This window comes from Faecalibacterium sp. 7 (assembly GCF_049562865.1).
GTDB classification, from domain to species: domain Bacteria; phylum Bacillota; class Clostridia; order Oscillospirales; family Ruminococcaceae; genus Faecalibacterium; species Faecalibacterium wellingii.
On sequence record NZ_CP186911.1, the window covers coordinates 2,616,140 to 2,669,003 of the forward strand.

The window sequence follows — 52,864 nt, forward strand, 5'->3', positions numbered from 1 at the left end:
TTTGAAAAGTTTTCTGACATCAATTCAAGCGGCAACATAAGATCGCCTGTGGTGATGTTTAATGCCGTTGCAATTCTTTTTCTTGTTTCAATTTTAGGAATAACTTTTCCTGATTCATATTTTCTAATCGCAGAATCCGCCATTCCACATTTTTCAGCAAGCTCTTTTTGCGTCATTCCTGCATCAAGACGAGCTTTTTTCAGAAGTTCACCTATTGTCATAAAATCACCCCTTTTACTATATCAGCTAACGTACAAAAAGTCCAGACCAAAAAGAATCTATTTCTCGCAGTTGACAGACCAATACTTATCTGTTATAATTCATGGTAGACCACATTTGGTCTATTTGGAGGTGATAGTCATGAAGATATCCAAAAGCAAGCTAACCCTTGCCCTTGCTCGCAAATGCTGGAATCAGCGCGATCTCCGCGACAACGCGGTTGTGTCAGCACAGACCACAGTGAGCATCAACAAAGGCAAAGATGTCATGCCCGCCACTGTGGGCAAAATTGCCCGTGCACTGGGCGTGGATGTGACCGATATCATCGAACAGGAGGAATAATGTGTATAGACCATTCAAACGGCTTCGTGTCCGTTTTGTCGAATGCGACATGAAGCAATCCGAAGTAGCAAAAGCGGCCGGTATGGCTTCTTCCACGCTCTGCGCCCGGATGCAAGGCAAGCAGCCATTCACCACATGGGAGATCTCCCGTGTAGCCGAAGTGCTGGACATTCCCCGCGACCAAATCGGGGCATTTTTCTTTGATGAAGAGCCAAGAAAGCGGGGTGCATGATGGCAAAAAGTTTCAAGTTCTTCGAGTCCTATCTTGAGGCAACCCGCACACTCAGCGTCAAAGATCGAGGAGATTTTCTCTTCGCAATCGCTCAGTATGGAATAAACGGCGAAGAAGTTTCTCTCAAAAAGTCGCTTCAACCCCTCTGGCTTTTAGTCAAACCCAACCTCGACAAGAGCCGAAAATATCAGGAGAGCGGCGAAAAAGGTGGAAGACCTAAAAAGCCCCCTTTGCAAAAATCGGAAACCCCTCTTTCTGAAAACGAAAAACCGGATATGGACATGGATAAGGATAAGGAAATGGAGGTGGAAGAGGATAAGGATAGGGAGATTTCCGCTGACGCGGCGAGCGCTTCTGCTCTTCCGACCTTCGATATCTTCGCCGACTTTTCCAACGGTGACAGCGAGCTGTTGCAAGCCCTTCGGGCCTATGACCAAATGCGCAGGGAAAAGCGCAAGACCTTAACTGACACCATGCGGCGCAGCCTGTGCCAGCAATTGGATGACGAGTTTCAGCCGTGCGAATGGGTGGAAATCGTCAAACAGGCCACCCGGCAAGGCTGGCTGAAGTTCTATCCACTAGATAAGGACAAGCCGACCACCACGCCACCGCTGGAGGAAAGCTCCAGCGACCAGTTGACCCGCATTCTGAACAATCTGAAAAACATGAACGGAGGTATCTGAAATGACCATTGAAAAACTGAAAGAACTGATGCAGACCCGCATGGACTACTTCGAGCAGCACCTTTCCGACGAAACTGCAACGGCTCAGCTGAAAGCCTACACGGCCAATCTGGGCACTGTGCCGGACGAGATTGCGGAAGCCGCGTTTTATGTAGCACTGGGCAAGTGCCGTTATCAGAAGCAGTTTCTCGCCGACTGGCAGGACGCTATCCGGGATATTCTGCGCAAGCGCCTTCCCTCTGATGCAGCCATGTGGAGCGAAGCTCTGAGCGCTGCTCACCGGATTTCCGACTGCTATGAAGTTCATGCAAACGGCGGCTATGCCGGAGAAGACAAGAGCGAGCGTTTGGAAGCCGCACAGCAGATTTTCGAGAGTCTGCCCGCTGTGGTTCAGCGCTGGGCAGGTTCGCCCCGTGAGCTGTGCAATCTGGTAAACCACAACACCAAAAGCGAACTGAACAAGTTCATTCGTCCCGGATTCAACAAGATGCTGGCAAATGCTTCATTGCAGGAGTTTCGGCAGCCTGAAGCGGTTCCTCAGCTGAAGCAGAACATCGCACCCGCCGCCCAGATCAGACCGGGAAGCAAGACCTCCTGACCCCTACATGACCGCGTAAAGAAAGCCGCTCTCACTGTTCCAGCAGCGAGGGCGGCAAATAGGCGGTATTTCGATTATCAGAGCCGATATACCGCCTCTAGTTTATCAAAAACGGAGGATTTTCGCAATGACTTTGTATCATTTTCAGTGTATCGCCCCGCTTCTGCTGTGGTGCCTAATCGGCGCTGTGGCCTGTTGGAAAAATGGCCTGATGTAAGGAGGATTCTATCATGTTGACTACTCTGAAATTCGCAAATCGCCCCATTCACCTGTTCTGCATCGCTAGCCGCAAGTATTATGTGACCCGCAGCAATGCGTTTTCCCAGTGTGGTGGTTTTGGGTTCGTAGACTCTCAAAAAGTGGCCGTCTTCGCGCCCACCGGAATGAGCTACCAGCAAGCGGCGCAGAAAGCCGCGCAGGAGATCGGCAAATGAAAATCAAGATCACTTTCACGACGGAAGAAAACGCCACAGCAGTGGCCACGCTGGACGCTCTGAGGCGGATGCACCCCACCGCTAGAGCACACGAAAACATTAACAACACCGGTGTTTCTGCCGCGTTTTTGACCGTTACAAATCCGAAAAAGCCGCATCACACCAAAGAAAACCGTTGACAATCCCCCCTCAGACGTTCTATAATGGAGCATAAGGCATAGAGTACCGCCGGAGAAAGTCCGGAGGCCATAAGGCACAGGGAAAACGCTTCGAGCGGTTCTCTGTGCTTTTTTATTTCACTGTACGGCTCAGGTATAGCCGGGAAAGGACGCAACCATGACCGAAACCACCACTGTGAACACCAACCAGCAGGAAACCACCACTCAGCCGGAGGGAAACGGCAGCACTGGCAAGGTGTTCACCCAAGAAGAAGTAAACAACATCGTCCGCGAACGATTGAATAGAGTAAAAGCAGGCGCAGCCGAACAGGACGAGCGTGCAACCGCTCTGGATGAGCGGGAAGCCGCCGTGCAGCAGCGTGAACAGGCCATGCAGCAGAAAGAGAGCCGCGCAGCCTGTGAAGATCATTGCAAGGCCAAAGGCTATGACACAGCTTTCCTTGACCTGCTGGACACGTCCGACCCGGAGAGGTTCACCGTGCTGTTGGACAAGCTGCACGAGACGGCAGCGGCAGATCTGAAAGCCCAGCAGGAAGCCGAACAGGCCACACAGGCAGAGCAGAGCGCCGCCCAGCGCCTTGAGCACATGGAGCTTGATAACGCCCTTGCACAGCAGGCCGCAGGACTGAAGTTTTCCAGCGAGAGCGCCCGCAAGGCATTTCTGACAGATGCCAAGGCCCAGAATTTTGCTATGAAGGACGGCGAGATTCTGGGCTTTGATGATTATGTCAAGGCTTTCAAAGAGAGTGATCCCAGCGCCATTCTGCCGGACGGCGGCATGGCACGTTTTTCCGCATCGGCTCCCGGTGCCCCGCTTTCCTCTGGCTTTCATGACGCGATCGCGGACGCATTCAAACCGAAAGGATGATTTGAATTATGGCAACCGTAGATTTGACTACTAAATTTCTGCCCAAGGTAGACGAACAGTTTACCGCTGAGAGCAAACGCAGCCTTGTAACCAATCAGGATTTCAAATGGGACGGCGCTGCAACTGTGCGCGTGTACAAGGTCAGCACCGGCAAGATGAACGACTATGCCCGCAATGGCGATCCCGCCACCGGCAGCCGCTTTGGTGAGGTGGAACAGCTCAACGCCACCACCTACCCGCTGACCATCGAGAAAGACCGCTCTTTCACCTTTGTCATTGATAAGCTGGACGAGGACGAAACGCAGCAGCAGCTTTCCGGTGCAACCGCTCTGGCCCGCCAGAACCGCGAGGTGGTTATCCCCGAAGTGGACGCGTACACCTACGGTGTTATGTGCACCAACGCAGGCACCAAGCCCGCAGCCGTGGAGCTGACTGCAGAAAACATCTATGATGAGATCTGCAAGGCCGGTGCCCTGATGGATGAAGCAGGCGTGCCCGAAACTGGCCGCGTGCTGGTCGTCACCCCGGAGATTTACCGTATCATGAAGAAGTGCAAGGAAATCGTCCTTGATACCGAGGTGGGCGAGGATATGCGCTTGCGTGGTGTGGTATCCAATTTGGACGGCGCAGCGGTGCAGAAGGTGCCCGCCAGCCGCCTGCCCTCTAAGTTTGGATTTATGCTGTGCCACCCCTGCGCAACCGTGGCCCCGCTGAAGCTGAAGGATTACCGCATCCACTCCGACCCGCCGGGCATTTCTGGCAGTCTGGTGGAGGGCCGCGTGGTGTATGACGCTTTCGTGCTTCAGAACAAGGCAAAGGCAATTTACTATCAGGCTACCACCTGATAAAGCATCATCCGGGCGCATGGGGCAACCTGTGCGCCCTTTTTGACAGGAGGCGAACCGAACCCATGACCGCAAAGAAACACCTGAAAATGACCAATCCGGGCGAGGTGCGCAGAGCCATGACCCGCGTTTCCAACATGGTCTTGAATGGCGAGATTGCCCCACAACAGGCAAACACCATCATATACGCCGGAAATGCCGTGTTAAGCTCCATCCGCGCCGATGAACAGGAACGGCGCTTGACGGAACTGGAAGCCAAATTGAACGAGCTGGAAGGTACAGGAAATGAAACGAATTGACGCTATCCAAAAACGTATCCTAGCGCTGATAGCCCAACGGGAAGCTGTCAAGGGTGCTCCGTTTTCCCGCTTCCTTCTTCATCTGGACGATGGCAGCACTGTGAAAACAGCCCCGCGATTCATCGAGGCATTGAGCAAGCTTGTTGAGCTTCTGGTTCATGAAAAGCACAGGGTTCTTTCGGTTGAACTGTCTGAAGGTTTTTGCAGTCCGAAAGAATCCGCCCTCTTTGAAAGTATCGCTCTGGGAGGTGTGCCGGTTTCTCCCGAACGGGCCGCACTGCTCCGGGAAGGTGATTCTTTCCCTTCTCCGCCGCAAAAGCCCTCAGAGAAGGCCGAAGAACCAGTGACGAACCACAATCTCATCTGAACCACAAAAAGGGGAGTATCACAATGGATGAACCACGCACAAATCACACTGATCAGCAATCCACAAACGCAGCTCTTGCCGCTCTCGCTGCATCTGGTAACAGCTTCGCACTAGGCCAACTCTGGGAGATCAACAAAAGTCTACTCCATAGTCTGTTTTGGCAATGGTACAACAAAAACAAATCCGTTGCCGATTCAGCCGGACTAACAATGGAAGATTTCGATCAAGAAGCGTTCTTCGCTGTTCAGGCTGCCGCCAAAGCCTACGACTCGGAAAAAGGTTCCTTTACAACTCTTCTAAGCTACTATGTGCAGTCTCAGATAAACCGCGCTGTGCTGGGAGAACATAGCTGCATCGAGATCACAGAAGAGGGCAAACGGGTAAGAAAATCTGCAAATCTTCTGAACAGTTGCACAAGTCTTGATGTACATCTGGACATCGACGATGAAAATACCACAGTTAGAAGCAATCTCATCGAAGACCCCGCAGCCTCTCAGGCATTCCAAAACGTCGAAGACAATAACTATACCGAGAAGCTACACAACGACTTAGAAAAAGCAATCGACACGCTCCCCCGTAGACAAGCTGATATTATCCGTCGTCACTATTTCGCCGAAACACCGCTTGCTGACATCGCTCGCGAAGATGGAATCAGCAGCAGTGCCGTACACACCAGCGAACGCGCGGCACTTTACACCTTATCAAAAAACAGAACCCTTCTCCGCTGGCATGACGAGATCATTTCAGAACGCGCATGGAATGGAACCGGCTTTTGTGCATGGAAAAGTCATGGCAGCGTTCAGGAACGCACCGTGGAATATCTGGAAGAGCAAATGCCGAAAATGGAACGCGAGTTGGAAGAACGAAGAGCCTTTCTTGAACGCATGATACAGCTCGCCCCTGAACACCGTGAAGCAATCGAAAGCACCTCTTTATACAAAGACGCATTCAAAAACGTGGTAAATAGTGTGGTATAAGCAAAGAAAAACACCTAGATTTTAGCGAATCTAGGTGCTTTTTACTGGTGGAGGCGATGGGAGTCGAACCCATGTCCGAAAAGAGTTCAGTGCAGGTATCTCCGGGTGCAGGCGATCTACAACATTCCCGCCGCGCCACGCCGATCGTCAGGCTAGCGCATTGGTAGCTTCATGAGTTCCTGCCGGTCCGCAAAGCTTAGGTCCGTTCAGGTGCTGTGTCTAAAGGACGCCCCGACCCCACACGACACAAGAGTGGGCGGAACGCGCAGCACTCAGGCTGCGAGCAACTGAGAATTGTTATTGTCAGTTAATTTTTTTGGAGGAGTTATAGAGCAGTTCCCCCACTGCTACCCGCTGCCCAGACCTCGCTCTCCCCGTCGAAACCTTTACGCCCCCTTATAAAGCACACCCTGCGGTGTGCAGAAAGCTTTGGAAAAGTTCCGCTTCAGGAAGCGGTCTGAAAGGATCAATAATACTTGCCGTTGGACTTCATGGCACGGTCAATGGAACGCTTTGCGTCGCGCTGTGCGGCGTCTGCACGCTTATCGTAGAGCTTTTTGCCTTTGCAAAGGCCCACTTCCATTTTTACGCGGCCATGCTTGAAATAAAGCGAGAGCGGCACAAGGGTGTAGCCCTGCAGCTTGCACTGCTGGTGCAGCCGCCGGATCTCACTTTTGTGTGCCAGCAGACGCCGGACACGCATGGGGTCCTGATTGAACATGTTTCCGTGGTCGTAGGGGCTGATATGCATTCCCTTCACCAGCAGCTCACCGTCTTCAATATCGACCCAGCTGTCTTTCAGGTTAACGCCTCCGGCACGCAGGCTTTTCACCTCTGTGCCCTTCAGCTCCACACCTGTTTCCAGCGCTTCCAGAACAAAATACTCGTGGCGCGCTTCACGGTTTGTGGCGATGGTTTTGGTCGCCGGACGCTCTTTGGTGGGTGCCATGCTGCGCGCCTCCTTTCTCCGTTTCTGTTGTATCAGTATACCATTTTTTCACGGTTTTGCAAGAGCTGTTTTTGAAGAAACTGTAAATTATTTCCAAATTACAGCTCGCCACGGCCAGAAAGTGCACGGTACAAGGTGGTCTCGTCTGTGTACTCCAGACTTGCACCTACCGGCAGACCGTAGGCCAGACGGGTGGTTTTGATGCCCAGCGGTTTGATGAGCTTTGCCAGATACATGGCAGTAGCCTCTCCTTCTACCGTCGGGTTCATGGCCATGATGACCTCTTTCACCTTGCCATCCCCCAAGCGGGCCAGAAGCTCCTTGACGCACAGCTGCTCTGCGGTAATGCCGTCCATCGGGCTGAGCAGGCCGTGCAGCACATGGTACAGGCCATGGTATTCCCGGGTGCGCTCAAATGCCTGAACATCGCGGGGCGTTTCCACCACACAGATGACAGAGGGATCCCGCTTGGCGCTGGCGCAGATGGGGCAAAGCTCTGCCTCCGTATAGTTCTGGCAGATGCGGCAGCGATGAAGCTTGGTGTGAGCACCCTGGATCGCACCTGCCAGAGCTGCAGCGTCTTCATCCGACATGCTCAGTACCTGATATGCCATACGGGTAGCACCCTTGCGCCCGATGCCCGGAAATTTGCTGAACTCTTCGATCAACTTTTCCAGCGGGGCTGCAGTATAGCCCATGTTCTTCCCTCCTGCCGGATCAGAGACCGGGGATGTTCATGCCGCCGGTCAGCTTGCCCATTTCAGCTTCGGCCGTTTCGTCCACCTGCTTGACGGTAGCATTGATGGCTGCAGCCACCATATCTTCCAGCATTTCAATATCATCCGGGTCCACAGCCTCCGGCTTGATGCTGATGGACAGCACCTCGTGCTTGCCATTCATCCTGACCGTGACCATTTCACCGGCAGCACTGCCAGTGTACTCAGCAGCTTCCAGTTCGGCCTGCTTTGCCTTCATGTCCTCCTGCATCTTCTGTGCCTGACGCATGAGGGCATTCATATCGGGGCGGCCAAAGCCTGCGGGCATTCTTGCTTTCATAGTTGGTTTACTCCTTTTATTTATTGACCCTCTCAGTCAAACCCTTCGGGAGAGCTGGCGCGCATGCGCCTGAGAGGGTTTTATTGCTTATGATCTCTTTTTTCTTGCGGAATCTTCAATGGACACATCCAGACCCAGCTTTTCCAGTGCCCGGAGAGACTGTTCCGCATTGGAAACAGCCTTGCCTGCCGTTTTGGGCTCATAGGGTCCGATAGGCACTGCCACGCCGGATACATTGGCGATCAGCTTTTTGATGAGCCGCTGGCTGTCCTTATTGGCACGGATAAAATCCCGGAAGGTCTTTCCGCCGTCGATCAGCACACGGGTACCGTCAAAATAGGCTTTTGACTTGCGCAGGTAGGTGTACAGCATGGGGTCTTTTTCCTGCAGCTGCTGCACCACCTGCTCCCAGTACGGGAAGGGAGCGATTCCCTCCTGTACTGTCTTATCGGACTTGCCGGGTACAGGGTCTGCCGTTTTTTCCTGCACCGGCGGGACAGACGGCTGCTGAACCGATTCCGGGGCAGCGGGCTGCTCCACCGATGCGGGTGGTTCCTCCCACGGCAAAGGAGATTCTGTCTGCTGCACCGGAGGTTCCTCGGGAAGCGGCAGTGTTTCCTCCGCCGGAGCAGGAGATATTTCTGCCTGTTCCGGCTCTACAGTCTGCGGTATGGATACAGCAGGCACCGCCGACTGCACCGGAACAGCTTCCCGGGGCTGCGCCGGTGTCGGTTCGGTGGTCGGAGCAGGCCGGGCCGGAGCACTTGCAAATGGCTGCGCCGCCGGTGCCGAAGCAAACGGCTGCACTACTGCAGGCTGAGCCGCCGCACGGGCAGGCACGGCCTGTACGGGTACCGCCTGCATCTGCTGAGGCGGCTCCGAAAGGCTGAACAAGGCAAGTTCCAGCTCAATGCGCTGGTCACTGCCGCGGGTCATGTGCTCCAGCGCACTGCCCAGAGCACGGATCGCACGGATGGCCTCCCGCTGTCCCAGCTGAGGGCCTTTTTCCAGATAAAGGGCTTCCTCTTCCGGCGAAACACCGGACAGCAGGGCCTGTCCGCCGGGCAGTGCCGCCAGCATCAGGGCACGGTAGTGGGCGATCAGCTCCTCTGTCAGGCGCTTGACGTCCACCGACTGCTGACGCAGCTGGGCAAGCTGTGCCAGTGCCGCAGCACCGTCCTGCGCTTCCAGCGCATCCGAAATACGGAACAAATAGCTGCGGTCGGTCACGCCGGCCATACGGCGCACCACATCTGCGTCGATCTTTGCCGTCACGCCGGCGCAGGTGTCCAGAATGGACAGTGCATCGCGCAGTGCGCCATCTGCCAAACGGGCGATCAGCTCGGCTCCGTCCGGGGTCAGCTCCAGCTTTTCCTCCCCTGCGATATACTCCACCCGGCGGGCAATGTCCTCCGGCCCGATGCGGGTAAAGTCATACCGCTGACAGCGGGACAGAATGGTGGCAGGCACCTTCTGGATCTCGGTCGTTGCCAGAATAAAGATGACATGGGCAGGCGGCTCTTCCAGTGTCTTGAGCAGTGCATTGAAGGCTGCTGTGGACAGCATGTGCACCTCATCGATAATGTATACCTTATATTTACAGGCACTGGGCGTGTAAGCAGTCTCATCGCGCAGGTCGCGGATATCATCCACGCCGTTGTTGGAGGCGGCATCCATTTCCACCACATCCAGAATGCTGCCATTGTCGATGCCCCTGCAGATCTCGCACTCGCCGCAGGGGTCGCCATTTACCGGATGCAGGCAGTTGACCGCCTTTGCAAAAATCTTAGCGCAGGTGGTTTTGCCGGTGCCGCGCACACCGGTGAACAGATAGGCGTGGCCCACACGGTTTGCCGTGATCTGATTTTTCAGAGCGGTGACGATGGCCCGCTGGCCCACTACATCTTCAAAACGCTGGGGTCTCCACTTGCGGTACAATGCGCGATACATGGTCTGTTCCCCCTTCCCGGCAAATCTGCAAACAAAAAGGACAGCGCACGACGGGGTTTTGTCCCCGCCTTGCGTAACTCGGCATACGGATGCAGGCTTACTGAAACGCACGAACGCACTGCTTAAGGCTGCTTGGTTCCCCACCTGACCTGGTTCACAGCGAATCCATCGTACAGGACCCGCATCCGTATGCCGAACCACGCAGCAGGCGCTGTCCGACACATTCATTGAATGCTAGGATATTGTACCATAAACGCAGGCAGATTGCAAGAGGGGCACGGCCGGTTTTTGCCGGTGCAAAAAAGCTGCGCCGGACGATTTAAAATGGCCTCCGCTGCGCTCTGGCCATTGTTCAGGGAATTGCATTTTAATATTTGAGGTTCCGAAACACCTGCGGGCGTTTCGGAACCTCTTTTTCACCGAAGGGGTCGCAACCGGAAACGGTATCTGAAACAATAGATGGTACTATTCTATCGCAAGACAAGATAAATCGGGTTATTTTTCTTCACGACTTCTCTCGTGAAAATGCCCAAAGCACTGCGGAGGGCATCCCAGATCGTTCTCACGCAAAAAAAGACTGCCGCACAAAAAAGTACGACAGTCTTTGAAAAGGCAGATGCTATTCAGCCGGTCGGCAGTTTAGGACTGGCAGGCAGTGATCAGGCTCATCTTGTAGACCTCGTCTGCGTTGCAGCCACGGGACAGGTCGTTGATGGGAGCGTTCAGGCCCTGCAGGATGGGGCCGTAAGCTGCGTAGCCGCCCAGACGCTGAGCGATCTTGTAGCCGATGTTGCCGGCCTCGATGCAGGGGAAGATGAAGGTGTTGGCCTGACCAGCCACCTTGCTGCCCTTGCACTTGACCTGTGCAACCTCGGGAGCAACGGCAGCGTCAAACTGCAGCTCGCCGTCCACAGCCAGCTCGGGGTCCATTTCCTGAGCCTTGATGACAGCGTCATGGCTCAGAGCGACCGTGCCGCCCTTGCCGGAGCCCTTGGTGGAGAAGCTCAGCACTGCAACCTTCGGGTCAATGCCGAACAGCTTTGCGGTCTTGGCAGTCTCAACAGCGACCTCAGCCAGCTTTGCAGCAGCAGAGACCTTGACCTCGCCGGTAGCCTTATCAACGGTATCGGTGTAGTCGATGTTCACGGCGCAGTCGCCCATGGCAATGCGCTTCAGGCCCTCTTCGCCGCAGTCGCGGTCCAGAATAAAGCAGGAGCTCACCAGATGTGCGCCCTTCTTGGTCTTGACCAGCTGCAGGGCGGGACGGATGGTATCGGCGGTGGAGTAGGTAGCGCCACCCAGCAGGCAGTCAGCCTTGCCCATCTTCACCAGCATGGTGCCAAAGTAGTTGGACTTTTTCAGCAGAGCAGTGCACTCCTCAGCGGTCTGCTTGCCCTTGCGCAGTTCCACCATGGTGTTGACCATCTCATCGAAGCCTGCGTAATTCTCAGGGTCGATGATCTCGGCAGCGGAAATATCAAAATTACCGGCGGCGGCAGCAGCCTTGCACTCAGCCTCGTTGCCCACCATGACGACCTTCAGCACGCCCTCAGCCAGCAGCTTTGCAGCAGCCTCCAGAATGCGGGGATCATTGCCCTCGGTGAAAACGATCGTCTTGGGATTTGCCTTCAGCTGTGCTACCAGCGGTGCAAACATATCAGCCATTGTGATTACCTCCGAATTAACTTTCCAATATTCGCATCCCGGCGTCTGTTGGACACAAGGATGCCTTTCTTCTTTATTCTAGCACACCCGGCAAAAAGTTCAAGACAAAATTGGCTTTTTGTGCTATTATTTTAGGAGAAAAAGCGTTTCTATTTGTGAATAAAATATCATACTGTTTCAAGAGGAGATCGTGTCATCATGGATTGGGAAACTTTGCGATCAGGCTGTCTGGCCTGCACACGCTGCGAGCTGTGCAAGACCCGCACCAACGTGGTGTTCGGTCAGGGTGTTGAAAATGCCGAAGTATTGTTTGTAGGCGAAGGCCCCGGCCAGAGCGAGGATGAGCAGGGCCTGCCTTTTGTGGGCCGCAGCGGCCAGCTGCTGGATCGATATCTGTTCGCCATCGATCTGGACCGCAGCCGGAACTGCTATATTGCCAACATCGTCAAATGCCGCCCGCCCCAGAACCGGGACCCGCTGCCCGCCGAGAGCGAGGCCTGCATGCCCTGGCTGCGGGAACAGTTCCGTCTACTGCGGCCAAAGATCGTGGTCTGCCTGGGCCGCATTGCCGCGCAGCGGATCGTCCGCCCGGACTTTTCGGTGACAAAGGAGCACGGGCAGTTCATCGAGAAGGGCGGCATCCTGTTCATGGGCACCTTCCACCCTGCTGCCCTGCTGCGTCAGCCGCAGAACAAGCCCACTGCTTTTGAGGATTTTGTCGCCCTGCGGGAGACCATTGAAAAGGTGTGTGACCATACCTATCAATAAGAACGAACCAAACCCTTCCCTTTTGCATACTGTAAAGCAAAAGAGAGGTGTTCAGTTATGGAAACCACACGGCACGATCCCATTGATTTTTTTCTGGGTGCGACCACACCCGCCGGGTTCAAGGGCTACTTTGAACCGCTGCGCCGCGAACCCGGGATGCAGATGTACCTGATCAAAAGCGGGCCGGGCTGCGGCAAATCCACTTTGATGAAGCGGCTGGCCCGTGCTGCAGAGCAGAACGGCCTGCTTACCCAGCGCATCCACTGTGCCAGCGACCCGGACAGTCTGGACGGCGTGATCCTGCCCGGGCAGCACCGGGCCATCGTGGACGCCACCGCGCCCCACGTGGTGGAACCGGATGCCCCGGGAGCGGATGAGGTGGTGGTGAGCCTGTATCATACCATCGATGCCGAAAAGCTGCATCTGCACACCGACGAGGTAAAAGCGCTGTTTGCCCGCAACGCCATCCTGCGCAGCCGGGCGGCGCGGTATATCGCTTCGGCGGGCAGTCTGCTTCTGGACAGCCGCCGGGCCGAGGCATGCAGTGCCAATTTTGACAAGGTGCGCCGCTACGTCAAGCGTTTGTGCGCCCGGGTGCTGCCGCGCACCGAGGGCACCGGCACCGAGGAGCTGCGGTTGCTCTCCGCCGTCACGCCCAAGGGTGAGGTATTCTATCAGGGCACCGTGCAGGCACTTGCCAGCAAGTTCATCGTGTTCCGGGACGATTACGGCGCAGTGTCGCGGCTTTTGCTGGAACTCATCCGCGCCGAAGCCCTGACCCGGGGCTACCACCTCATCACCTGCCCCTGCGCCATGCACCCGGATGACAAGATCGACCACATCCTCATCCCGGAGCTGAAGCTTGCCTTCCTCACGGACAATCGCTGGCATCCGGTGCAGCTGCCCGGCGTGCAGGCCGTGCGCTGCAGCCGCTTCCTTGACCGGGAAAATCTGGCCGGGTATCGTGCACGGCTGCGCTTCAACGAGCGCGCCGCTGCAGAATTGCTGGAACAGGCCAGTGCCCTGATGGCACAGGCCAAGAGCTGCCACGACGAGCTGGAGACCTACTACCGTGCAGCCGTGGATTTTGGCAAGGTGGATGCGGCAGCAAAAGAATGCATTAGAATGTTTGAATTGGATTAGCTTTTTTACGGAAAGAACATTTCAAAGCAAAGGAAGTGAACCGCCTTGTCCTCTATCCATCTGCCCATCCGCCAGCTGGTGGAGTTTCTGCTGCGCACCGGCAGCATCGATAGCCGTTTTACCGGCTTTGACCGCGCACTGGAAGGTGCACGCATCCACCGCAAGCTGCAAAAAGCGGCCGGAGAGGACTATCAGGCCGAGGTGTTTCTCTCTGCCGAGCGGCAGGCAGAGGGGCTCACGTTCCTTCTGGAAGGACGTGCGGACGGCATTTTTACCGACGGTTCCGGCACGACGGTCATTGACGAGATCAAGACCACCGCTGTCCCCTATGAAGCGATCACCGAGGATATGAACCCCTGCCACTGGGCGCAGGGCATGGTATACGGTGCCATTTACTGTTCCCGGCAAAGCCTGCCGGAGTTGAACGTCCAGCTGACCTATTATCAGATCGATACGGATCAGATCATCCGCTTTGTGCGTCACTTTTCCGCACCGGAGCTGGAGCAGTTTCTGCACAAACTTCTTTGTCAGTACGCACCATGGGCACGGCGGCAGCTGGACTGGGCGGCAAGGCGCAGCCAGAGCCTTGCCGCTTTGCCGTTTCCTTTTGCGCAGTACCGCCCCGGGCAGCGGGCACTGGCGGGGGAATTCTACCGCGCCTGCCGCACCGGAAGGGATGCCGACCACAAAGGCGGCAGCCGTCTGTTCTGTCAGGCACCCACCGGCATCGGCAAGACCATGAGCGTCCTCTTCCCCGCTCTGCGGGCCATGGGTGAGGGCAGCGGCGAAAAGCTTTTTTACCTCACCGCCCGCAATACGACTCAGGCCGCAGCCGAGGATGCCATTGCCCGGCTGCGCACTGCCGCGCCGGAGCTTGCGCTGCGCAGCGTGACCCTGACCGCCAAGGAAAAGGTCTGTCTTCACCCGGACCCGGAAGGACATCCTGCCTGTCTGCCGGAGCTCTGTCCCTATGCCAACGGCTACTATGATCGCATCAAAGATGCCCTGTCCGCACTGCTGGACGATACCGGCAGCTTTGACCGCGCCGCGCTGGCCGGGGCGGCAAAGCGTTTTTCGGTGTGTCCCTTTGAGCTGGGGCTGGACCTGAGCGAATGGTGCGATGTGGTGATCGGTGACTATAATTATCTGTTCGACCCCGTCGTACACCTGAAGCGGTTCTTTGATGCTTCCGGCGACTGGCTGTTCCTGATCGACGAGGCACACAATCTTCCGGACCGGGCCAGAGCCATGTACTCTGCACGCTTTTTCAAAAGCAGTCTGACCGAGGCAAAACGCGCCCTCAGTAAAGGAAAAAGCTCCCTCCGGACCGCGCTGACCCGCGCAGACCGGGCGTTTCTGGATATCCGGAAAGCCTGCGTGCGTCTGGCACCGCGCCGCGGCCAGACCGGCGCACCGGAAACCGACACCGCTCAGACCACTCTTCTGCCGTCTTTGCAGGACCCTGTGCCGGAACTGCCCGAGCCGCTGTATGCACAGGACGGCACCGTGTTTTTGCAGGAGCTTCCGTCTGCCCTGCTCAGCCCTCTGCGGGCGGTGCAGGCTCCCTTGCAGGATTGGCTGGAAGCGAACCCGGACGCGGATGCTCACACGCAGCTGTTGGAGCTTTATTTTGCGGTGCAGGATATCCTCCGCTCTTCCGAACGGTACGACAGCCATTTTGTCACCCAGCTGACTGCCCGCGGCAGTGAGCTGGAACTGCAGCTGTTGTGTCTGGACCCGGCGCCCTTTGTGGAGGCCAGCCTTTCCGCCGGGCGCTGTGCAGCCCTGTTCAGTGCAACGCTCACCCCGCCCAGCTATTATCGTGGCGTGCTGGGCTGTGCGGATGCCCGGGCCGTGGCGCTGCCCAGCCCCTTCCCCGCCGAAAATCTCGGTCTTTACTGCATGGCAAATATCTCCACCCGCTACCGCGACCGGGAAACCAGTGTGCAGGCCGTTTCGGATGCACTGGCCCGGCTGACCAGCGGAAAAGCCGGCAACTATCTGGCGTTTTTTCCAAGTTACACCTATCTCCGGCAGGTATATGAAGATTTTGCAGCGCGCCACCCGGACGTCCGCACGCTTGTGCAGGAGAGCGGCGCAGACGATGCTGCCCGGGCAGAATTTCTTGCACAATTTGTGCCGAAGCCAAAAGAAACTCTGCTGGGTTTTGGGGTGCTGGGCGGTGTTTTTGGCGAAGGTGTGGATCTTGCAGGTGACCGGCTCATCGGGTGTGCGATCGTGGGGGTCGGTCTGCCGCAGGTGAACCCCCAGCAGGAAATGCTGCGCCGCTATTACGATGCACAAAACGGCTCCGGATTCGACTATGCCTACCGCTATCCCGGCATGAACAAGGTGCTGCAGGCCGCCGGGCGGGTCATCCGCACACCGGAGGACAGGGGTGTGGTGCTTTTGCTGGACGACCGCTTTGCCCGGCCGGATTACGCCCGGCTGTTCCCGCCGCACTGGCAGCACATCCGGTATCTGCACAGTGCCGAGGAGCTTGGTCAGGCACTGCAGGATTTCTGGCAGAAATAGCCGCAGACAAAAACCACCGCCTTTCCGATCTTCTGATCGGTCCGGCGGTGGTAATATTTTTTCTTATTTGCGACGGCCCGGCATCATTTCTGGTGCTGCAGCGTTTCCCAGGGCGGCATCTCGCTGCGCAGCTTTTCCCACATGGGCATTGCCGTACCGGTCTGCCTGCGCAGAGCCTCAAAGGCCTCGTCCAGATATTTCATTTCGGACACCGCGTTCATTGCGTGGTCTGATGCACACAAACGGCCCAGCGGCGTTTTTGCCATCACGAGCACCATGGCTTCCACCTGACGGCGGCCTGCAGAACCCGGCTTGTAAACATCCGTGTTTTCCTTGTCATTCACCGGGATGCCGGCATCCTTGAGCATCAGGCAGGCTTCATAGGCGGCATCGATCATCGCTCCGCGCTGCTGTCGGGTGGCGCGGGTCAGATCTCCATTGCAGGCGTAACAGACATAGCACACCGGCAGGATAAAGGCAATGTGACACTTGAGCCACTCGTCCATATCACTGTAGAAGGTAAGCTTATATTTCGTGCCGTCAAAGGCAGTCTTGAGCCGGATGCGGAACGCACCGGACAGCGGTGCTGTTGCGCCGCCCACCGTCATGCCCACCCCGACGTGAGCGCTGACCACGCGGTCATGTTCCCGGTGTCCTGCGGAGTTCTGGAAGCCGAATGCGATCTTATCAGCCGGACGCTGCATGTACTCCAAGACCTGCTTTGCATGAGGGTCGTTGCCCACGAACACAAAGTACTGGCTCCTGTTCGCCTTGAGCACAGGCAGCACATCCGGCAGCTGCCCTGCCTGCACCACCACAAAAACAAGGTCATAAAAGTCATCCGGCGGAAGGACATCAATGGTCTTTACACGTTCTGTGGTTGTTCTGCGCTGCGCCCAGTGGCGGATGACCAGACCTTTCTGGTCGATCATCTCCTTCCACTCACCGCGTGCAAGCAGCGTTACAACGTTCTTTTTGTTCTGCAGCAGCACATGTGTCAGCTCACAGCCCAAAACGCCCGCACCATAAACCAGGATCCTCATACCGATACGCCTCCCTTGATGTTTGATAGGGTCTGCTTATTTTTTCAAGAACGAGAAAAAGCCTTTTTTCTCGTAAGGTGCACTCTTTACGCCTTTGACCTCGTAACCGGTGGCATTGATGGCATCCCGCAGCTTCTGTTCATCCAGCGGCTGCTCCGAGTGAATCACGGTCTGCCCTTTGGCCTGCGAGGATGCGACCTTTTTCGCCTCCGGAAAGGCCTTGCGCACAGCTTCGTTGACATGGCTCTCGCACATGCCGCACATCATACCATCTACTTTTACGATCGTTTCAATCATTTTATTCCCCTCCAGATGTCCTGCGCACACCGGCCCACAGGTATCCGCTCTGTTAGGAAATACTAACCGCCATTTCAAACAAAACGCCGCCGAGAACTGCCCCGGCAGCGGTGCGGAGCGGTTCCCTTTCTGCTGTCGGGTCTGCTCAGAAAAATGCACGCATGGTTTCTTGCCTTCATCATATCACACCGGTCGGATAAATGCAAGATAAAAATACCCCGCACCGGTGTCCTGTCTGTGTCAGTATTCAATGCCCTTCCGGGCCGCGATGCCCTTCTGGTACGGGTGGCGGCAGCACTTCATCTCGGTCACATAGTCCGCAGCATCCAGCATCCACTGCGGAGCGGCATGAGCGGTCAGGACACACTCCTGTGCTGCAGGCCGGGCCAGCACAGCTTTTTGCAGCAGGGCCTTATCCACCATATCCAGTTCCCACGCACTGCCCGCTTCGTCCAGCACCAGAAGATCGGCGTCTTCGGTCATAGCAGCAGCAAGGTTCCGGTTTTGCAGATCGCGGGTGGCGGCCTTTTCTGCTTCGTTCATCTGGAACACGAATTTCTGCCCGGCCTTGCCCCGGTAGATCTTTGCGCCCAGCTGCTCCAGCAGCGGGATCTCGCCGCTCTGTCCTCCCTTGAGAAACTGCAGGACCACCACCTTTTTTCCGCTGCCCAGCGCCCGCAGCGCAAGGCCCATGGCAGCGGTGGTCTTGCCCTTGCCGTCGCCGTAATATAGATGTAACAGCCCTGTACGCTCCATGGTCATTTCTCCTTTTTGTCTTTGCGTTTATGGTAACACAAACTCTGCAAAAAAGAAAGAGGAAGCACCCGAAGGCGCTTCCTCTTTCAAACAGAGCGATATTTACTGATACAGCGGGAAGTCCTGAGTCAGCTTCAGCACACGGTCGCTGATCTCGTCCTTCTTTTCGTCATAATGCCAGATGCAGTCGGCAATGCAGTCCGCAATGACCTTCATTTCGGCCACGCCCATGCCGCGGGTGGTGACAGCCGGCGTGCCCAGACGCACGCCGGAAGTCACAAAGGGGCTGCGGGTCTCGCCGGGAACGGTGTTTTTGTTGGCGGTGATGTGCACACTGTCCAGACGTGCTTCCAGTTCCTTGCCGGTGCACTCCTCGTCGCGCAGGTCAATGAGCATCAGGTGGTTGTCGGTGCCGCCGGATACCAGCTTGACGCCGCGAGCCTGCAGCGCATCTGCCAGAGCCTTTGCATTTTCCACGATCTTACGGGCATACTCCTTGAACTCAGGCTTCAGCGCCTCGCCAAAGCAGACAGCCTTTGCAGCGATGACATGCTCCAGCGGGCCGCCCTGCGTGCCGGGGAACACAGCGGAGTTGATGCGCTTTGCAAGGATCGGGTTGTTGGTCAGGATCAGGCCGCCGCGGGGGCCGCGCAGGGTCTTGTGGGTGGTGGTGGTCACAACATCTGCATAGGGCACGGGGCTCTGGTGATAGCCGCCTGCCACCAGACCGGCAATATGGGCCATATCCACCATCAGATATGCACCATAGCCGTGGGCGATCTCAGCGATCTTTTCAAAGTCGATGGCACGCGGATAGGCGGATGCACCGGCCACGATCAGCTTGGGGCGGACCTTCCTGACCTGCTTTTCCAGCTCGGCGTAATCGATCACGCCGTCGGCGTTGACACCGTAAGAGACGAAGTTATAGTTCTTGCCGGACATGTTCACCGGAGAGCCGTGGGTCAGATGACCACCCTGAGACAGATCCATGCCCATGACGGTATCGCCCAGATCCAGCAGAGCAAAATAAACTGCCAGATTGGCCTGTGCACCGGAGTGCGGCTGAACATTGGCATATTTTGCGCCGAACAGTTTGCAGGCGCGCTCAATGGCGATGTTCTCCACCTCGTCCACATAGACGCAGCCGCCATAGTAGCGCTTGCCGGGCAGGCCCTCAGCGTACTTGTTGGTCAGGATGCTGCCCATTGCGGCCATGACGGCGGGAGAGACGATGTTCTCGCTGGCGATCAGTTCAATGTTCTGGCGCTGACGGTTCAGCTCGCGATCCATGGCTGCAGCCAGCTCCGGATCAACGGTATTGACCAGACCGATGGTGTCCATCATTTCATTGTACATAATATTCTACCCCTCTCAATTTCCGGAGAAAGCCCCGGATCTCTTCAAGCCACCCTGCTCCGCGCACGAACCGAATTGCTTTCTCTTATCATAGCAGAAAGCTGCAGAATCTTCAACTTCCATTTTGACAAAAGGCTTGCTTTTTTCATCTGAAGTGTTTATTATACTTGTATAAAAATGCAATGTTGTTTTTGTATATTTTTCAGGTCAGTCAACCTTCCGATGAAGCGAGGTGTTCTCCGGTGACGGTCAGTGAACAAAAGCAGGCACAGCGCCGGGCAGGCCGTACCGCACGCAGGGCGCTTTCTGCCCAGGCACGCGCCGCAGCAAATGCAGCCCTGTGTGCGAACCTCTGGCAGCTGGATGCCGTACAGAATGCGCAGACCATCCTGCTGTACGCGGCGTTTGGTTCCGAAGCCGACCTTTCTGCCTTTGCGGAAAAGGCGCAGGCGCAAGGCAAAACGCTGGCCTATCCGGTGTGCGGCGAGGCGTATTCCCTTACCGCCGCTGTGCCCGGCCCAGACGGCTGGGAGGTGGGACAGTACGGCATCCGCACCCCCATCCTGAGCCGGTCGGAGTCCTGCTGCCGGAAGCGCTGGATCTGGTCCTTGTGCCCTGCACGGCTTTTGATGCAGACTGCTTCCGGGTCGGCATGGGCAAGGGTTATTACGACCGCTTTCTTCCCCGCTGCACCCATGCGGGAAAAATCGGCATTGCATTTGAAGCGCAGCGGGTCGCCCATGCCGCCGTGGACAGGCACGACCAGCGGCTGGACGCCTATGTAACAGAGAGAGGTATTTACCAATGGAAATGATAAAGCAGAGCTGTGAGCAGTTTCTGGCAGAACTGGCCGGCAAAGCGCCCACGCCGGGCGGCGGCGGCACAGCGGCACTGGTGGGTGCCGCCGGTGTAGCACTGGGCACCATGGTGGGCAGCCTGACCATCGGCAAAAAGAAATATGCCGCTGTGGAAGCGGACATTCAGGCCCTGAATGCCCGGGCTGAAGTCCTGCGCAAAGAGCTGGAAGCTCTGGTGCAGGCCGACGCGGAGGCCTTTGCGCCGCTGGCCGCAGCCTATGGCCTGCCGAAAGACACGCCGGAACAGGCTGCACACAAAGCCGCCGTGCTGGAAAGCGCACTGGACGCCGCCTGTGCGGTGCCGCTGCAGATGATGGAAAAATGCGCTGAGGGCATTGTGCTGGCGGAAGAATACGCCGCCAAGGGCAGCGTGATGGCCGTCTCGGACGCAGGCTGCGCAGCCGCTCTGTGCAAGGCAGCCCTGCAGGCCGCAAGCCTGAATGTGTTCATCAACACAAAGCTGATGACAGACCGTGCGCATGCTGCGGAACTGGACGCAAAAGCGGATAAATTGCTGGGTGAATTTGTACCGAAAGCAGATGCCGTGTTTGCATCGGTGACGGAGAAATTACGGATGCGGTGACCTACGGTCGAAGGCAGGAAGCTTTCTCCGCGAACAGCCCGGGACTCCAGTCCCGCCCCAACGCTTACGCGCCGGGGCCCCACCCCCAGGACATTCGCTGGAGAAACTTCCTGCCCTCCGACCTGAGAAGCTGCTTTTACTATCAATCATCGAGAGAGGAAAAGTATTATGGCAACGATTTTAAAAGGTGCGCCGGTTGTGGCCGCCATGAACGAGCGCAACGCTGCATTGTGCGAGCAGCTCAAGGCAAAAGGCGTCGTGCCCACGCTGGCCGTAGTTCGTGTGGGCGAACGGGAGGACGATCTCTCCTACGAGCGCGGCGTGATCGCCCGCTGCGGCAAGGTCGGCGTGGAGGTAAAGCAGTTTCTGCTGCCCGCCGATGCCTCTCAGGACGAGCTGCTGAAGGTGATTGCAGAGATCAACGCAGAGGATGCCATCCACGGTTGTCTGCTGTTCCGTCCCCTGCCCAAACAGTTTGACGACCGCACTGTGCGTGCGGCTCTGGCTCCGGAAAAGGACATTGACGGCATCACGGACGGTTCGCTGGCCGGAGTATTCACCAATACCGACCTCGGCTACGCCCCCTGCACTGCGCAGGCCTGCCTTGAGATCCTGAAGTATTACAATATTCCGCTTTCCGGCAGGCGTGCTGTCGTAGTGGGACGCAGCCTTGTGGTGGGCAAGCCCGCCGCCATGATGCTGGATCGCGAGAACGCCACTGTGACCATCTGCAATTCCCGTACCCGGGATCTTCCCGTCCTGTGCAGAGAAGCCGATGTGGTCGTGGTCGCCATGGGCAAAATGGGTGCCGTGGGTGCCGACTGCCTGCGGGAGGGCCAGACCGTGGTGGATGTGGGCATCCATGTGAACGAAGAGGGCAAGCTGTGCGGTGACGTGAAGTTTGCCGAAGCTGAACCCATCGTGGATGCCATTACCCCTGTGCCCGGCGGCGTTGGCACTGTGACCACCTCGGTGCTGGTGGGCCACGTGGTGCAGGCCGCAGCCAAAAAGGCCGGGCTGTAACGAATATAAAAATAAAAGACGCTTGATCCACTGCTGTATGCTTCCCTGCCGGGGAAACATATTCAGACAAGACCAAGCGTCTTTTTTATTGCTATATTTTAGCCGCGGACAAGGAACAGCAGCAGGGCCGACGCCACGCACTGCAGGATCAGCCAGCGGGCCACCACCTGTTCGTCGCTCCAGCCTTTGTTCTTGCGCACATGGTCGTGCAGCGGAGTGCGGGTGTTCTTGAGGATCGAAATATGCAGGAAGCGCTTCAGGCTGATCTTGATAATGCCCAGACTTCCATCCACGATGAACACGATGGCTGCCAGCAGGAAGGCAAAGGGGTGGCCGCACTTGAGCGACAGCATTGCAATGAAAAAGCCCATGGCGCGGCTTCCGGCGTCGCCCATCAGCAGGCTGGAAGGCTTTGCGTTGGACCACAGATAGGCCAGCAGTGCGCCCATAAACACAACGCCTGCGGTGCCGTACTCGGCCAGCTCTGTTTTATAGGCCAGCAGGTAGGTGCCGATGGTCACGACTGCCACGCTGGCAGACAGACCGTCCACGCCGTCGGTGCAGTTGACCACATTGATGCTGGCCCAGATCAGAATGACGATGAGCAGCAGGTACACTGCATACGGCAGGGTGAAGCTCCACTGCAAAAAGTACACACCGCAGCCGTTGAAGTTCAGGTAAGTGGCACCGGCTACAATGGCGATCACAAAATCGATCAGGCCTTTTTTGTACTCATTCCACGCGGTCTCTGCCGCATCGTCAAAGTAACCGGACAGCATGGACGCAATGAGCAGCACGGTGTAGATGACATACTCTACCTTGAAGGGCAGGAAGGCCATCGACACCAGCGCGATGCACAGCACGAAGATCAGGCCGGAGCCGCGGGCCTTGCCCTTGGAAAGTGCACCATTCACCGCAAACTCGCGGCCATGGTCATGGGGGAGCCTGTCATGAAAAACGGAATCCATCAGAGCCGTGAGAGCAAATGCCAGCAGAAATGCCAGAGCATCCACGCCGCGCTGTCCCACGACCGAAAGCAGCAGTTCGATCATATTCAAAGTTCCTCTTTCTTTTATTCTTACTGTGAAAGAAGTGTATCACGCTCCCCGTAAAAAATCAATCACTCACAGCGAAAAATGTGTCTTTGATTGACTTTTGCCGTGCCTGCACTTATAATAGTGTATTGGTTTGTCAAATTTTGCTGTTTGGGCTGTTGCTTGCTTTCCGGGCTTCTATTCGTGAAAAAGCGTTTGGAGCGGGCCGCAGCCCACGGCAAACGCAAACTATAAAAATTTATTTTCCGCTGAATATGGCAAAGCGTATGCGGCGCCATTTTTAATGTGTAATCAGGATAAGGAGAACCAATGACCATTTCCCTTGAGCAGCTCTCGGCGCAGATGCGCCGGGGCGAACAGGTACCGCTGCGGCACACCATGCAGGTGGTGCTGACCCTGAGCATTCCGTCCATCCTGCAGCAGATCGTGGTAACAGCGGTGGAATACATCGACGCAGCCATGGTAGGCCACATCGGTGCATCGGCTACAGCCTCCATCGGCATCGTCAGCTCCAGCACCTGGCTCATGCATGGGATGCTGGCCGGTCTGTACATGTCCTTTGCCATTCAGGTGGCGCAGTATCTGGGGGCCGACCGGCAGGCAGACGCCCGCGGTGTGCTGCGCCAGTCTATGATCTTCAACCTTGCAGTGGGCCTTGCGGCAGCCGCCTTTGGCATCGGCATCAGCCGGTTTCTGCCCGGATGGCTGGGGGCAGACCCGTCCCTGCGGGCGGATGCATCGGCTTATTTTGCCATCTGGTCTGCTTCCCTGCCCTTTTTGATGGTCATGGGCACCTATTCCTCTATGCTGCGTTCCTGCGGCGACGCCCTGACGCCGGGCCTGATCAGCGTATTGACCTGCGTGCTGGATGTGATCTTCAACTTCTTCCTCATCAACCCCACCCGGCAAATGACGGTGCTGGGCCGCACCATGACCGTGTGGGGCCTCGGCTGGGGCGTGCCGGGCGCGGCGCTGGGCACCGCCTTTGCCACTGCCATCAGCGGCACGCTGACGCTGGCACTGCTGCTGCTCCGCGATGGCCCGCTGTGCATCCGCAAGCCCGGCTCCTGGCAGATCACCAGAGCCTGCCTGCAGAACCTCTGGAAGGTGGGCACGCCGCTGGCCGCCGAACGCGCGGCCCTTTCCTCCGCACAGGTGCTGCTCATCCGCATCGTGTCCGGCCTTGGCACCACTGCCATTGCGGCCAACAGTCTGGGGGTGAGCGCCGAAAGTCTGTGCTATATGGCAGGCTACGGCATTCAGGATGCCGCCCTTGCACTGGTCGGTCAGGCTGTAGGCGCAAACCGCCGGGATATGTCCAGACGTTTTGCATGGCTGTGCACCTGCATGGGCATAGGCATCATGGCTCTGACCGGTGCAGGCATGTATCTGTTTGCGCCCAATCTGATGGGCATCTTCACCGCAGACACCGCAGTTATTGCACTGGGTGCGCAGGTGCTGCGGATCGAAGCTCTGGCTGAGCCCATGTTCGGAGCCAGCATCGTTGCCAGCGGTGCCATGCAGGGCGCCGGCGACAGTGCCGGGTGCTTTGTGCTGAACCTCGTCAGCATGTGGGGCATCCGGCTCACCCTTGCCACCCTGCTGGCCCCGCGTTTTGGGCTGGTGGGCGTGTGGTTTGCCATGAGCTTTGAGCTGACCATGCGCGGTGTGCTGTTCCTTGTGCGGCTGGCACGCGGCAAATGGCTGGACAAGGGCGCACTGGCGTAAACGATTTGGAATGCGCTCCGCGCATAAGAATAAGGAATTTTATGATAAATTCAGAGAGCCGGAAAGTCTGCGGACTTTCCGGCTCTCTCTTTTCACAGGGGAAGGTCGCAACCGCAAACTGCATTGCGCCGCAGCAGCCCTTTCCTGTAAAAAAGTGGTTCGGAACTGCCCGCGGGCGGTTCTGAACCACAAATATACTATAACTATTCTTTCGCTTGAATATGGCCAGAGCGAACGCGGCGGCCATTCAAAATCGTTCTCTGTCCTGTACAGGCAGCAGCTCACTTGCGGCCGTGCAGGATGGGAGACAGCGGCTTGTAGATCAGCAGGCACAGTGCTGCGTCCAGCAGGCCCTTGACCAGCGTAAAGGGCATATTGAAGATGACCAGACACTTGATGAGGCTGTCTGCGGAGGGCAGGATTGCCTGATACATGCCAAGGATCGCCTCCAGCGGCATATGGTAGAAGGTGACATAGGCCGGATAGGTAATAAAGTAGTTGGACGGTACGCTGAACACAGCCATGGCTGCAGCGCCTGCAATAGCACCAATGATGGCGGTCTTGCGGCTCTTGTGGTGCTTATAGACAACGCCTGCCACAGCGGAGAAAACCGCACCCAGCATGAAGTTGCACAGCTCGCCCACGCATGCGGTGGAAGTTCCCTTGATGACGATGTGCAGCAGGTTCTTCATAAAGCTGATGACCACGCCGTACACCGGGCCAAGTGCGAATGCGCCCAGCAGAGCGGGCAGGTCAGAGAAGTCCATCTTGACGAAGGACGGGATGAGCATCGGGATGGGAAACTCAATGAACATCAGGATAAAGGCCACCGCGCTGAGCATGGCGGCAACGGTAAGATTGTGGGTCGTGTTCTTTTTCATGGCTATGATTCCTTCCCGGGCAAAAGGCCCTGTAAAAATGTTCCGAAAGCTCTTTTCGTATCGCAGAAGCTGTTCCCATAAGCATTGCACACCGCCTGAGCGTCTTTGTCATTCGGTACGCCCTGCTCATGAAAGCAGTTTCTTATTTTGGAACGGGAAGGACAAACAGAAAAGCACCCTGCTGCAACAAAAAACACTGCAACAGGGCGCGTAGACAACAATTTGCCTGCCGTTTCTTACATCCGGACTATACCGTTGGTCCCGGAATCACACCGGGTCAGCACCCACAAAAGGTGGTCGCGGACTTGGAGATCTCTCATTGTCATTGCGCGCCGTTTGAACTTTTTGTTCCTTTGGCACGCTCCGGCAACGAAAGCAGCTTCCTTACCGCCAGTGGGGAATCACACCCCGCCCTGAAACGAACTTTCTGGCACAGAGTATAGCGTGCCGGCCCCGGCTTGTCAAGAGGGAACTTTTTGATTTGTATATTTTTTATCAAAGTATTCCTTTTTTGTTTTCCTCTCGGCCTTGCTCCGGCGGGTGTGATATGATATCATGGATGCGCTGTAAAAATTCAGGAGGTTAAAATGATTTTCTCGATCCGTGATCTCTCGTTTGAGCTTGGCTCGCTGCTTCTGGAAGGCTGGCTGGCGCTGGCCGCGCGTGCAGTGTGCGCCCTGCTCATCCTGCTGGCCGCATGGCTCGTGCGCCGCTGGCTGAACAAAAAGGGCATTCCGGCGCTGCTTGCCCGCAGCTGGTATTTTACCGGCACGCCCATCCTGCTGCGCAGTTTTTCCACCCCCATCCTGCGCATGTGCAGCGTCATTGGTGTGTATCTGGCCGCCGCTTCCCTGCCATGGGCCATTTCCGGCATTCCAAAGCTGCTGCTGCTCTGTTTCCGTCTCGCCATGACCCTTCTGGTCTGCGAAGGGCTGTATGCCGCATCCGATCTGGCCGACCTGCTGCTGGCTTCCTGCAGCCCAGAGATCCGCTCCAACAAAACGCTGCGCTCTCTGCTGGATACCACCTACAAGGTGCTGGTCATCGTGCTGTGCGTGGCTGCGCTGGCGCAGGAGGTGGGCTTTCCCATCGGCAGCATCGTAGCCGGTGCCGGACTTGTCGGCCTGACCATTTCGCTGGCTGCACAGGAAAGCGCCAGCAACCTGTTTTCCGGCATCGTCATCCTGCTGGATAAGCCCTTCTCGGTGGGTGACTGGATCACCGTGGGCAGTGTGGAGGGCGAAGTGATCGACATCAATTTCCGCTCCACCCGCATCCGCTCTCTGGATAAGACCATCAATGTCGTCACCAACAGCCAGATCTGTGCTTCCACGGTAAAGAACGCGGCCCTGCGCACCATGCGTCCCTATAAGTTCAACCTTGGCGTCACCTACAATACTACCCGTCCCAAGCTGGAAAAGCTGATGAAAGACCTGCAGGCCATGCTGGATGCCAGCCCGTATACCAACAAGGGCACCAACATCGTACAGCTGGCAAACTTTGGGGATTCCAGCATCAACATTCTGGTCTCCGCCTATCTGGTGACCAATGTCTACGCCGAGTTCCTGCAGATGCAGAACGACCTGAACCTGAATATCATGGATATCATGCAGGCTGACGGTGTGGATTTTGCCTTTCCCTCCACCAGCGTGTACATCGAAAAAAATTCCTGACACCAGAAAAAATGCCGCTCCAGCCAAACCGGAGCGGCATTTTTTGTTTATTCGTTTGCAGCCTTATCCAGCTGCACCTCAGCAGGCAATCACACCTTTGTGTCTGTTCGTTCTTGCCCCGTACCCTCTTGCGGGTACGGGGCATACAGGGTATCATAAAATTTCCGCATACGCAAGATTTTCCGAAAAAATGCAGGAATTTTCAGTTTGACCTTGTCTTTGCTGAATTTTGTTATCGTATGACTTTTCATCGGTTATAATGCCACATCAAGCGCCATCATCAGCGCAAACCCCAGCACGATGCTCACCACACCGGCAGGCTCATCCTCTTCCACCGCCTGCGGGATCATCTCCTGCGCGGTCACGCACACCATGCAGCCTGCCGCCGCACTGAGCAGCCACGGCAGCGCAGCACCGACCTGCTCCGCAAGGGCGAAGGCCAGCAATGCGCCCAGCGGCTCCACCAGCCCGGACGCAGCGCCCGCCAGAAACGCCCGAAGCCGTGTACAGGAGCCATGGGCCAGCGGCAGACTGACCGCCGCACCTTCCGGGATATTCTGCAGGCCGATGCCAAGGCTCAGTGCCAGTGCCCCGCTGATGGCATCCGGCTCCCCGGTCGACGCCATGGCAGCGGCAAGCCCTGCCACCATGCCCTCGGGCAGATTGTGTAAGGTCACAGCCAGGATCATGCGGCCGCTGTGCCCTGCCCCGCCTGCCAGCAGCTGCCCGGCAAACTGCTCCACCTGCAAAAGGCCTACTGCGCCCAGTACGAGCCCTATCGCCGACGGGATCCACGCAGGCAATGCCAGACTGCGTCCCCGCTCAATGGCAGGCAGCAAAAGGCTCCACACGCTGGCCGCCAGCATAATGCCTGCTGCCATGCCGCACAAAATACGCTGTGTGCAGGGCCGGGCCTGCCGCCGCAGCAAAAACACACCCGCCGCGCCCAATGTAGTGCACGCCGCCGGAAACAGCAGCACCCATGCAGTCAAGATCATCCGGTTCAAAACAGCATTCCCCCTTTGCCCGTTGTATGTGCGCAAAGGTAAAAAGGTGCAGAACTGTCCGGAACACCCTGAAAAAGCTTTCCCATGCGATGCGCCGGCCGCATCCGCACCCGAGATCCTCTCAGCTTTATTTCTGTCCGGAGCAAAGCCTTATTCCGCAGGTTTTATCCAAACAAATTATACGACCCTTCCGCCCTCATAAAAAGTTGTTCCAGCTCATCTGCCGTTTCTTTGCCTCCCGGTTCAATTTTGCCAAAAAGCCTTTGGCTTTTGTCAACAAATTATAACAAAAGCGTAGATTTTCTTGAAGATATCACTTCTTTGTCCAAAAAGCCCTTGATTTTTCAAATAAAAAGACTAGAATATCTTCTTGCAGCAAGGCTCCTCCTGTGGGGCAGCTGCAAGAATACTTTTGCATAAAGCAAGGAGATTTTAGATATGAAACTCAAGAATGTTTGTGTTGCTGTTGTCGCTCTGGCTCTGGCTGTTGGCATGACTGCCTGCGGCGGTTCTGCTTCCTCCACTGCTGCATCCTCTTCCGAGGCTGCTTCTACCAGCACTTCTGTTGCTGCTGAGGCCGATGAGGACGCTTCTTCTGCTGTTGCAGAGGAGAACGGTTCTTCTTCTGAGGCTGCATCCAGCGAGGCTGCTTCTTCTGAGGCCGCTTCTTCTGAGGCTGCTTCCAGCGAAGCTGCTTCTTCTGTTGCAGCTTGATCGCACAGCGCCTAAATTCCAATAAAAGCTGAAGCCGGGCACAGGGAGCCATGAGTTTTCCTGTGCCCGGCTTTTTACAACAAAACGCACCGGATCGTTCAACGAGAACCACCCGGCGCGTTATTTTTTATGCTCCCCAGAACAGGATGCCCAGCGCTGCGGAGAGCAGGATCATCCCAATGGGCGATGGTGCTTTGCCCTTTTTCCGGCGGCAAAGGGCATGCAGCCCCCACAGCAGCAGGAACACCACAATGGAACGGAGATCCGGTGCAATGTCTGCCTTGTCCGCTGCAAACCCGGCCAGCGTAGAAAGCGCCATGTTGACAGCAGTTGCCAGGATCATCGCCACCACACAGGGACGAACGCCGCCAAGAACTGCGTTGACTCCCGCATACTTCATCAGGTTCTGCAGCACCGATGCAACGAGCAGGATAATGACAAAGGACGGCAGCACCACACCCAATGTCGCACACAGCGCGCCCCAGAAGCCGCCCTGCGAAGCACCGATGAAGGTGGCCATATTGATGGCCAGCGGGCCGGGTGTGGATTCCGACACGGCAATGAAGCTGAGGAATTCGCCTTCCGTCAGCCAGCCGTGTCCTAAGACCGTTTCCCGCACCAGCGAGATCATCCCGTAGCCGCCGCCGAAGGACAGTGCGCCGATCATGAGGAAATTCCAGAAAAGTTCTACATAGATCACGGCTTCTTCTCCCCCTTCCGCAGCTGCTGTACTGCATACACCAGCAGCCCGGCCGCACCGCTGAACAGGATGTAAAAAATGGAAGAGAAGGACACTGCTGCAATGGAACAGCCCACCATCGCTGCCGCAACCGTGGTCAGGATGACAATATTGAAGACGCTGTGTTCCAGCTCCTTCAGCATCTTCAGTCCGGCGGAAAGGATCAGATAGATCACACACACCTGAATGCCGTGGAACGCACTTGCCACCACCGAAAGGCGGAGGAACTGGTCAAAGAACAGCGAGATCAGATAAATGACCGCGAAGGACGGGAGACACACCGCCACCGTGGACGCCGCCGCGCCTGCCGCACCCTCGATCTTGTAACCGATATAGGTGGCACTGTTCACCGCCACCGGGCCGGGCGTAGACTCCGCAATGGCCACCATGTCCAGAAATTCTTCTTTTGTCAACCACTTTTTCTCTTCCACAAATTCATTCTGCAGCAAAGCCACCATGGCATAGCCGCCGCCAAACGTGAACGCTCCAATTTTGAAAAACGTCCAGAAAAGCTCCTTTGTTTTCGACATAGCTTTCTCCTTTCTTGCGCCTTATTATATCATTTTTTGTTTTCATATGATATACTTTAATGGAATATGCTGCTTTCTTTGGAAAAAGCAGAAAAAGGAGTTTAGGATATGAAAACAAAATTTGGTATCGTAGGCTGCGGATTTCTGGGCAACATTGTGGCCGATGCATGGAAGAACGGTCTGCTGCCAGACTACGAGCTGGTGGGCGTGACCAGCCGCACCCGTGCTTCGGCAGAAAAGACTGCCGAAACAGTGGGCTGTGCCGTGTGTGACGATGTGGATGCCCTGCTGGCGCTGGAGCCGGAGTACATCGTGGAGACCGCTTCGGTGGAGGCTGTGCGCGCCATGGCTGTGCCTGTTCTGAAAAAAGGCGTGAATCTGGTCATCATTTCCATTGGCGCGTTTGCAGACCTTGCCTTTTATGAGCAGGTCAAGGCCGCTGCCGCAGAGGGTGATGCCAAGGTGCATCTTGCAAGTGGTGCCATCGGCGGCTTTGATGTACTGCAGACCGTCACCCTGATGGCTCAGGCCCAGCAGCTGGCCGAGACCGCAGGCATCGAGACCCACACCGGCGCAAGGGGCTTCCGCAACACGCCCGTATGGGAGGAGCATCTGCTCACTGATACGGAAAAGACCACTGTGTTCACCGGCAATGCCAAGCAGGCCATTGCCACCTTCCCGCGCCGGGTCAACGTAGCCGTGGCCACCTCTCTGGCCACCACCGGCCCGGAGATGACCAGCGTGACCATGCATTCCGTCCCCGGCTGGGTGGGTGACGATCACCGCATCACTGCCGAGATCGAGGGTGTGAAGGCTGTGGTGGACATCTGCTCTTCCACCAGCGCCATTGCTGGCTGGAGCGTGGTTTCCCTGCTGCGCAATCTCGCTTCCCCTGTGTGTTTCTATTAAAAGGAGGATCTGCACATGTTCCATAAACTGGTAGCCATTGAGCCGGTCAGCCTGATCCCCTCCGCTGAGCAGGAACTGCATCAGTATGCAGAAGAAGTGACCCTGTACCGCGATATCCCGGCGGACGATGATGAGATCGTGCGGCGTATCGGAGATGCCGATGCCGTGCTTCTGAGCTATACCTCCCGCATGGGCAAAAGCGTGATCGAGCGCTGCCCGAATATCCGTTACATCGGCATGTGCTGCAGTCTGTATTCGGAAGAGAGCGCCAACGTAGATATCGCCTATGCCCGCACCCGCGGCATCAAAGTGCTGGGCATCCGGGACTACGGCGACCGCGGCGTTGTGGAGTACGTTCTGCACGAGCTCATCGGCATCCTGCACGGTTTTGGAATGCCCATGCTGCGGGACGAACCGGTGGAGATCACCGGGCTGAAGGTCGGCGTCATCGGGCTGGGTGTGTCCGGCAAAATGATCGCCGATGCGCTGCAGTTCATGGGTGCCGACATTGCCTATTACAGCCGCACCCGCAAGCCCGATGCCGAAGCCTCCGGCATGGCCTACAAGCCGCTGGCACAGCTGCTGACCGAGAGCGAGGTGGTGTTCACCTGCCTGAACAAAAATGTCCTGCTGCTGGGCAAGGACGAATTTGCGCAGCTGGGCGATGGAAAGGTGCTGTTCAATACCTCCATCGGTCCGGGCTTTGACTCGGCCGCACTGGAAGATTGGCTCACTCTGCCAGACACCCATTTCTTCTGCGATACCCGCGCCGCTGCAGGCCCGGTGGGCGAGGGCTTTTTTGAACGCGAGAACGTACACTGCGCCAATGTTTCCGCCGGGCGCACCAAGCAGGCCTTTGTGCTGCTGAGCCAGAAGGTCCTTGCGAACCTCCGCACTGCTCTGGGAGAATGATATAAAAAAGGGAACGCTTCCCGGCCGTGAGAAGCGTTCCCTTTTAGGCTTTATTCAAAATTGTTGTGATCTCTTCCAGATTCGCCGCAAATCGGATGCCCCGCTGGCGCTGCGGCGTGGAAAGGCCCTTCTCGATCATTTTGTCCAGCAGTGCCTTCAGGCTGTCGTAGTAGCCGTTCAGATCATAAAGGATGCAGGGCGCATCCAGCTGACCCAGCGAGACCCGGGACATCACTTCTGCAATTTCTTCCAGCGTGCCGGTGCCGCCGGGGAATGCGATAAAGGCATCCCCCAGCTCGATCATCTTCGTCTTGCGCTCAGCCATGTCTCTGGTAACGATCAATTCGGTCAGGCCGTCATGCTGCAGCTCCTGCTGAATAAAAAACTGCGGTTCCACACCGGTCACGGTGCCGCCCGCATCCAGTGCGCTCTGCGCCAGCAGGCCCATCAGACCGCTGCGGGAGCCGCCGTATACAAGGTGATGCCCGTTTGCACCGATCCAGCTGCCCAGCTCCCGGACAGCCGCTGCCAATGCCGGATCGCTGCCTTCATTTGCCCCAAGATAGACTGTAATGTTCATGGTGTATCCCCTTTTTGTTTTTTCTCATTTTACCACGTTCGCTACGCTTTGCAAGGCCCGGCACTACTTGCAAATAAAGCTGCACTGTGGTATGCTTGTGCACAGAAAAGGGAGCTTGCAAAAGCAGGCTGAGAGTGGGCTGTCTGCCCAGACCTGTGACCTGATTTGGATAATGCCAACGTAGGGAGATACCACTGCTTCAGCATGCGGAAATGTCTCCTTGTGGGCATTTCCGCATTTTGATACAAAGGAAGTTATTGCTATGAAAACCGCATTGACCATTGCCGGCAGCGATTCCAGCGGCGGCGCCGGCATTCAGGCCGATATCAAGACCATGACCGCCAACGGCGTGTATGCCATGAGCGCCATCACCGCCCTGACCGCCCAGAACACCACCGGTGTTACCGGCATTTTTGAAGCCACCCCGGAATTTCTGGCGCAGGAGATCGACGCCATTTTTACCGACATCTACCCGGACGCCGTCAAGATCGGCATGGTATCCTCGGCTGAGCTGATCGGGGTAATTGCCGAAAAGCTGCGCAGCTACGACGCAAAGCATATCGTGGTGGACCCCGTGATGGTAGCCACCTCCGGTTCCAAGCTGCTGCGGGATGACGCCGTGCAGGCACTGACCGAAAAGCTGCTGCCCATGGCAGAGGTGGTCACCCCCAATATCCCGGAGGCCGAGATCCTCTCCGGCATGAAGATCACCGACGCGGCAGGCATGGAAGCTGCCGCACAGCGCATCAGTGAAAAATATCACTGCGCCGTGCTGTGCAAGGGCGGCCACCAGATCAATGATGCCGACGACCTGCTGTGGCGGAACGGCTGCGGCAAGTGGTTCCGGGGCAGACGCATTGACAACCCCAATACGCACGGCACCGGCTGCACCCTGTCCAGCGCCATTGCATCCAATCTGGCAAAGGGCTATGATCTGGATGCTTCTGTGGAGCGGGCAAAAGCCTATATTTCCGGCTGTCTTTCTGCCATGCTGGATCTGGGCCATGGCTCCGGCCCCATGAACCACATGTTTGCACTGAAGGGAGAATTTGTTGGTGAGTGAGCAGTCTTTTGTGCAGCAGCTGGTACAGGAAAGCCTGCCCGTGTGGGAGCAGTGCCTGCATTCGGAATTTCTGGAAAGACTTGCGGACGGCACGCTGGACGAAGCCTGCTTTAAGGGCTACATTGTAGAGGACAGCCTTTACCTGCGGGAATATGCCAAGGTGTTCGCATGGGGCATGACCAAGGCGGCAGATATGCAGACCATCCGCACCTACTATTCCCTGCTGTCCTTCGTAAACGAGAACGAGGACGCCGAACGCCTGCGCTGCCTGAGGCAGTTCGGGCTGACCGATGAGGGCATCCAGAGCCTGCCGCTGCGGCCGGAGAACCGCGCCTATGTGGACTACATGATCGACACCGCCAGAAACAGCGAGGGCGCAGCCGAGTGCATGATGGCCTGCCTGCCCTGCATGCTGAGCTACAGCTGGATCTTCCAGAAGCTGCTGAAAGAGCATCCCGCTGTGCAGGATGCCCCCTATGGTGCGCTGGTGGCAGACTATGCAGGCAGGGACTACGAGGAAGCCTGCCGCGACTGGGCTGCATTTGCAGAAAAGACCTGTGAGGGCCTGAGCCCGGAGCGCCTTGCCCGCTGCCGCGAGATTTTCCATGCCTGCTCTGTGTATGAGCTGGATTTCTGGGCCATGGCGGCTTTGCCCCGCAGCGACCTGTAATGATTCTGAGCATAAAAATGCACCCGGCGTGTGGGCAGGACCACAGCAGCCGGGTGCATTTTCTTTTGTGCAGTCAGGCAGACATTAAAAGTCCGGCTTCTCGTGATTTTTTGCAAAAGCTGTCCGTAGTGCAAACCACTGCGGGCAGTTTCTGTTTTTCTATGGAGTACACTTCTTGCAAAAAGTGAACAAAATGCCTCTGCAAAAAACGCGGCAGATTCTTCTCATCTGCCAAAGTTTTGCCCGGAATGCATTTTTTGCTGGACAATGCCGCCCGGCTGTGCTAAAACAATGTCAGGAACCCGCAATGGTGCAGGCCTTCAGGTCAAGCGCGCCATTGCGGGCTTTTTGTTTTTCTGGGAAAGTGTTAAGAAATTAGAGGAGGCATTTCTTATGAAAGCATGCTCTCCGCTTCGCTCTGAGCATAAGCAGAGGAATTTATAATTTTATTTGTGGTCTGGAAACAACCGCGGTTGTTTCCAGACCACTTTTTTCACGAGAAAGGCCGTTTCGTTCAATGCATTTTGAGCTCCAAAATTTACAGCAAAAAGCGAAGAGAAAATGACCCACAGTCATTTTCTCTTCGCAAACGGTAAAGTTATATTCTATGAATATTCTTACCCTCTTACGGCATCCTTCATGCGCTTGACATAGGCACCGATCTGCTCCGGGGCATCCTTGCCGTACTGCTCCAGCAGCTTGATGACGGCGGAACCCACGATCGCACCATCGGCGATGCCCGCCATCTTTGCCGCCTGCTCCGGTGTGGAGATGCCAAAACCGATGGCACAGGGCACTGCGGTGTTTTCCCGCACCACCTTCACGATGGACGCAAGGTCGGTCCGGATCTCGCTGCGGGTGCCGGTGACGCCCAGACTGGACACGATATACAAAAATCCCTCGGCTTCTTTGGCGATCATGGCAATGCGGTTTTCAGAGGTAGGGGCGATCATTGAGATCAGGTCCACCCCGTATTTGCGGCAGATGGGCGCAAACTCCTCTTTTTCCTCATAGGGCAGGTCGGGCAGGATCAGCCCATCAATGCCGATCTCCGCGCAGGTAGAGATGAACCGCTCTGCGCCGTAGGAGAACACGACATTTGCATAGGTCATGAACACCATGGGGATCGAAACATCTTTCCGCACCTCGCAGACGAAGTCAAAGACCTTATCCGTGGTGGTCCCCGCTTTCAGGGCGCGGATGTTGGCCCCCTGAATGACCGGCCCCTCGGCGGTGGGGTCCGAGAACGGGATGCCCAGCTCGATGAGGTCGGCACCGTTTGCCGCCATGGCGCGGACGGCGGCGGCAGTGGTTTCCAGATCCGGGTCGCCGCAGGTGATGAACGGAATGAACGCCTTGCCGTTGGCAAAGGCCTTTGCAATGTTACTCATGAAGATCCTCCCCTCTGTAGCGGGCAATGGCGGCGCAGTCCTTATCGCCGCGGCCGGAAATGGTGATGACGATGATCTGTTCCTTGTCCATAGTGGGTGCCAGCCGGATGGCATGGGCCACGGCGTGGGCCGATTCAATGGCCGGGATGATGCCCTCGGTGCGTGCCAGATACTCAAATGCGTTCACGGCTTCGTCGTCCGTAATTGCCACATACTCGGCGCGGCCGATATCATGTAGCCATGCGTGCTCCGGGCCGATGCCGGGATAATCCAGACCGGCAGAAATGGAGTAGACCGGCGCGATCTGACCGTATTCATCCTGACAGAAATAGGACTTCATACCGTGGAAAATGCCCAGACGGCCCGTATTGATGGTAGCGGCAGTCTCGAAGGTGTCGATGCCGCGGCCTGCGGCCTCACAGCCGATGAGACGCACGGTTTTGTCGTTGATGAAATTATAGAAGCTGCCAATGGCGTTGGAGCCGCCGCCCACGCAGGCAATGACGGCATCCGGCAGGCGGCCTTCCTTTTCCAGCATCTGCTCCTTGATTTCCTTGGAAATAACCGCCTGAAAATCACGCACGATGGTGGGGAACGGATGCGGGCCCATCACCGAGCCAAGGCAGTAATGGGTATCGCTGATGCGGCTGGTCCACTCGCGCATGGCTTCGGACACGGCATCCTTCAAGGTGCCGGTGCCGCTGGTGACGGGAATGACCTCCGCGCCCAAAAGACGCATCCGGTAGACGTTCAGGGCCTGACGTTTGGTGTCCTCCTCGCCCATGAACACCACGCACTCCATGCCCATCAGGGCAGCGGCAGTGGCGGTGGCAACGCCATGCTGACCGGCACCGGTCTCGGCGATGAGGCGGGTCTTGCCCATCTTTTTGGCCAGCAGCGCCTGCCCGAGAACATTGTTGATCTTGTGCGCACCGGTGTGATTCAGGTCCTCACGCTTGAGGTAGATCTTTGCACCGCCGAGGTCCTCGGTCATCTTTTTTGCATAGTACAGGCGGCTGGGGCGGCCTGCGTACTCGTTGAGCAGTTCGGTGAGCTCCCGATTGAACTCCGGGTCATCTTTGTAATGGTTGTAGGCCTCTTCCAGTTCAATGACGGCATTCATCAGCGTTTCGGGGATATATTGTCCACCGTGGATGCCAAAGCGTCCGTTGGGGTTTGTCATGGTCGTTCATTCCTTTCCTGATTGGTCGTTTTTGCGTACCGCGGCCACGAATGCCGCCATCTTTTCGGGGTCCTTCTTCCCTGCCGTCTCAATGCCGGAGCTCACATCCACCGCATAGGGGTGCAGACGCTCCACAGCATCGGCCGCATTTTCCGGGCCAAGCCCTCCGGCAAGAAGATAATCCCGCTTGAAATTTTCCAGCAGCGCCCAGTCAAAGGCCCTGCCCGTTCCGCCTGCGCCGGAATCCAGCAGAACAAGGTCTGCCGGGCTTTTTTCCGCCTTTGCAAGGCTTTCGGCATCCGTCACGCGGAAGGCCTGCCAGAGCGGCCTTGCGGTCAGCCCCCGCAGCCGGGCAATGTAAGCGGCATCCTCCTGCCCGTGGAGCTGGGCGATCTCAATGATGCCCGCATTCAGCAGGCCCGCCACCGTTTCCGGTGCTTCGTTCACGAACACGCCCACGGCCTGGATCCCGGGGGAAAGCTGTGCTTTTAATTCTGCGGCCAATTCCCGGGAAACATACCGTCTGCTTTTGGGGGCAAATACAAAGCCGCTGTACTCCGGCTGCAGGGCATTTGCCGCTGCGATATCCTCCGGACGGGTCAGGCCGCACAATTTGATCCTTGTCATAGCAGTCCTTTCAATTCCCGCAGCTTTGCGGTCTTATCCGGCGCACGCATGAGCGTTTCACCAATGAGCACTGCGTCTGCCCCGATGGCTGCAAGCCCGGAAACATCTTCGGCAGTTTTTACGCCGCTTTCCGAGACAAAAAGCACATCCTGCGGGATACGGGCCCGCAGGCGGCGGCTGTTTTTGGTGTCCACCGTGAAGGTTTTCAGGTTGCGGTTGTTCACACCGAGGATGCGTGCCCCGGCGGCAAGTGCCCGGTCCACTTCGGCGTCATCATGGGCTTCCACCAGAGCGGAGAGTCCCAAGTCCTCGCAGATGGCAAGATACTCTTTGAGCTGTGCATCGTTCAAAATCGCGCAGATGAGCAGCACCGCCGAAGCGCCCAGAAGCTTTGCTTCGTAGATCATGTACGCATCCACGGTAAAATCCTTGCGCAGGCAGGGTGTGGAGACAGCAGAAGCGATCTCTTTCAGATAGGCGTCACTGCCAAGGAACCACTTTGGCTCGGTCAGCACCGAGATGGCATCTGCCCCGGCGGCTTCGTATTCTCTGGCGATCTGCAGATACGGGAACTCCGGTGCGATGAGCCCCTTGGAGGGCGATGCTTTTTTACACTCACAGATAAAGGCAAGCCCCGGCTTTGCAAGGGCTTTTTCAAACCGGAAGTCCCCTTTGGGCAGGGACAGCGCCTGCCGCTTTATTTCGGCCAGCGGCAGGGTCTGCTTTGCCGCTTCCACCCGCTGCCGGGCGTGTTCGGCCAGCTGGTCTAAGATGTTCATGCATTTTCCTCCGGGCGGTTGCTCACTTCGATGAACTTTTCCAGCACAGCCGCTGCCTTGCCGCTGTCGATCAGCTGTGCAGCCAGTGCGATGCCCTCCGCCACCGTCTCGGCCTTGCCGCCGATGTAGAGGGATGCGCCTGCGTTCAGCAGAACGGCATCGCGCTTGGGGCCCTTCTCGCCTGCCAGAATGGCGCGGGTGATGGCGGCATTTTCTGCCGGGGCACCGCCCACAAGGTCGGCCTTTTCGCAGCGGGTCAGGCCGAACTGCTCCGGCGTAATGGTGTAGCATTTGTACCAGCCATCCTTGATCTCACACACTCTGGTGGGAGCACTGAGGGAGATCTCGTCCAGCTTATCCTTGCCGTAGACCACCATACCGCGCCGGACCCCCAGACTGATGAGCACCTGTGCCAGCGGCTCCACAAGGTATTCATCGTAGACGCCCAGCAGCTGCATGGCAGGCGAACCGGGATTGGTGAGCGGTCCAAGGATGTTGAACACGGTGCGGAAGCCCAGTTCCCTGCGGATGGGGCCCACATACTTCATGGAGGCGTGGTACTTCTGGGCAAAGAAGAAGCAGATACCCACCTCGTTCAACAGTTCCACGCAGCGGGCGGGGCTCTGCTGAATGTTCACGCCCAGTGCTTCCAGACAGTCGGCGGTGCCGCACTGGGAGGAGGCGGCCCGGTTGCCGTGCTTGGCCACCTTCATGCCGCCTGCCGCCGCCACCAGCGCCGAGGTGGTGGAGATATTAAAGCTGTGAGCGTTGTCGCCGCCGGTGCCTACGATCTCGAAAAGCTCCATGCCGGCATCCACCTTGGTGGCGTGGTCCCGCATGGCAGCAGCGCAGCCTGCGATCTCGTCGATTGTCTCCGCCTTGGCGCTCTTGGTGGAGAGTGCCGCCAGAAAGGCTGCGTTCTGGGTGGGCGTGGTCTCGCCGCTCATGATCTCGTTCATCACGGCGTAGGCTTCGTCATAGGTCAGATCCTGTTTGCTGACGATCTTCACGATTGCTTCCTTGATCATTTTCTTAACCCTCCATAAAATTTTTCAAGATCGACCGGCCCTGCGGGGTCAGGATGGATTCCGGATGGAACTGCACCCCATAGATGGGGTATGCAAAGCGTGGACTGTATCTTCATGGCCGCTTCCCCTTTCTGCAAAAACAAAAACTCCCCCGGCTCTTCTGCCGAAGGAGTATAAACAAAACGCCCCCGACAGAAGAACTCTCTTCTGTCAGGGACGAATAAAGCTTGGCCTTTTATCCGCGGTACCACCCTGATTTCATGGGTATGACCCCATGCACTTGGCGGGATGCCAACACATCCCCGGCAACTGACGTATGCCCTCACGTTGCAGAATACTATGCGGCAAAAGCGCCGCAGTTCCCTGCACCCTCAGCGGTCCATTTCGGGAAAAGTGACGCAAAATCACGCTTTCCTTGACGAACTGTTTCCGGTCTGCTTCTCAGCTGCGCAGGCTCTCTGTACAGGCGTGGTTCGCCGTTATCTCCGCTTCAACGGTTTAGTGTATTGAATTTGGCTATATTAAACCACGGATTTTTCGTTTGTCAATACCTGTTTGCAAATTTTTCAAAATCAGCCTATGTTTGCAGTGGGTTCAGTGCTTTCGGCGGCCGTTCGTGCTGGAAAACTTCACCGCTTTTGCTGGTCTGCGGCGGCTGTGCAGCGCACTGTAATAGCCAAAGGCTGTGCCGCATAAGCCGCCCACAATGTGCATGAAGTTTGCCACATTATCATGCACAAAAATGATATCGTACACCTGCTGACCAAAGTACAGCGCTGCAACCAGCAGCATGGTGACCGGGATGCCTCCGGAAAAGCCCGCCAGCGAGGAGAGCATGATGAGCATGAACACGATGCCGGACGCGCCCAGCAGCCCCGAACGCGGGAACAGCACGCATTGCAGCACACCGGTGACCAGAGCGGTGAACACCATGCCGCACAAAAGCGGCTTGCTGCCGTACTTTTCTTCCATTGGCGGGCCAACAACGAGCAGCAGCAGCATGTTGTTCAGAAAGTGGTCCCAGCTGGCATGGCCCAGCACATGGCCGAACAGCCGGATGTAGAACAGCGGGTCCTTCAGCGAGGAGCGGTAGACACAGAACAGGTGCATGGTGCTCCACCCGTCCGTCCACTGGTCAAGGAACAGCACCAGAAGTGACAGCAGGAAAAATGTGAGGATCACAGGGGAGTTGTATTGCAGCTCCAGTTTTAATTTGACTTTTTTCATCCTCTTGTCTCCACCCAGTATTCACCCATGCTCTGGCCGGGCTGACCGGTCACCTCATCGCTGAGGTATGCACCAAGGCCGCAGTTTTCCGGCCGCCATGCAAGGGCCGCTTCCACCGTGGGGTACTCCACCTCGGCATACCAGAACTCGGTGGGCTGGCCTTCGTCCACATGGTTCACTTCCAGCACAGAACCGTCCGGCAGGGTGTAGCTGCGGCGCAGCTTCGGGATGAGAGGTTTGCCGATGATCTTGTGTTCCAGATCCTCAAACAGCGCTTTGTCGATGCTGCGCTCGATCTCCTCGCGGGCAAGGCCGCCCCCGGATTTGAAGCAGAGGATGTAGTCCGTTCTGCCGCCGGTGAGGGCTTCTTCCCGGATGCGCACGGTGGGCCGCACGCTGATATAGCCCTGCCGCATGGCAAATTCCTCTCTGAGGGGCAGCCCCTCCGGCCAGCCCTTCACCATCCATTTGCGTTCGATTTCCATAATGCATCCCTCTTTCATGCGGTTTTTTGGCATTTCTTATTTATAATAACATGATTTTGTGCTATTGCAAAATCGCCCACAAGAAAACTTTCGATTTTTCGATTGTTTTCTTGTGCTTTGTTTCTAATTTGTTACTGATTCATCCTAAAATTTATCATTCCAACAGCAAAATCGTCTCCCGCAGCTGTTCCAATGTTTTATGATTGTACACACGATTACCTACATCTTTCGACTTGTGCCCCATCAGAAGATCAATGCATTTACGGTTGGCCTTGGCGTTGTCCAGTGACGTTTCAAAGGTATGCCGCGCTTCGTGCGGGGTCTTGTCTGCGCCGATTCTGTCCATGACCTCAGCCCAGCATTCATAATACTTCTGTTTACTCAGTTTCTTACCATCTGCAGTTATCAGGTATTTATGGCCATGTTGAGCCCACGCCTGCACAAAAGGCAGGATCTTCGGATGGATCGGCACAATACGCCCCTTGCCAGCCGCTGTTTTGATGCCGCCCTGAAACGTCTTCTGCTGAAGGTCAACCTGTTCCGTCTGCATATTCAGCAGTTCCATCAAGCGGAATCCTGTGTAAAGGAACACCAGCACGGTATCGACCCACGGTTCATCCTGTATTTCCCACAGGGCAGCAATCTGTTCCGGCGTAAAGGGCATCCGGCTGGTTTCTGGAACGGGCGGTGCTGTGGTCAGCTGAGAATACATCTTACTGATGATGTCACATTCAAAGGCAAACTCATCCAAATGCCCCCACAGAACCTTGATCTGAGCCTGTGTGCTGTATCCCCTTCCGCAGTTGTCAATGCAGTCCTGCATCTGGTAGGCCCGGATGCTGCGGTATTTCATACCGTAGTATTTCTGGCAGTGCTTGAAGGCCGACTTCATCGCGCCCTGACTGGCCTGCCCCATCTTTGGCAGCTTGATCTTCGCCCAGCGCTGGTACAGGTCCACCAATGTGACCTTGTTCCGGTCGATGCTCCATGGGTTGTCGTTGTACTGAGCAAGGATGATGTTCGCCTGTTCCTCGGTCTCTGCGTAGTCGATCGGTACCTGCTTCCCATGCCCTTCGGCATCGTACACGGTAACTTTTACCACCCACGGCCGTGATCGGTTTCCCTTCAGCTTGGTTACGCAGCCATAATGATTCGGTTTTCTTCTTCCCATATTTCCACCTCAAAAAAGGTACACTTTGACAAGCCTGCCCGGAGGTGGTATCATAGTCTGTGCAGAGGTTCTCCAAAATCTACTGTACAGAGCCGTGACGCCTTCGGGCAAGCGGTTCGGAAACCTCCTTCGGTGCTGGTAACACCGGGGGAGTTTTTTTTATTTGTTTGTGCAAATCAAAATTATACTATACTTTAGCATAATTTTGATGTATAATGAACGTGAACGAATCTTTTCATTCATACACAGAAAGAAAGGTGCTATCATGTCAGAGCGTCAGAATGCCGTCGAACTTTATCTTGACGAAAAAGACTTCAAAATGAAGTTGAACGGTGTTGAAGTCCATCGCGTCAATGGCTTCTCCATCCAGTGCGATGCGGGCCATCCCCTCGCAGATATGACGCTGAACATTTCGGTGGACAAACTGAAACTCGGTTAATGGAGTTTACTCCACACATCCAGCGCCTTGTCAATGCCGCGTTCGACAGCCGTTTCGCCGTACTCGATAGCCTTCGGAAACAGATCGCAGGCACCCATCATGTAAAGGTCGATATAGCCATCATCACGCAGTTCCGCAAGCGCCTCTCTCACGTCATCCCACGGGATCCCCGGCAATGCAGCCGACACATCTTCTGATGCAAAGTATTTTGCCTGAGACTTCGGCAAGGTTTTGCGGCGCTCCGTGTATGCACGATAAAGTTTCAGCAAGACCTTTTCGGTATCTTTTGTCATCCCGTATTTTCTCCTTCTGCGCCCTCGGTGTTCCAGCACCGGGGGCGTTTTTTGTTTAGTGATTTTATTTTATAGATTCAATAACTGTTTTTTCTTTGCATTGTACTCGTCTTCTGTAATTGCTCCAATGTCCAGAAGATTTTTAAACTTCATAAGCTCATCCGCAACGCTGGATGAAGCATCCGGAACTTTCTTTATTGTTGTTCTTTCGCTAAAGATTTCTTCGCAAAGTTTCAGAACCTTGCGGGAATATGTAAAAACCGGAGACTCAAATCTTCCAAACGGATATTCCACGACAAACGACATTTTCGGATTCGATTCTTCTGTATGTGAAACCTTCTTTGCCGTGTTACCACCAACAACTGCGCCAACAGGACCTGCAACGATTCCTCCAGCGATTGATCGAGTGACGCTGCCTTTTGTCTCGGTGACAACCTTTGTATCCACTTTGACGGTATAGTCTACAAGCTCATCGAACGTAAACCACCCCGGAATTCCTGCGACCGTCATAAGTCGCTGCGCTCTGTTCACATAAGCAACCATTGTTCCCGGTTCCTGCAGATTTTCAAAGCCTTTCGCCCGCTCACGCCGGTCGTTGAAGAACTTCCATCCTTCTTTTAATTTATCAGCAGGGACAGTTTTGTAATCCATTCCAAGATCGGAAAACAAAGACCGGCATCTTTTACAGACAAAACCGTCTGAGCAAGACTCTCTGTCAAAGATTCCCATCTTCTCGCCGCAGATAGAACAATTTGCCATTGAACATTCCTCCTTTTTCATTCGAAAAAATCCAATTTTTCATTCGATTTTTGCGCAGATAATATTGCTTGCAGGACACAGCAAACAGTTGTATAATATGAGCAAATAGAACAACCACTGTTGGAGGGCCGCATCATGACACGACAAGAAACCATCAACGCCATTCTGAAACTGCTGGAAAAGGCCGATTTCCGCCAGCTGCGGCTTGTGTGGGTGTACGCAAGCCACCTGATCGGATAAGCAACCAGCCACCACGCGAGGGAAGCCTTTACGGGCTTTCCTCTTTTTTTTGCGTCAATTTTTCGGCCATACGTTCCAGCAGCTCCCAGTCCGCCGGGCTCAGGCCTGCCAGCATTTCGACAAAACGCTTTTTAAAGGTGTCGCTGTCATCCTTGGTCAGGTCAGCCAGGAAAGCCGCTACCTGCTCCGACTGGGTGTCCTGCACAAACATTTCACCCTCGCCGGTACGCAGCCACGCTTCCCGGACGCCGAACTTATCGCAGATGTCTTTAATAGTACGGTCGCTTGGGGTTCTGGAGCCATTTTCAAGCATCCATAAATAATTACGGGAGAGATTGATTCTGTCCGCAAACTGTTCCTGCGTCAAGCCTTCGCGTTTTCGGACGGCTTCGATTCTTGCGTTCATTTTGTTCACCTCCTTTCTGTTCTCTTCAATTCGTATTATATTCCGTAAATCTAACTGTGTCAACATTTATTTTTAACCTTCTTCAAAATTCAGGCTTGAAAAATCTAACAGAGTATGCTATATTGTTCTCACAAAGTTAGCAAATCGAAGCTAATCAAGTCAACAAAAAGAGGTGAAGAAGATGGATCACTCTCCCCGCACGCCGGAAGAACAGGAGCAGCTTGACAAGAAGATGTTGGAGGAAACCGAGCGATACTATGCACGCCTTGACCTGAAATACGGTATTGCTTTCGCTCTGTCCATCATTGCGCTGCTCATCAACGTCATCAACCTTTTAAGGCTGTAGCAATGGAAACAAGCAGACTCAAAACCGACAAACCAAGAGCAATGTTGGCACGCCTTTCAGTCTTTGTGAAATGCTTTTGTTCTTCCAGCGCAACACGACCACCAGCATTGATTTGATAGGTATACTCCGGATCTTCGTACTCATACCGGAACGCATCCTCATCTTCATAACGAAAAACCATATTTTTGTCCGTCAGCCATTGCATCGTTTCAAAGTTGACGGTCATGCCACACTTTCCCATCTGATAAATGGAAAAGGCTTCATCAGGATGCTCATTCAGAAAATCCAGAACCTTCAGCGTTTTTACGTCCAGCATTTTCAACACTCCTTTCTGCCCAAGTATACCGCAGAAGGGAGCACGCCACAACCCACCCGATGATGACCCGGTGGCACGGGTCGAAACCATTTCGGTGACGCAGCCGGAATGGTCGTGGGAGCCACCCACAGAAAGGAGTGCTTCGTATGGCACGTAAGAACAATTCCCTGAACCCCGCCATGTATGGCCTGACGCAGCAGGACGTGGAGCGCGTGATCCGCATTCACACCATGTGCAAGGACATGGACGAGGACGCATTTGAGCAGATGGAGACCGCTGCGGCATCCATCAATCTGGTGGCCAGCCTGAAGAAGCTGGACGGGCGGCCTGTGGCATGAAAGGAGGAATGACACATGTTCAAAGACAGGTTGAAGAAAGCCATGAAAGACCTGCATCTGAATCAGGTACAGGTTTCCGGGATGACCGGCAGATCCAGAGCGTCCATCTGTCAATATCTGGCTGGTGCACAAGTGCCGCCCGATGCCGTACAGCGCAGTATGGCTGCAGCCCTTGGGCTGGATGTCGAATACTTCACTGCGCCGGATGCGCCCCAGCACACCGATCCTGTCCCCAAACGACACGGCGGCATCCGGCAGCTGAGCCTTAAACAGGCTGCCGCCCTGCTTGGCGTTGACAAGGAAACGGTCGGCAAGGGCTTGCAGCAGGGCGTATTCCCGTGGGGGTACGGAGTCAAGACATCTGCAAACCGCTGGCGCTACATCATCAATGCCGATCGGTTTTCTCAGATCGAAGGCGTTGAAATTCAGGAAGGAGAATCCGCATGAAGATCAAATCCGGCGTGTGGTACTGGCTGGCCGTGGCCAGCGGAGCCGTGGGCCTGCTGTACGGCATGGGGCTGGAGGGCAGCTTCCAGACCGGCGGCACCGTCTCGGATGCCGGCTTCATCACGGCCATGGTGCTGATCCTGCTGGCGGTGTTCTTTGCCCGGCTGGGCTTTGCCGCCCATGACCGGGAGCAGCAGGAGCGCCGCAAGGTGCACCAGCAGCCCCGGAACACCGTAAAGAGCGGCAGGAAGGCAGGCTGAGCATGAGCGACTTCAAGACCTACACCCGCATCTGCGTGGACTGCGGCAAGGTGCTCTGCAATGTCGGACGCTCTGCTCAGCGCTGCCCCGAATGCGGCAAAAAGCACGCCAACGCCCTGAGTCTGGAATGGGATCGTCGGCGCAATGAAGAACTGCAGGCCCAGCGTCAGGGCCTTGCCGCTGAGCGCAGCAGCCTTGCCCTGCACGCCGAGGTCCGCGCTGCCGAAAAAGCCGGCCTGAGCTACGGCAAGTACATGCTGCTGAAAATGCAGGCAAACAAAAAGCCCGCCGGTGCGCCAACACCGACGAGCCCAAAGGGTGATGGAATTTGAAAGCCCCATCACCCTTGATGATATCACATCAGAAAGGATTTTACAAATGAAAGGTATTTTAGCCGAACCGGGCAAAGAGCCTGTGGTCACCACCCTGCCGGACAGCCTGTGGGCCATTGAGAACCGGCTGGGCACCCGCAGTGAGATGATCGTGCTGCCCCGCACCCCGGCGGTGCTGTTCGTGGGCCGGTACGATGGCCCCATCCAGCCCGCCAGCCTGCTGAATCGGACGTACCGGGGCCGCCAGCTTTACGGACCCATCCTCTGCTACGGCTGGAAGGGAAACAACATCCAGCCCATGAGCAAGGATGTGCAGGCCGAGATGCTGGACCGCCTCAAGGACACGGAGGTGCGGGTATGATCATCAGCCAGAACAGCAACGATGTTTACTACGCCTATACCCGTGGGCGCTTCTGGCGCTGGGACGAATCCGCACGGATCTGGAAAGAAAGCCATCTGCTGGCCCAGAAGTTCGGCAAAGCCAAGGCCGCTGAAAAACATCTGACCCCGGAAGCGTTTCTGACCAGCGACGAGTTCATCCCCATGGACGACTACGAGCTCCCGGAGCAGATGCTGACGGCCCTCAGGGAGGCCAAGCCCTGCAGGAACGCGCCCATTGACCCGGTAGAGGAAGAATCTTCCTCGGATGTTCCCGCTTCCTGTATCTGCTCTACCTGCACCTGTGGCGGGTGCAAAGAAGAATGCTTCGGAAACTGTCGCAGCTGTGGCCACCCCGTGCAGGAGTGCAACAGCTACCAGACCGAGGGCGAAAAGCATTTGACTCCCACTCACTCTGAGGATATTGCTGAACCGCTCGGCAATATCCCCGCCGACTCCAGTTTCGACTTCTCGGCTCTGGGCGACCTGTCCGAACAGGCCGTGGAGACCGATCAGCAGTTCGATCTGCACTACGGCACCGCACAGGATGAATACCTCATTTCCTGCATCTACGTTGCCAAAATGCACGCACTAACGGCCAAGGCTGGCCGCTATGGCGGCGGTACATGGACAAAGTGGTATGAGAGCAAGGGCATGAGCAAATCCAGCGTCTGGAATATGCTGCAAACAGGTGAAGGTTTTAAAGGTTCAACTGTTGAACAATTAACTTCAATCCCTGAACTTTCTCGCAAGGACCTGAACCTGATCGCCCGCTCCGGCTGTGCGGAACAGCTCACCGCAGCCGCCGGAGACAGCCAGCGGGTGAAGGAGCTGCTGGCCCAACTCAAAGCCGAAAAAGACCGCGCCGACGCCGCCGAGAAGTCCGCTCAGAACGCCCGCAAAGAAAATGCCTATTTCAAGGAGCTGGTGAAAAGCGCCGAAGCCCAGACCTCTAAGGACGCGGAAAAGCGGGAAGAAGCAGAAAGCCGCTATGAATCCGCTCTTGCCGACATCAGCGGCCTGAAAGAGCAGAACGCCCAGCTCCAGCAGAGCTACCACGATGCAGACGAGAGCCGCATTGCGGCCAACCTCCAGCGCCAGAAAGCCGAAGCGGAACGCGACAAGGCCGAAGCCCGTGCCAAGAACGCCGAGGGCCAGCTTTCCGGCTCCCGGCAGGTGGCCGAAGCGGCAAAGCTCCGGGCCGACAAGCTGCAGGAAGAAAATGCGGCCCTGAAAAAGCAGCCCATCGCCGCCGTGGTGGACGAGGAGGAAGTGGAACGCCGGGCAAACCAGCGGGCCCATGACATTGCCGAGGACTTAGCCGCCGAGATGACCGCCGACCTGCAGGCACGGCTGGAACAGGCCTCTTCCGGCAGCGAACAGGATGCCCGCGATGCCTACGACAGCATCATTCTGGCCGGACGCTCCATCACAAGCATCGTTCAGTCCGCCAAAATGCAGTTCCGCAAACTGCCGGACGACCAGCGGGAAACCGCAATCAACCAGTTCGTTCACACACTCGCATCCGCTCAAGGGGAGGTATCCGCATGTCTGTAAAGATCATGGCCTTAGAGGCCGAAAACGTCAAACGCATCAAGGCCGTTGCGCTCACGCCGTTGCCCACCGGGCTCACCCTCGTGGGCGGCAACAACAATCAGGGCAAGACCAGCGTGCTGGACGCGCTGGCGTGGGCCCTCGGCGGCGACCGCTTCCGCCCGGACGCCGCCCAGCGGGACGGGGCCGTGGCTCCCGCCCACCTCAAGGTCAGGCTCTCCAACGGCGTGGTGGTGGAGCGCAAGGGCAAGAACAGCACCCTGACCGTCACCGACCCCACCGGACGCCGCAGCGGCCAGCAGCTGCTCAACGCCTTCATCGAGCCGCTGGCGCTGATCTGCCCCGCTTCATGGAAGCGTCCGACAAGGAGAAAGCCGACATCCTGCTCCGGATCATCGGCATCGGCACCGAACTGCACACCCGGGATCTTGAGATCAAATCCTTGTACGACAAGCGCACCTTCACCGGCCAGCTGGCCGCGCAGAAAAAGCACTTTGCCGAGGAGCTGATCTCCTACCCGGACGCCCCGGAGGAACCGGTCAGCGCCTCCGACCTCATCCGCCAGCAGCAGGAAATTCTGGCCCGCAACGGCGAGAATCAGCGCAAGCGCAATCAATTCGCTCAGCTCACAGATTTGCTCGAACGGCAGAAAAAGGTGGTTGCAGACCTTGAATTTCAGTTGAGCACGGAAAAGCAGCGGCTGGCCTCGATGCAGGCCGACGTGAAAATCGCCCAGACCTCTGCCGCAGATCTTCAGGACGAATCCACCGCCGAACTGGAAGCTTCCATCCGGGACATCGAAGAGATCAACCAGAAGGTGCGGGCCAATCTGGAAAAATCCCGGGCCGAGGACGAAGCCGCCCGGTATGCCAGCGATTACGACAAGCTCACCGAAGCCATCACCCGGAAGCGGGCCGACCGCATGGCCCTGCTGAACGGTGCCGACCTGCCCCTGCCGGAGCTGAGCGTGGAGGACGGCGCCCTTACCTATAAAGGCAAGCACTGGCGGGATATGTCCGGCAGCGACCAGCTGCGGGTGGCCGCGGCCATCGTCCGCCGCCTGAACCCGGACTGCGGTTTTGTGCTGCTGGACAAGCTGGAACAGATGGACATGACCACCCTGCAGGAGTTCTCCGCATGGCTGGAAGCGGAGCACCTGCAGGCCATTGCCACCCGGGTCTCCACCGGCAGCGAGTGCCAGATCATCATTGAGGACGGCATGGTGAAGGATGCCGAAACCACCCTGCCGCCCGTCACCGAAAAGCCCCAGCAGAAAAGCTGGACGAAAGGAGCGTTTTAAATGAGTAAGTATGCAGTCACTGCCGGGGTGCAGGATTCCCCGGTCAAGACCGTGCTGTACGGCCCCGAGGGCATCGGCAAAAGCACCTTTGCCTCTCACTTTCCGGACCCCATTTTCATCGACACCGAGGGCGGCACCAAGCGGCTGAACGTCAAGCGCCTGCCCCAGCCCACCAGCTGGGCCATGTTGTTGGACGAGGTGGCCGAGGTGCGCAAGGGCAGCATCCCCTGCGGCACGCTGGTCATCGACACCGCCGACTGGGCCGAACGGCTGGCCATTGATGCCGTCTGTGCCAAGGCCAAGGTGGACGGGCTGGAGGGCTTTGGCTACGGCAAAGGCTACACCTACCTGAAGGAGGAGTTCGGCAAGCTGCTGGACGCGCTGGAAGAGGTGCTGAACACCGGACACAATGTTCTGATCCTTGCCCACGCGGCTATCACCAAGTTCGAGCAGCCGGACGCGGCGGGCAGCTACGACCGCTGGACCATGAAGACCACCAAGCAGGTGGAGCCGCTGATCCGGGAGTGGTGCGACATGCTGCTCTTCGTCAACTACCAGACCGTGGTGGAAAAGAGCGGCAGCGCCCCCAACGCAAAAGACAAGGTGACCGGCGGCCGCCGGGTCATGTACACCACCCATCACCCCTGCTGGGACGCCAAGAACCGCTTTGGCCTGACGGACGAAATGCCCTTTGATTATGCCGGCATTGCCGCCTGCATCCCCGGCACCACACCTGCGCCCGCACCGCAGCTGCGCCCCCAGCCGAAGCCCCAGAGTGCGCCGGAAGAGGACATCCTGCCCGCACCCACCCCGCAGCCGGAACCGCCCGCCGAGACGGTGCCCAAAGCCCTGCTGGTGCCCGACCTGATCGCGTTGGGCGTGCCGGAAAAGCTGGCCCCGCTCATGAGCGCCAACAACGTCACCCCGGAGGAGCTGCAGGCTGTGGTGGGCAAACGGGGCTATTTCCCCGAGGATATGCCCATCCGGGACTACCCGGCCGATTTTGTAGAGGGCTGTCTGGTGGCCGCATGGCCCCAGGTGCTCCAGATGGTGCTGGACAGCCGTGACCTGCCGTTTTGACCCTCTCACCGGGCCCGTCCGCCCTGCGGCGGCGCGGCCCCGGAGCTTCCCCGAAGGGGGGGAGCCAAGAATCAAGGAATCATTATAAAGGAGATATATTATGAACGACATGAATACCACCGACCGCGCCCTGAGTTGGGACGACGAATTTACCAACGAACAGCAGGAGTTCGTGCTCCTGCCCGAGGGCGATTACGCCTTTGAGGTCACCGGCATGGAACGTGCCCGCTTTGAGGGCAGCGCCAAGCTGCCGCCCTGCTCCATGGCAAAGCTGACCCTGAAGATCTTCGGCGGGGCCAAGGGCGACACCACCGTCACCGACCGCCTGTACCTGCACACCAAAACGCAGGGCCTGCTGGGCGCTTTCTTCGAGAGCATCGGTCAGTGCAAGCGCGGCGAGACCTTCCGCCCCCGCTGGAACGAAGTGGTGGGTGCCCGGGGCTGGTGCCGTCTGGGCATCCGGGAGTACACCAAGCAGAGCGGCCCCAACGCGGGCAAGACCGGCCAGAGCAACGAAGTCATCCGCTTTCTTCCGCCGCCCCAGCCTAAGGCCGCTCCCGCGCAGGGCTGGACACAGGGGGCGTTCTGATGGGGCAGGAACTGAGACCCTACCAGCAGCAGGCCCGTGAACGCATCCACGCCGAGTGGGAGAACGGCCACACCCGCACCCTGCTGGTGCTGCCCACCGGCACCGGCAAGACCATCGTGTTTGCGTCCGTGGCCGCCGATCAGGTGCGGGCGGGCCACCGGGTGCTTATTCTGGCCCACCGGGGCGAGCTGCTGGAACAGGCAGCGGACAAGCTGCAGCGCTCCACCGGCCTTGTCAGCGCCGTGGAAAAGGCAGACGCCACCTGCCTGAACACATGGTTCCGGGTGGTGGTAGGCAGCGTGCAGACCCTGCAGCGCACCGCCCGGCTGGAACGCTTCCCTCATGATTACTTTGGCACCATCATCATTGACGAGGCCCACCACGCCATCACCGACGGCTACCGCCGCATCCTCGACTACTTCGGCAGTGCCAAGGTGTTGGGCGTCACCGCCACCCCAGACCGGGGCGACATGCGCAATCTGGGCGAGGTGTTCGACAGCCTTGCCTTTGAATATAAGCTGACCGATGCCATCAAAGAGGGCTATCTGTGCCGCATCATGGCCCAGACCATCCCCCTGAAGCTGGACATTTCTTCTGTCACCATGAGCGGCGGAGACTACGCCGTGGGAGACCTCGGCACGGCGCTTGACCCCTATCTGGAACAGATCGCCGCTGAAATGGCCCAGCGCTGCAAGGACCGCAAAACAGTGGTGTTCCTGCCCCTCATCAAGACCAGCCAGAAGTTCCGGGACCTGCTGAACGCCAAGGGCTTTTGCGCCGCCGAGGTCAACGGCCAGAGCGCCGACCGCCGCGAGGTTTTGGCCGACTTTGATGCCGGGAAGTACAACGTGCTGTGCAACTCCATGCTGCTCACCGAGGGCTGGGACTGCCCCAGCGTGGACTGCGTGGTGGTACTGCGGCCCACCAAGGTACGCAGCCTGTACAGCCAGATGGTGGGACGCGGCACCCGGCTCTCCCCGGGCAAGACCGACCTGCTGCTCCTCGACTTTTTGTGGATGACCGACAAGCACGAGCTCTGCCGCCCGGCGGATCTGGTCTGTGAGGACCGCGCCGTGGCCCGCCAGATGACCGAAAATCTGGCCGAGAGCGGCTGCCCGCAGGACATCGAGGAAGCAGCCGTGCAGGCCAGCGAGGACGTGGTGACCCAGCGGGAGGAAGCCCTTGCAAAACAGCTGGAAGAACAGCGCCGCAAAAAGGCCAAGCTGGTGGACCCGCTGCAGTACGAGATGAGCATTCAGGCCGAGGACCTTGCCGGGTATGTGCCGGCCTTTGGCTGGGAAGCAGGCCCGCCCACCGAACAGCAGGCCGCCGCGCTGGAAAAGCTGGGCATCCTTCCGGACGCCGTGGAGTCGGCAGGCAAGGCCAGCCTTTTGCTGGACCGGCTGCACAA

65 protein-coding genes, 2 other RNA genes, 1 pseudogene and 1 riboswitch (2 of these 69 cut by a window edge) are annotated in these 52,864 nt (G+C 56.8%); of the genes and pseudogenes, 37 read left to right on the forward strand and 31 right to left on the reverse strand.

The features are described from left to right. Positions 1 to 221, reverse strand: the 5' portion of a protein-coding gene (locus ACKXF7_RS12975; protein ID WP_348583621.1) for a helix-turn-helix transcriptional regulator. It extends 214 nt beyond the left edge of the window; 221 of the gene's 435 nt are visible here — the first part of the coding sequence; the start codon lies at positions 219 to 221; its stop codon lies beyond the left edge, outside the window. Between the two features lie 139 nt (positions 222 to 360). Between ACKXF7_RS12975 and ACKXF7_RS12980 the strand changes: the two genes are divergently transcribed. From ACKXF7_RS12980 to ACKXF7_RS13030, 11 genes are all read left to right on the forward strand, one after another. Next, the gene (locus ACKXF7_RS12980) at positions 361 to 561 is read left to right on the forward strand and encodes a helix-turn-helix domain-containing protein (protein WP_348583622.1); all 201 of its coding nucleotides are present in this window, start codon (positions 361 to 363) and stop codon (positions 559 to 561) included. 1 nt (position 562) lies between these two features. Next, positions 563 to 793, forward strand: coding sequence for a DUF739 family protein (locus tag ACKXF7_RS12985; protein ID WP_348583623.1), 231 nt, complete (start codon positions 563 to 565; stop codon positions 791 to 793). Continuing rightward, on the forward strand, positions 790 to 1,476 hold the full coding sequence (locus tag ACKXF7_RS12990; protein ID WP_348583624.1) for a DUF6291 domain-containing protein: 687 nt from the start codon (positions 790 to 792) through the stop codon (positions 1,474 to 1,476). The genes ACKXF7_RS12985 and ACKXF7_RS12990 overlap by 4 nt, the downstream gene beginning before the upstream one ends. A gap of 1 nt (position 1,477) precedes the next feature. Then, the gene (locus ACKXF7_RS12995; protein ID WP_348583625.1) at positions 1,478 to 2,074 is read left to right on the forward strand and encodes a hypothetical protein; all 597 of its coding nucleotides are present in this window, start codon (positions 1,478 to 1,480) and stop codon (positions 2,072 to 2,074) included. 230 nt (positions 2,075 to 2,304) lie between these two features. Further along, positions 2,305 to 2,508 carry a hypothetical protein gene (locus ACKXF7_RS13000; RefSeq protein WP_348583626.1) on the forward strand — a complete coding sequence of 68 codons (204 nt, stop codon included), beginning with the start codon at positions 2,305 to 2,307 and terminating at the stop codon, positions 2,506 to 2,508. Next, a complete protein-coding gene (locus tag ACKXF7_RS13005; protein WP_348583627.1) occupies positions 2,505 to 2,687 on the forward strand; it encodes a hypothetical protein in 183 nt (60 codons plus the stop codon). Before ACKXF7_RS13000 ends, ACKXF7_RS13005 begins: the two co-directional genes overlap by 4 nt. Positions 2,688 to 2,844: 157 nt before the next feature. Continuing rightward, positions 2,845 to 3,555 (forward strand): hypothetical protein, encoded by a 711-nt coding sequence (locus ACKXF7_RS13010; protein ID WP_348583628.1) that lies wholly within the window; start codon positions 2,845 to 2,847, stop codon positions 3,553 to 3,555. An 8-nt stretch (positions 3,556 to 3,563) separates the two neighbouring features. Beyond that, positions 3,564 to 4,400, forward strand: a complete 837-nt coding sequence (locus ACKXF7_RS13015) for a hypothetical protein (RefSeq protein ID WP_423741532.1) — start codon at positions 3,564 to 3,566, stop codon at positions 4,398 to 4,400. A 65-nt stretch (positions 4,401 to 4,465) separates the two neighbouring features. Next, on the forward strand, positions 4,466 to 4,699 hold the full coding sequence (locus ACKXF7_RS13020) for a hypothetical protein (RefSeq protein WP_348583630.1): 234 nt from the start codon (positions 4,466 to 4,468) through the stop codon (positions 4,697 to 4,699). Continuing rightward, complete coding sequence (locus ACKXF7_RS13025; RefSeq protein ID WP_348583631.1) at positions 4,686 to 5,066, forward strand: hypothetical protein; 381 nt, start codon at positions 4,686 to 4,688, stop codon at positions 5,064 to 5,066. The genes ACKXF7_RS13020 and ACKXF7_RS13025 overlap by 14 nt, the downstream gene beginning before the upstream one ends. Positions 5,067 to 5,089: 23 nt before the next feature. Then, positions 5,090 to 6,043, forward strand: a complete 954-nt coding sequence (locus tag ACKXF7_RS13030; protein WP_423741533.1) for a sigma-70 family RNA polymerase sigma factor — start codon at positions 5,090 to 5,092, stop codon at positions 6,041 to 6,043. A 45-nt stretch (positions 6,044 to 6,088) separates the two neighbouring features. Here ACKXF7_RS13030 and ssrA read toward each other — a convergent pair. The 7 genes from ssrA to pta all read right to left on the reverse strand — a co-directional run bounded on the left by ssrA (position 6,089) and on the right by pta (position 11,663). Continuing rightward, positions 6,089 to 6,439: a transfer-messenger RNA gene (gene ssrA / locus ACKXF7_RS13035) on the reverse strand. A gap of 70 nt (positions 6,440 to 6,509) precedes the next feature. Beyond that, positions 6,510 to 6,992, reverse strand: a complete 483-nt coding sequence (smpB, locus tag ACKXF7_RS13040; RefSeq protein WP_005941729.1) for an SsrA-binding protein SmpB — start codon at positions 6,990 to 6,992, stop codon at positions 6,510 to 6,512. Between the two features lie 98 nt (positions 6,993 to 7,090). Continuing rightward, positions 7,091 to 7,690, reverse strand: coding sequence for a recombination mediator RecR (gene recR / locus ACKXF7_RS13045; RefSeq protein ID WP_423741534.1), 600 nt, complete (start codon positions 7,688 to 7,690; stop codon positions 7,091 to 7,093). Positions 7,691 to 7,709: 19 nt separating this feature from the next. Next, a complete protein-coding gene (locus ACKXF7_RS13050; protein WP_249238577.1) occupies positions 7,710 to 8,048 on the reverse strand; it encodes a YbaB/EbfC family nucleoid-associated protein in 339 nt (112 codons plus the stop codon). Between the two features lie 87 nt (positions 8,049 to 8,135). Beyond that, positions 8,136 to 9,998 (reverse strand): DNA polymerase III subunit gamma/tau, encoded by a 1,863-nt coding sequence (dnaX, locus tag ACKXF7_RS13055; protein ID WP_423741535.1) that lies wholly within the window; start codon positions 9,996 to 9,998, stop codon positions 8,136 to 8,138. Positions 9,999 to 10,084: 86 nt separating this feature from the next. Then, positions 10,085 to 10,183, reverse strand: an RNA gene (gene ffs, locus ACKXF7_RS13060) — signal recognition particle sRNA small type. 454 nt (positions 10,184 to 10,637) lie between these two features. Continuing rightward, positions 10,638 to 11,663 (reverse strand): phosphate acetyltransferase, encoded by a 1,026-nt coding sequence (gene pta, locus ACKXF7_RS13065; RefSeq protein WP_418266323.1) that lies wholly within the window; start codon positions 11,661 to 11,663, stop codon positions 10,638 to 10,640. Positions 11,664 to 11,861: 198 nt separating this feature from the next. On the opposite strand from pta, the gene ACKXF7_RS13070 reads away from it, so the two are divergent. From ACKXF7_RS13070 to ACKXF7_RS13080, 3 genes are read left to right on the forward strand one after another with little or no spacing between them, the layout of a single operon-like run. After that, positions 11,862 to 12,431, forward strand: a complete 570-nt coding sequence (locus ACKXF7_RS13070) for a uracil-DNA glycosylase (RefSeq protein WP_423741536.1) — start codon at positions 11,862 to 11,864, stop codon at positions 12,429 to 12,431. A gap of 57 nt (positions 12,432 to 12,488) precedes the next feature. After that, positions 12,489 to 13,574: a hypothetical protein gene (locus ACKXF7_RS13075; RefSeq protein WP_423741537.1), complete on the forward strand. Its 1,086-nt coding sequence runs from the start codon at positions 12,489 to 12,491 to the stop codon at positions 13,572 to 13,574. Between the two features lie 45 nt (positions 13,575 to 13,619). Beyond that, complete coding sequence (locus ACKXF7_RS13080; RefSeq protein WP_423741538.1) at positions 13,620 to 16,109, forward strand: ATP-dependent DNA helicase; 2,490 nt, start codon at positions 13,620 to 13,622, stop codon at positions 16,107 to 16,109. 83 nt (positions 16,110 to 16,192) lie between these two features. Here ACKXF7_RS13080 and ACKXF7_RS13085 read toward each other — a convergent pair whose 3' ends face one another. The 4 genes from ACKXF7_RS13085 to glyA all read right to left on the reverse strand — a co-directional run bounded on the left by ACKXF7_RS13085 (position 16,193) and on the right by glyA (position 19,561). Next, positions 16,193 to 17,152 carry a ketopantoate reductase family protein gene (locus ACKXF7_RS13085; RefSeq protein ID WP_423741539.1) on the reverse strand — a complete coding sequence of 320 codons (960 nt, stop codon included), beginning with the start codon at positions 17,150 to 17,152 and terminating at the stop codon, positions 16,193 to 16,195. 36 nt (positions 17,153 to 17,188) lie between these two features. Further along, entirely contained in the window at positions 17,189 to 17,449 is a 261-nt protein-coding gene (locus tag ACKXF7_RS13090; protein ID WP_418266326.1) for a heavy-metal-associated domain-containing protein, read from the reverse strand. Between the two features lie 240 nt (positions 17,450 to 17,689). Continuing rightward, complete coding sequence (locus ACKXF7_RS13095) at positions 17,690 to 18,205, reverse strand: cob(I)yrinic acid a,c-diamide adenosyltransferase (RefSeq protein WP_339394742.1); 516 nt, start codon at positions 18,203 to 18,205, stop codon at positions 17,690 to 17,692. Positions 18,206 to 18,307: 102 nt separating this feature from the next. Next, positions 18,308 to 19,561, reverse strand: a complete 1,254-nt coding sequence (gene glyA / locus ACKXF7_RS13100) for a serine hydroxymethyltransferase (protein ID WP_249238567.1) — start codon at positions 19,559 to 19,561, stop codon at positions 18,308 to 18,310. Positions 19,562 to 19,743: 182 nt separating this feature from the next. Between glyA and ACKXF7_RS13105 the strand changes: the two are divergent. From ACKXF7_RS13105 to ACKXF7_RS13115, 3 genes and pseudogenes are all read left to right on the forward strand, one after another. Further along, positions 19,744 to 20,375 (forward strand): annotated as a pseudogene (locus ACKXF7_RS13105) (5-formyltetrahydrofolate cyclo-ligase). Then, positions 20,366 to 21,001 carry a cyclodeaminase/cyclohydrolase family protein gene (locus tag ACKXF7_RS13110; protein ID WP_423741540.1) on the forward strand — a complete coding sequence of 212 codons (636 nt, stop codon included), beginning with the start codon at positions 20,366 to 20,368 and terminating at the stop codon, positions 20,999 to 21,001. Before ACKXF7_RS13105 ends, ACKXF7_RS13110 begins: the two are co-directional and overlap by 10 nt. 168 nt (positions 21,002 to 21,169) lie before the next feature. Continuing rightward, entirely contained in the window at positions 21,170 to 22,024 is an 855-nt protein-coding gene (locus ACKXF7_RS13115; RefSeq protein ID WP_423741541.1) for a bifunctional 5,10-methylenetetrahydrofolate dehydrogenase/5,10-methenyltetrahydrofolate cyclohydrolase, read from the forward strand. A gap of 98 nt (positions 22,025 to 22,122) precedes the next feature. On the opposite strand, the gene ACKXF7_RS13120 is transcribed toward ACKXF7_RS13115, so the two are convergent. Continuing rightward, a complete protein-coding gene (locus ACKXF7_RS13120; protein WP_423741542.1) occupies positions 22,123 to 23,076 on the reverse strand; it encodes a phospho-N-acetylmuramoyl-pentapeptide-transferase in 954 nt (317 codons plus the stop codon). A gap of 312 nt (positions 23,077 to 23,388) precedes the next feature. Between ACKXF7_RS13120 and ACKXF7_RS13125 the strand changes: the two genes are divergently transcribed. Continuing rightward, positions 23,389 to 24,807, forward strand: a complete 1,419-nt coding sequence (locus ACKXF7_RS13125; RefSeq protein WP_423741543.1) for an MATE family efflux transporter — start codon at positions 23,389 to 23,391, stop codon at positions 24,805 to 24,807. A gap of 281 nt (positions 24,808 to 25,088) precedes the next feature. Here the strand turns inward: ACKXF7_RS13125 and ACKXF7_RS13130 are convergent, their stop codons facing one another. Next, on the reverse strand, positions 25,089 to 25,688 hold the full coding sequence (locus tag ACKXF7_RS13130) for an ECF transporter S component (RefSeq protein ID WP_249238561.1): 600 nt from the start codon (positions 25,686 to 25,688) through the stop codon (positions 25,089 to 25,091). Positions 25,689 to 25,914: 226 nt separating this feature from the next. Beyond that, positions 25,915 to 26,113, reverse strand: a riboswitch (FMN riboswitch). Positions 26,114 to 26,275: 162 nt separating this feature from the next. On the opposite strand from ACKXF7_RS13130, the gene ACKXF7_RS13135 reads away from it, so the two are divergent. Continuing rightward, positions 26,276 to 27,361, forward strand: coding sequence for a mechanosensitive ion channel family protein (locus ACKXF7_RS13135; protein ID WP_423741544.1), 1,086 nt, complete (start codon positions 26,276 to 26,278; stop codon positions 27,359 to 27,361). A gap of 254 nt (positions 27,362 to 27,615) precedes the next feature. On the opposite strand, the gene ACKXF7_RS13140 is transcribed toward ACKXF7_RS13135, so the two are convergent. After that, positions 27,616 to 28,359 (reverse strand): ZIP family metal transporter, encoded by a 744-nt coding sequence (locus tag ACKXF7_RS13140; RefSeq protein WP_423742637.1) that lies wholly within the window; start codon positions 28,357 to 28,359, stop codon positions 27,616 to 27,618. A gap of 447 nt (positions 28,360 to 28,806) precedes the next feature. Between ACKXF7_RS13140 and ACKXF7_RS13145 the strand changes: the two genes are divergently transcribed. Next, a complete protein-coding gene (locus ACKXF7_RS13145; protein WP_418266332.1) occupies positions 28,807 to 29,082 on the forward strand; it encodes a hypothetical protein in 276 nt (91 codons plus the stop codon). Positions 29,083 to 29,209: 127 nt separating this feature from the next. Here ACKXF7_RS13145 and ACKXF7_RS13150 read toward each other — a convergent pair whose 3' ends face one another. Beyond that, complete coding sequence (locus ACKXF7_RS13150; protein ID WP_418266333.1) at positions 29,210 to 29,782, reverse strand: chromate transporter; 573 nt, start codon at positions 29,780 to 29,782, stop codon at positions 29,210 to 29,212. Further along, positions 29,779 to 30,351, reverse strand: a complete 573-nt coding sequence (locus ACKXF7_RS13155; protein ID WP_249238556.1) for a chromate transporter — start codon at positions 30,349 to 30,351, stop codon at positions 29,779 to 29,781. Before ACKXF7_RS13155 ends, ACKXF7_RS13150 begins: the two co-directional genes overlap by 4 nt. A gap of 108 nt (positions 30,352 to 30,459) precedes the next feature. Here ACKXF7_RS13155 and ACKXF7_RS13160 point away from each other — a divergent pair, with 108 nt between their 5' ends. Beyond that, positions 30,460 to 31,260, forward strand: coding sequence for an aspartate dehydrogenase domain-containing protein (locus ACKXF7_RS13160; protein ID WP_423741545.1), 801 nt, complete (start codon positions 30,460 to 30,462; stop codon positions 31,258 to 31,260). 15 nt (positions 31,261 to 31,275) lie between these two features. After that, positions 31,276 to 32,172 (forward strand): D-isomer specific 2-hydroxyacid dehydrogenase family protein, encoded by an 897-nt coding sequence (locus ACKXF7_RS13165; protein WP_423741546.1) that lies wholly within the window; start codon positions 31,276 to 31,278, stop codon positions 32,170 to 32,172. 43 nt (positions 32,173 to 32,215) lie between these two features. Here the strand turns inward: ACKXF7_RS13165 and ACKXF7_RS13170 are convergent, their stop codons facing one another. Beyond that, positions 32,216 to 32,752, reverse strand: a complete 537-nt coding sequence (locus tag ACKXF7_RS13170; protein WP_249238553.1) for a TIGR00730 family Rossman fold protein — start codon at positions 32,750 to 32,752, stop codon at positions 32,216 to 32,218. A gap of 262 nt (positions 32,753 to 33,014) precedes the next feature. Here ACKXF7_RS13170 and thiD point away from each other — a divergent pair, with 262 nt between their 5' ends. Together thiD and ACKXF7_RS13180 are read left to right on the forward strand one after the other, a co-directional pair. Next, positions 33,015 to 33,815: a bifunctional hydroxymethylpyrimidine kinase/phosphomethylpyrimidine kinase gene (gene thiD, locus ACKXF7_RS13175; protein WP_423741547.1), complete on the forward strand. Its 801-nt coding sequence runs from the start codon at positions 33,015 to 33,017 to the stop codon at positions 33,813 to 33,815. After that, on the forward strand, positions 33,808 to 34,485 hold the full coding sequence (locus tag ACKXF7_RS13180; protein ID WP_423741548.1) for a TENA/THI-4 family protein: 678 nt from the start codon (positions 33,808 to 33,810) through the stop codon (positions 34,483 to 34,485). The genes thiD and ACKXF7_RS13180 overlap by 8 nt, the downstream gene beginning before the upstream one ends. A gap of 617 nt (positions 34,486 to 35,102) precedes the next feature. Here the strand turns inward: ACKXF7_RS13180 and trpA are convergent. The 9 genes from trpA to ACKXF7_RS13225 all read right to left on the reverse strand — a co-directional run bounded on the left by trpA (position 35,103) and on the right by ACKXF7_RS13225 (position 42,376). Continuing rightward, positions 35,103 to 35,876 (reverse strand): tryptophan synthase subunit alpha, encoded by a 774-nt coding sequence (gene trpA / locus ACKXF7_RS13185; protein ID WP_423741549.1) that lies wholly within the window; start codon positions 35,874 to 35,876, stop codon positions 35,103 to 35,105. After that, entirely contained in the window at positions 35,869 to 37,059 is a 1,191-nt protein-coding gene (gene trpB / locus ACKXF7_RS13190) for a tryptophan synthase subunit beta (protein ID WP_423741550.1), read from the reverse strand. Before trpB ends, trpA begins: the two co-directional genes overlap by 8 nt. 6 nt (positions 37,060 to 37,065) lie before the next feature. Beyond that, positions 37,066 to 37,686: a phosphoribosylanthranilate isomerase gene (locus ACKXF7_RS13195; RefSeq protein WP_423741551.1), complete on the reverse strand. Its 621-nt coding sequence runs from the start codon at positions 37,684 to 37,686 to the stop codon at positions 37,066 to 37,068. Next, positions 37,683 to 38,465: an indole-3-glycerol phosphate synthase TrpC gene (gene trpC / locus ACKXF7_RS13200; protein WP_423741552.1), complete on the reverse strand. Its 783-nt coding sequence runs from the start codon at positions 38,463 to 38,465 to the stop codon at positions 37,683 to 37,685. The genes ACKXF7_RS13195 and trpC overlap by 4 nt, the downstream gene beginning before the upstream one ends. Then, the gene (trpD, locus tag ACKXF7_RS13205) at positions 38,462 to 39,493 is read right to left on the reverse strand and encodes an anthranilate phosphoribosyltransferase (RefSeq protein ID WP_423741553.1); all 1,032 of its coding nucleotides are present in this window, start codon (positions 39,491 to 39,493) and stop codon (positions 38,462 to 38,464) included. Before trpD ends, trpC begins: the two co-directional genes overlap by 4 nt. A gap of 4 nt (positions 39,494 to 39,497) precedes the next feature. Next, complete coding sequence (locus tag ACKXF7_RS13210; protein WP_339394926.1) at positions 39,498 to 39,578, reverse strand: glutamine amidotransferase-related protein; 81 nt, start codon at positions 39,576 to 39,578, stop codon at positions 39,498 to 39,500. A 509-nt stretch (positions 39,579 to 40,087) separates the two neighbouring features. Beyond that, the gene (locus ACKXF7_RS13215; protein ID WP_423741554.1) at positions 40,088 to 40,720 is read right to left on the reverse strand and encodes a rhomboid family intramembrane serine protease; all 633 of its coding nucleotides are present in this window, start codon (positions 40,718 to 40,720) and stop codon (positions 40,088 to 40,090) included. After that, positions 40,717 to 41,205, reverse strand: coding sequence for a CYTH domain-containing protein (locus tag ACKXF7_RS13220; protein ID WP_423741555.1), 489 nt, complete (start codon positions 41,203 to 41,205; stop codon positions 40,717 to 40,719). The genes ACKXF7_RS13215 and ACKXF7_RS13220 overlap by 4 nt, the downstream gene beginning before the upstream one ends. A 154-nt stretch (positions 41,206 to 41,359) precedes the next feature. After that, complete coding sequence (locus tag ACKXF7_RS13225) at positions 41,360 to 42,376, reverse strand: tyrosine-type recombinase/integrase (RefSeq protein WP_423741556.1); 1,017 nt, start codon at positions 42,374 to 42,376, stop codon at positions 41,360 to 41,362. 265 nt (positions 42,377 to 42,641) lie between these two features. Between ACKXF7_RS13225 and ACKXF7_RS13230 the strand changes: the two genes are divergently transcribed. Continuing rightward, entirely contained in the window at positions 42,642 to 42,815 is a 174-nt protein-coding gene (locus tag ACKXF7_RS13230; protein ID WP_418266345.1) for a hypothetical protein, read from the forward strand. On the opposite strand, the gene ACKXF7_RS13235 is transcribed toward ACKXF7_RS13230, so the two are convergent. From ACKXF7_RS13235 to ACKXF7_RS13245, 3 genes are all read right to left on the reverse strand, one after another. Further along, positions 42,812 to 43,108, reverse strand: coding sequence for a hypothetical protein (locus tag ACKXF7_RS13235; RefSeq protein WP_097775523.1), 297 nt, complete (start codon positions 43,106 to 43,108; stop codon positions 42,812 to 42,814). The two genes, ACKXF7_RS13230 and ACKXF7_RS13235, sit on opposite strands and share 4 nt — an antisense overlap. A gap of 69 nt (positions 43,109 to 43,177) precedes the next feature. Next, on the reverse strand, positions 43,178 to 43,867 hold the full coding sequence (locus ACKXF7_RS13240) for an SHOCT domain-containing protein (protein WP_423741557.1): 690 nt from the start codon (positions 43,865 to 43,867) through the stop codon (positions 43,178 to 43,180). Between the two features lie 268 nt (positions 43,868 to 44,135). Beyond that, positions 44,136 to 44,513, reverse strand: coding sequence for a helix-turn-helix domain-containing protein (locus ACKXF7_RS13245; protein WP_423741558.1), 378 nt, complete (start codon positions 44,511 to 44,513; stop codon positions 44,136 to 44,138). Positions 44,514 to 44,694: 181 nt separating this feature from the next. Here ACKXF7_RS13245 and ACKXF7_RS13250 point away from each other — a divergent pair, with 181 nt between their 5' ends. Then, complete coding sequence (locus ACKXF7_RS13250; RefSeq protein WP_423741559.1) at positions 44,695 to 44,859, forward strand: hypothetical protein; 165 nt, start codon at positions 44,695 to 44,697, stop codon at positions 44,857 to 44,859. On the opposite strand, the gene ACKXF7_RS13255 is transcribed toward ACKXF7_RS13250, so the two are convergent. Beyond that, the gene (locus ACKXF7_RS13255; RefSeq protein ID WP_423741560.1) at positions 44,840 to 45,175 is read right to left on the reverse strand and encodes a hypothetical protein; all 336 of its coding nucleotides are present in this window, start codon (positions 45,173 to 45,175) and stop codon (positions 44,840 to 44,842) included. The two genes, ACKXF7_RS13250 and ACKXF7_RS13255, sit on opposite strands and share 20 nt — an antisense overlap. 146 nt (positions 45,176 to 45,321) lie before the next feature. On the opposite strand from ACKXF7_RS13255, the gene ACKXF7_RS13260 reads away from it, so the two are divergent. From ACKXF7_RS13260 to ACKXF7_RS13310, 11 genes are all read left to right on the forward strand, one after another. Beyond that, complete coding sequence (locus ACKXF7_RS13260; protein ID WP_418266350.1) at positions 45,322 to 45,513, forward strand: hypothetical protein; 192 nt, start codon at positions 45,322 to 45,324, stop codon at positions 45,511 to 45,513. A gap of 15 nt (positions 45,514 to 45,528) precedes the next feature. Then, positions 45,529 to 45,960, forward strand: a complete 432-nt coding sequence (locus ACKXF7_RS13265; RefSeq protein WP_371292905.1) for an XRE family transcriptional regulator — start codon at positions 45,529 to 45,531, stop codon at positions 45,958 to 45,960. Beyond that, complete coding sequence (locus ACKXF7_RS13270) at positions 45,957 to 46,220, forward strand: hypothetical protein (protein WP_423741561.1); 264 nt, start codon at positions 45,957 to 45,959, stop codon at positions 46,218 to 46,220. The genes ACKXF7_RS13265 and ACKXF7_RS13270 overlap by 4 nt, the downstream gene beginning before the upstream one ends. Before the next feature lie 2 nt (positions 46,221 to 46,222). Further along, positions 46,223 to 46,552: a hypothetical protein gene (locus ACKXF7_RS13275; RefSeq protein ID WP_423741562.1), complete on the forward strand. Its 330-nt coding sequence runs from the start codon at positions 46,223 to 46,225 to the stop codon at positions 46,550 to 46,552. Between the two features lie 46 nt (positions 46,553 to 46,598). Continuing rightward, positions 46,599 to 46,913 (forward strand): DUF3846 domain-containing protein, encoded by a 315-nt coding sequence (locus ACKXF7_RS13280; protein WP_423741563.1) that lies wholly within the window; start codon positions 46,599 to 46,601, stop codon positions 46,911 to 46,913. Continuing rightward, the gene (locus ACKXF7_RS13285; protein ID WP_423741564.1) at positions 46,910 to 48,487 is read left to right on the forward strand and encodes a hypothetical protein; all 1,578 of its coding nucleotides are present in this window, start codon (positions 46,910 to 46,912) and stop codon (positions 48,485 to 48,487) included. Before ACKXF7_RS13280 ends, ACKXF7_RS13285 begins: the two co-directional genes overlap by 4 nt. Beyond that, positions 48,478 to 48,993, forward strand: a complete 516-nt coding sequence (locus ACKXF7_RS13290; protein WP_423741565.1) for an AAA family ATPase — start codon at positions 48,478 to 48,480, stop codon at positions 48,991 to 48,993. The genes ACKXF7_RS13285 and ACKXF7_RS13290 overlap by 10 nt, the downstream gene beginning before the upstream one ends. Beyond that, complete coding sequence (locus ACKXF7_RS13295) at positions 48,927 to 49,784, forward strand: hypothetical protein (protein ID WP_423741566.1); 858 nt, start codon at positions 48,927 to 48,929, stop codon at positions 49,782 to 49,784. The genes ACKXF7_RS13290 and ACKXF7_RS13295 overlap by 67 nt, the downstream gene beginning before the upstream one ends. Further along, positions 49,785 to 50,864 carry an ATP-binding protein gene (locus tag ACKXF7_RS13300; RefSeq protein WP_423741567.1) on the forward strand — a complete coding sequence of 360 codons (1,080 nt, stop codon included), beginning with the start codon at positions 49,785 to 49,787 and terminating at the stop codon, positions 50,862 to 50,864. It begins immediately after the preceding gene. A 100-nt stretch (positions 50,865 to 50,964) separates the two neighbouring features. Beyond that, the gene (locus ACKXF7_RS13305) at positions 50,965 to 51,453 is read left to right on the forward strand and encodes a DUF669 domain-containing protein (protein WP_423741568.1); all 489 of its coding nucleotides are present in this window, start codon (positions 50,965 to 50,967) and stop codon (positions 51,451 to 51,453) included. Beyond that, positions 51,453 to 52,864, forward strand: partial view of a DEAD/DEAH box helicase gene (locus tag ACKXF7_RS13310; protein WP_423741569.1) — the 5' portion only. 214 nt of this gene lie beyond the right edge of the window; the window shows 1,412 of its 1,626 coding nt (coding positions 1-1,412); it begins with the start codon at positions 51,453 to 51,455; the stop codon falls past the right edge of the window. Before ACKXF7_RS13305 ends, ACKXF7_RS13310 begins: the two co-directional genes overlap by 1 nt.

Coding starts and splice junctions, on each gene's coding strand:
- ACKXF7_RS12980 (WP_348583622.1), top strand. CDS start 361: ATGAAGATATCCAAAAGCAAGCTAACCCTTGCCCTTGCTCGCAAATGC.
- ACKXF7_RS12990 (WP_348583624.1), top strand. CDS start 790: ATGATGGCAAAAAGTTTCAAGTTCTTCGAGTCCTATCTTGAGGCAACC.
- ACKXF7_RS12995 (WP_348583625.1), top strand. CDS start 1,478: ATGACCATTGAAAAACTGAAAGAACTGATGCAGACCCGCATGGACTAC.
- ACKXF7_RS13000 (WP_348583626.1), top strand. CDS start 2,305: ATGTTGACTACTCTGAAATTCGCAAATCGCCCCATTCACCTGTTCTGC.
- ACKXF7_RS13005 (WP_348583627.1), top strand. CDS start 2,505: ATGAAAATCAAGATCACTTTCACGACGGAAGAAAACGCCACAGCAGTG.
- ACKXF7_RS13010 (WP_348583628.1), top strand. CDS start 2,845: ATGACCGAAACCACCACTGTGAACACCAACCAGCAGGAAACCACCACT.
- ACKXF7_RS13015 (WP_423741532.1), top strand. CDS start 3,564: ATGGCAACCGTAGATTTGACTACTAAATTTCTGCCCAAGGTAGACGAA.
- ACKXF7_RS13020 (WP_348583630.1), top strand. CDS start 4,466: ATGACCGCAAAGAAACACCTGAAAATGACCAATCCGGGCGAGGTGCGC.
- ACKXF7_RS13025 (WP_348583631.1), top strand. CDS start 4,686: ATGAAACGAATTGACGCTATCCAAAAACGTATCCTAGCGCTGATAGCC.
- ACKXF7_RS13030 (WP_423741533.1), top strand. CDS start 5,090: ATGGATGAACCACGCACAAATCACACTGATCAGCAATCCACAAACGCA.
- smpB (WP_005941729.1), bottom strand. CDS start 6,992: ATGGCACCCACCAAAGAGCGTCCGGCGACCAAAACCATCGCCACAAAC.
- recR (WP_423741534.1), bottom strand. CDS start 7,690: ATGGGCTATACTGCAGCCCCGCTGGAAAAGTTGATCGAAGAGTTCAGC.
- ACKXF7_RS13050 (WP_249238577.1), bottom strand. CDS start 8,048: ATGAAAGCAAGAATGCCCGCAGGCTTTGGCCGCCCCGATATGAATGCC.
- dnaX (WP_423741535.1), bottom strand. CDS start 9,998: ATGTATCGCGCATTGTACCGCAAGTGGAGACCCCAGCGTTTTGAAGAT.
- pta (WP_418266323.1), bottom strand. CDS start 11,663: ATGGCTGATATGTTTGCACCGCTGGTAGCACAGCTGAAGGCAAATCCC.
- ACKXF7_RS13070 (WP_423741536.1), top strand. CDS start 11,862: ATGGATTGGGAAACTTTGCGATCAGGCTGTCTGGCCTGCACACGCTGC.
- ACKXF7_RS13075 (WP_423741537.1), top strand. CDS start 12,489: ATGGAAACCACACGGCACGATCCCATTGATTTTTTTCTGGGTGCGACC.
- ACKXF7_RS13085 (WP_423741539.1), bottom strand. CDS start 17,152: ATGAGGATCCTGGTTTATGGTGCGGGCGTTTTGGGCTGTGAGCTGACA.
- ACKXF7_RS13090 (WP_418266326.1), bottom strand. CDS start 17,449: ATGATTGAAACGATCGTAAAAGTAGATGGTATGATGTGCGGCATGTGC.
- ACKXF7_RS13095 (WP_339394742.1), bottom strand. CDS start 18,205: ATGGAGCGTACAGGGCTGTTACATCTATATTACGGCGACGGCAAGGGC.
- glyA (WP_249238567.1), bottom strand. CDS start 19,561: ATGTACAATGAAATGATGGACACCATCGGTCTGGTCAATACCGTTGAT.
- ACKXF7_RS13110 (WP_423741540.1), top strand. CDS start 20,366: ATGGAAATGATAAAGCAGAGCTGTGAGCAGTTTCTGGCAGAACTGGCC.
- ACKXF7_RS13115 (WP_423741541.1), top strand. CDS start 21,170: ATGGCAACGATTTTAAAAGGTGCGCCGGTTGTGGCCGCCATGAACGAG.
- ACKXF7_RS13120 (WP_423741542.1), bottom strand. CDS start 23,076: ATGATCGAACTGCTGCTTTCGGTCGTGGGACAGCGCGGCGTGGATGCT.
- ACKXF7_RS13125 (WP_423741543.1), top strand. CDS start 23,389: ATGACCATTTCCCTTGAGCAGCTCTCGGCGCAGATGCGCCGGGGCGAA.
- ACKXF7_RS13130 (WP_249238561.1), bottom strand. CDS start 25,688: ATGAAAAAGAACACGACCCACAATCTTACCGTTGCCGCCATGCTCAGC.
- ACKXF7_RS13135 (WP_423741544.1), top strand. CDS start 26,276: ATGATTTTCTCGATCCGTGATCTCTCGTTTGAGCTTGGCTCGCTGCTT.
- ACKXF7_RS13140 (WP_423742637.1), bottom strand. CDS start 28,359: ATGATCTTGACTGCATGGGTGCTGCTGTTTCCGGCGGCGTGCACTACA.
- ACKXF7_RS13145 (WP_418266332.1), top strand. CDS start 28,807: ATGAAACTCAAGAATGTTTGTGTTGCTGTTGTCGCTCTGGCTCTGGCT.
- ACKXF7_RS13155 (WP_249238556.1), bottom strand. CDS start 30,351: ATGTCGAAAACAAAGGAGCTTTTCTGGACGTTTTTCAAAATTGGAGCG.
- ACKXF7_RS13160 (WP_423741545.1), top strand. CDS start 30,460: ATGAAAACAAAATTTGGTATCGTAGGCTGCGGATTTCTGGGCAACATT.
- ACKXF7_RS13165 (WP_423741546.1), top strand. CDS start 31,276: ATGTTCCATAAACTGGTAGCCATTGAGCCGGTCAGCCTGATCCCCTCC.
- ACKXF7_RS13170 (WP_249238553.1), bottom strand. CDS start 32,752: ATGAACATTACAGTCTATCTTGGGGCAAATGAAGGCAGCGATCCGGCA.
- thiD (WP_423741547.1), top strand. CDS start 33,015: ATGAAAACCGCATTGACCATTGCCGGCAGCGATTCCAGCGGCGGCGCC.
- trpA (WP_423741549.1), bottom strand. CDS start 35,876: ATGAGTAACATTGCAAAGGCCTTTGCCAACGGCAAGGCGTTCATTCCG.
- trpB (WP_423741550.1), bottom strand. CDS start 37,059: ATGACAAACCCCAACGGACGCTTTGGCATCCACGGTGGACAATATATC.
- ACKXF7_RS13195 (WP_423741551.1), bottom strand. CDS start 37,686: ATGACAAGGATCAAATTGTGCGGCCTGACCCGTCCGGAGGATATCGCA.
- trpC (WP_423741552.1), bottom strand. CDS start 38,465: ATGAACATCTTAGACCAGCTGGCCGAACACGCCCGGCAGCGGGTGGAA.
- trpD (WP_423741553.1), bottom strand. CDS start 39,493: ATGATCAAGGAAGCAATCGTGAAGATCGTCAGCAAACAGGATCTGACC.
- ACKXF7_RS13215 (WP_423741554.1), bottom strand. CDS start 40,720: ATGAAAAAAGTCAAATTAAAACTGGAGCTGCAATACAACTCCCCTGTG.
- ACKXF7_RS13220 (WP_423741555.1), bottom strand. CDS start 41,205: ATGGAAATCGAACGCAAATGGATGGTGAAGGGCTGGCCGGAGGGGCTG.
- ACKXF7_RS13225 (WP_423741556.1), bottom strand. CDS start 42,376: ATGGGAAGAAGAAAACCGAATCATTATGGCTGCGTAACCAAGCTGAAG.
- ACKXF7_RS13230 (WP_418266345.1), top strand. CDS start 42,642: ATGTCAGAGCGTCAGAATGCCGTCGAACTTTATCTTGACGAAAAAGAC.
- ACKXF7_RS13235 (WP_097775523.1), bottom strand. CDS start 43,108: ATGACAAAAGATACCGAAAAGGTCTTGCTGAAACTTTATCGTGCATAC.
- ACKXF7_RS13240 (WP_423741557.1), bottom strand. CDS start 43,867: ATGGCAAATTGTTCTATCTGCGGCGAGAAGATGGGAATCTTTGACAGA.
- ACKXF7_RS13245 (WP_423741558.1), bottom strand. CDS start 44,513: ATGAACGCAAGAATCGAAGCCGTCCGAAAACGCGAAGGCTTGACGCAG.
- ACKXF7_RS13250 (WP_423741559.1), top strand. CDS start 44,695: ATGGATCACTCTCCCCGCACGCCGGAAGAACAGGAGCAGCTTGACAAG.
- ACKXF7_RS13255 (WP_423741560.1), bottom strand. CDS start 45,175: ATGCTGGACGTAAAAACGCTGAAGGTTCTGGATTTTCTGAATGAGCAT.
- ACKXF7_RS13260 (WP_418266350.1), top strand. CDS start 45,322: ATGGCACGTAAGAACAATTCCCTGAACCCCGCCATGTATGGCCTGACG.
- ACKXF7_RS13265 (WP_371292905.1), top strand. CDS start 45,529: ATGTTCAAAGACAGGTTGAAGAAAGCCATGAAAGACCTGCATCTGAAT.
- ACKXF7_RS13270 (WP_423741561.1), top strand. CDS start 45,957: ATGAAGATCAAATCCGGCGTGTGGTACTGGCTGGCCGTGGCCAGCGGA.
- ACKXF7_RS13275 (WP_423741562.1), top strand. CDS start 46,223: ATGAGCGACTTCAAGACCTACACCCGCATCTGCGTGGACTGCGGCAAG.
- ACKXF7_RS13280 (WP_423741563.1), top strand. CDS start 46,599: ATGAAAGGTATTTTAGCCGAACCGGGCAAAGAGCCTGTGGTCACCACC.
- ACKXF7_RS13285 (WP_423741564.1), top strand. CDS start 46,910: ATGATCATCAGCCAGAACAGCAACGATGTTTACTACGCCTATACCCGT.
- ACKXF7_RS13290 (WP_423741565.1), top strand. CDS start 48,478: ATGTCTGTAAAGATCATGGCCTTAGAGGCCGAAAACGTCAAACGCATC.
- ACKXF7_RS13300 (WP_423741567.1), top strand. CDS start 49,785: ATGAGTAAGTATGCAGTCACTGCCGGGGTGCAGGATTCCCCGGTCAAG.
- ACKXF7_RS13305 (WP_423741568.1), top strand. CDS start 50,965: ATGAACGACATGAATACCACCGACCGCGCCCTGAGTTGGGACGACGAA.